This is a genomic window from Arthrobacter sp. ERGS1:01 (genome assembly GCF_001281315.1).
Lineage (GTDB): Bacteria > Actinomycetota > Actinomycetes > Actinomycetales > Micrococcaceae > Specibacter.
This window is the reverse complement of record NZ_CP012479.1, coordinates 1,773,103-1,829,373: the sequence shown is the minus strand read 5'-3', so window position 1 is coordinate 1,829,373 and position 56,271 is coordinate 1,773,103. Positions and strand designations below refer to the sequence as shown.

At 64.8% G+C, this 56,271-nt stretch carries 56 protein-coding genes and 1 pseudogene (1 of these 57 only partly in view); 27 read left to right on the top strand and 30 right to left on the bottom strand.

From position 1 onward, the window contains the following. A protein-coding gene (locus tag AL755_RS12160; RefSeq protein WP_054011231.1) for a quinone-dependent dihydroorotate dehydrogenase crosses the window boundary here: on the top strand, window positions 1-460 show its 3' end. 608 nt of this gene lie to the left of the window's left edge; 460 of the gene's 1,068 nt are visible here — the last part of the coding sequence; the start codon falls outside the window, past its left edge; the stop codon is at window positions 458-460. 140 nt (window positions 461-600) lie between these two features. Here AL755_RS12160 and AL755_RS12155 read toward each other — a convergent pair whose 3' ends face one another. After that, window positions 601-1,605, bottom strand: coding sequence for an aldo/keto reductase family protein (locus AL755_RS12155; RefSeq protein ID WP_054011230.1), 1,005 nt, complete (start codon window positions 1,603-1,605; stop codon window positions 601-603). 123 nt (window positions 1,606-1,728) lie between these two features. Further along, window positions 1,729-2,349 (bottom strand): DUF3043 domain-containing protein, encoded by a 621-nt coding sequence (locus tag AL755_RS12150; RefSeq protein WP_054011229.1) that lies wholly within the window; start codon window positions 2,347-2,349, stop codon window positions 1,729-1,731. 70 nt (window positions 2,350-2,419) lie between these two features. Between AL755_RS12150 and AL755_RS12145 the strand changes: the two genes are divergently transcribed. The 5 genes from AL755_RS12145 to AL755_RS12125 all read left to right on the top strand — a co-directional run bounded on the left by AL755_RS12145 (window position 2,420) and on the right by AL755_RS12125 (window position 7,532). Next, a complete protein-coding gene (locus AL755_RS12145; RefSeq protein ID WP_054011228.1) occupies window positions 2,420-3,844 on the top strand; it encodes a dipeptidase in 1,425 nt (474 codons plus the stop codon). Window positions 3,845-3,976: 132 nt separating this feature from the next. Next, complete coding sequence (locus AL755_RS12140) at window positions 3,977-4,360, top strand: HesB/IscA family protein (protein ID WP_054011227.1); 384 nt, start codon at window positions 3,977-3,979, stop codon at window positions 4,358-4,360. Window positions 4,361-4,544: 184 nt separating this feature from the next. Continuing rightward, window positions 4,545-5,414, top strand: coding sequence for an aa3-type cytochrome oxidase subunit II (gene ctaC / locus AL755_RS12135; protein ID WP_054011226.1), 870 nt, complete (start codon window positions 4,545-4,547; stop codon window positions 5,412-5,414). A 13-nt stretch (window positions 5,415-5,427) separates the two neighbouring features. Continuing rightward, on the top strand, window positions 5,428-7,134 hold the full coding sequence (gene ctaD, locus AL755_RS12130) for an aa3-type cytochrome oxidase subunit I (RefSeq protein WP_054011225.1): 1,707 nt from the start codon (window positions 5,428-5,430) through the stop codon (window positions 7,132-7,134). Beyond that, window positions 7,131-7,532: a cytochrome c oxidase subunit 4 gene (locus AL755_RS12125; RefSeq protein ID WP_054011224.1), complete on the top strand. Its 402-nt coding sequence runs from the start codon at window positions 7,131-7,133 to the stop codon at window positions 7,530-7,532. Before ctaD ends, AL755_RS12125 begins: the two co-directional genes overlap by 4 nt. Before the next feature lie 113 nt (window positions 7,533-7,645). Here AL755_RS12125 and AL755_RS12120 read toward each other — a convergent pair whose 3' ends face one another. Beyond that, complete coding sequence (locus AL755_RS12120; RefSeq protein WP_054011223.1) at window positions 7,646-7,933, bottom strand: HPr family phosphocarrier protein; 288 nt, start codon at window positions 7,931-7,933, stop codon at window positions 7,646-7,648. Between the two features lie 81 nt (window positions 7,934-8,014). On the opposite strand from AL755_RS12120, the pseudogene AL755_RS12115 reads away from it, so the two are divergent. After that, a pseudogene (locus AL755_RS12115) lies at window positions 8,015-8,793 on the top strand (GntR family transcriptional regulator). 151 nt (window positions 8,794-8,944) lie between these two features. On the opposite strand, the gene qcrB reads toward AL755_RS12115, so the two are convergent. From qcrB to ctaE, 4 genes are all read right to left on the bottom strand, one after another. Further along, window positions 8,945-10,618, bottom strand: coding sequence for a cytochrome bc1 complex cytochrome b subunit (gene qcrB, locus AL755_RS12110; protein WP_054011222.1), 1,674 nt, complete (start codon window positions 10,616-10,618; stop codon window positions 8,945-8,947). Window positions 10,619-10,621: 3 nt separating this feature from the next. After that, the gene (gene qcrA, locus AL755_RS12105; RefSeq protein WP_054011221.1) at window positions 10,622-11,650 is read right to left on the bottom strand and encodes a cytochrome bc1 complex Rieske iron-sulfur subunit; all 1,029 of its coding nucleotides are present in this window, start codon (window positions 11,648-11,650) and stop codon (window positions 10,622-10,624) included. A gap of 96 nt (window positions 11,651-11,746) precedes the next feature. Then, a complete protein-coding gene (gene qcrC, locus AL755_RS12100; protein ID WP_054011220.1) occupies window positions 11,747-12,535 on the bottom strand; it encodes a cytochrome bc1 complex diheme cytochrome c subunit in 789 nt (262 codons plus the stop codon). 90 nt (window positions 12,536-12,625) lie between these two features. Beyond that, entirely contained in the window at window positions 12,626-13,264 is a 639-nt protein-coding gene (gene ctaE / locus AL755_RS12095) for an aa3-type cytochrome oxidase subunit III (RefSeq protein ID WP_192841671.1), read from the bottom strand. 138 nt (window positions 13,265-13,402) lie between these two features. Here ctaE and trpD point away from each other — a divergent pair, with 138 nt between their 5' ends. Further along, entirely contained in the window at window positions 13,403-14,515 is a 1,113-nt protein-coding gene (gene trpD / locus AL755_RS12090; protein ID WP_082369210.1) for an anthranilate phosphoribosyltransferase, read from the top strand. A gap of 36 nt (window positions 14,516-14,551) precedes the next feature. Here trpD and AL755_RS12085 read toward each other — a convergent pair whose 3' ends face one another. From AL755_RS12085 to AL755_RS12075, 3 genes are all read right to left on the bottom strand, one after another. Beyond that, on the bottom strand, window positions 14,552-15,286 hold the full coding sequence (locus tag AL755_RS12085) for a copper homeostasis protein CutC (RefSeq protein WP_082369565.1): 735 nt from the start codon (window positions 15,284-15,286) through the stop codon (window positions 14,552-14,554). Between the two features lie 8 nt (window positions 15,287-15,294). Further along, entirely contained in the window at window positions 15,295-15,576 is a 282-nt protein-coding gene (locus AL755_RS12080) for an Lrp/AsnC family transcriptional regulator (protein ID WP_054011216.1), read from the bottom strand. An 80-nt stretch (window positions 15,577-15,656) separates the two neighbouring features. Next, the gene (locus AL755_RS12075) at window positions 15,657-16,049 is read right to left on the bottom strand and encodes a DUF3054 domain-containing protein (RefSeq protein WP_237762674.1); all 393 of its coding nucleotides are present in this window, start codon (window positions 16,047-16,049) and stop codon (window positions 15,657-15,659) included. A 148-nt stretch (window positions 16,050-16,197) separates the two neighbouring features. On the opposite strand from AL755_RS12075, the gene AL755_RS12070 reads away from it, so the two are divergent. Together AL755_RS12070 and AL755_RS12065 are read left to right on the top strand one after the other, a co-directional pair. Then, entirely contained in the window at window positions 16,198-16,671 is a 474-nt protein-coding gene (locus AL755_RS12070; protein ID WP_054013032.1) for a VOC family protein, read from the top strand. Window positions 16,672-16,712: 41 nt separating this feature from the next. Beyond that, a complete protein-coding gene (locus AL755_RS12065; RefSeq protein WP_337589592.1) occupies window positions 16,713-17,246 on the top strand; it encodes a GNAT family N-acetyltransferase in 534 nt (177 codons plus the stop codon). 21 nt (window positions 17,247-17,267) lie between these two features. Here AL755_RS12065 and AL755_RS12060 read toward each other — a convergent pair whose 3' ends face one another. The 5 genes from AL755_RS12060 to AL755_RS12040 form a co-directional block, all read right to left on the bottom strand. Beyond that, window positions 17,268-17,588, bottom strand: coding sequence for a DUF4190 domain-containing protein (locus AL755_RS12060; RefSeq protein WP_054011215.1), 321 nt, complete (start codon window positions 17,586-17,588; stop codon window positions 17,268-17,270). A 122-nt stretch (window positions 17,589-17,710) separates the two neighbouring features. Beyond that, on the bottom strand, window positions 17,711-18,241 hold the full coding sequence (locus AL755_RS12055; RefSeq protein ID WP_082369207.1) for a GNAT family N-acetyltransferase: 531 nt from the start codon (window positions 18,239-18,241) through the stop codon (window positions 17,711-17,713). Window positions 18,242-18,861: 620 nt separating this feature from the next. Continuing rightward, a complete protein-coding gene (locus tag AL755_RS12050; protein ID WP_054011213.1) occupies window positions 18,862-19,629 on the bottom strand; it encodes an ABC transporter permease in 768 nt (255 codons plus the stop codon). Next, window positions 19,622-20,410 (bottom strand): ABC transporter ATP-binding protein, encoded by a 789-nt coding sequence (locus AL755_RS12045; RefSeq protein WP_054011212.1) that lies wholly within the window; start codon window positions 20,408-20,410, stop codon window positions 19,622-19,624. Before AL755_RS12045 ends, AL755_RS12050 begins: the two co-directional genes overlap by 8 nt. Window positions 20,411-20,496: 86 nt before the next feature. Continuing rightward, window positions 20,497-21,438, bottom strand: coding sequence for a LysR family transcriptional regulator (locus tag AL755_RS12040; RefSeq protein ID WP_054011211.1), 942 nt, complete (start codon window positions 21,436-21,438; stop codon window positions 20,497-20,499). Between the two features lie 105 nt (window positions 21,439-21,543). Here AL755_RS12040 and AL755_RS12035 point away from each other — a divergent pair, with 105 nt between their 5' ends. From AL755_RS12035 to helR, 3 genes are all read left to right on the top strand, one after another. Next, the gene (locus tag AL755_RS12035) at window positions 21,544-22,758 is read left to right on the top strand and encodes a TDT family transporter (protein ID WP_054011210.1); all 1,215 of its coding nucleotides are present in this window, start codon (window positions 21,544-21,546) and stop codon (window positions 22,756-22,758) included. After that, a complete protein-coding gene (locus AL755_RS12030; RefSeq protein ID WP_054011209.1) occupies window positions 22,758-24,056 on the top strand; it encodes an FAD-dependent monooxygenase in 1,299 nt (432 codons plus the stop codon). Before AL755_RS12035 ends, AL755_RS12030 begins: the two co-directional genes overlap by 1 nt. Before the next feature lie 194 nt (window positions 24,057-24,250). Then, window positions 24,251-26,431 (top strand): RNA polymerase recycling motor ATPase HelR, encoded by a 2,181-nt coding sequence (helR, locus tag AL755_RS12025; RefSeq protein ID WP_054011208.1) that lies wholly within the window; start codon window positions 24,251-24,253, stop codon window positions 26,429-26,431. A 52-nt stretch (window positions 26,432-26,483) separates the two neighbouring features. Here the strand turns inward: helR and AL755_RS12020 are convergent, their stop codons facing one another. Then, the gene (locus AL755_RS12020; protein WP_082369205.1) at window positions 26,484-27,230 is read right to left on the bottom strand and encodes a formylglycine-generating enzyme family protein; all 747 of its coding nucleotides are present in this window, start codon (window positions 27,228-27,230) and stop codon (window positions 26,484-26,486) included. 109 nt (window positions 27,231-27,339) lie between these two features. After that, window positions 27,340-27,918: a dihydrofolate reductase family protein gene (locus AL755_RS12015; protein ID WP_054011207.1), complete on the bottom strand. Its 579-nt coding sequence runs from the start codon at window positions 27,916-27,918 to the stop codon at window positions 27,340-27,342. Window positions 27,919-28,444: 526 nt separating this feature from the next. Between AL755_RS12015 and AL755_RS12010 the strand changes: the two genes are divergently transcribed. Beyond that, complete coding sequence (locus AL755_RS12010) at window positions 28,445-29,890, top strand: NAD(P)/FAD-dependent oxidoreductase (protein WP_107503846.1); 1,446 nt, start codon at window positions 28,445-28,447, stop codon at window positions 29,888-29,890. 88 nt (window positions 29,891-29,978) lie between these two features. Here the strand turns inward: AL755_RS12010 and AL755_RS12005 are convergent, their stop codons facing one another. Together AL755_RS12005 and AL755_RS12000 are read right to left on the bottom strand one after the other, a co-directional pair. Next, window positions 29,979-31,412, bottom strand: a complete 1,434-nt coding sequence (locus AL755_RS12005) for an amidase (RefSeq protein WP_054013028.1) — start codon at window positions 31,410-31,412, stop codon at window positions 29,979-29,981. A gap of 426 nt (window positions 31,413-31,838) precedes the next feature. Further along, on the bottom strand, window positions 31,839-32,543 hold the full coding sequence (locus AL755_RS12000; protein ID WP_054011206.1) for a TetR/AcrR family transcriptional regulator: 705 nt from the start codon (window positions 32,541-32,543) through the stop codon (window positions 31,839-31,841). Between the two features lie 130 nt (window positions 32,544-32,673). On the opposite strand from AL755_RS12000, the gene AL755_RS11995 reads away from it, so the two are divergent. The 4 genes from AL755_RS11995 to AL755_RS11975 are packed head-to-tail and all read left to right on the top strand — an operon-like array spanning window position 32,674 to window position 39,499. Next, window positions 32,674-34,326 (top strand): amidohydrolase, encoded by a 1,653-nt coding sequence (locus tag AL755_RS11995; protein WP_054011205.1) that lies wholly within the window; start codon window positions 32,674-32,676, stop codon window positions 34,324-34,326. A 15-nt stretch (window positions 34,327-34,341) separates the two neighbouring features. Then, window positions 34,342-36,996: an ABC transporter substrate-binding protein gene (locus AL755_RS24415; RefSeq protein ID WP_337589591.1), complete on the top strand. Its 2,655-nt coding sequence runs from the start codon at window positions 34,342-34,344 to the stop codon at window positions 36,994-36,996. Continuing rightward, complete coding sequence (locus AL755_RS11980) at window positions 36,993-37,853, top strand: ABC transporter permease (protein WP_054011204.1); 861 nt, start codon at window positions 36,993-36,995, stop codon at window positions 37,851-37,853. The genes AL755_RS24415 and AL755_RS11980 overlap by 4 nt, the downstream gene beginning before the upstream one ends. Next, complete coding sequence (locus AL755_RS11975; protein WP_054011203.1) at window positions 37,850-39,499, top strand: dipeptide ABC transporter ATP-binding protein; 1,650 nt, start codon at window positions 37,850-37,852, stop codon at window positions 39,497-39,499. The genes AL755_RS11980 and AL755_RS11975 overlap by 4 nt, the downstream gene beginning before the upstream one ends. Window positions 39,500-39,533: 34 nt before the next feature. Here AL755_RS11975 and AL755_RS11970 read toward each other — a convergent pair whose 3' ends face one another. Then, on the bottom strand, window positions 39,534-40,187 hold the full coding sequence (locus AL755_RS11970; protein ID WP_054011202.1) for a CatB-related O-acetyltransferase: 654 nt from the start codon (window positions 40,185-40,187) through the stop codon (window positions 39,534-39,536). Between the two features lie 124 nt (window positions 40,188-40,311). On the opposite strand from AL755_RS11970, the gene AL755_RS11965 reads away from it, so the two are divergent. Then, the gene (locus AL755_RS11965) at window positions 40,312-40,848 is read left to right on the top strand and encodes a dihydrofolate reductase family protein (RefSeq protein WP_054011201.1); all 537 of its coding nucleotides are present in this window, start codon (window positions 40,312-40,314) and stop codon (window positions 40,846-40,848) included. A 145-nt stretch (window positions 40,849-40,993) separates the two neighbouring features. Here AL755_RS11965 and AL755_RS11960 read toward each other — a convergent pair whose 3' ends face one another. Then, the gene (locus tag AL755_RS11960) at window positions 40,994-41,635 is read right to left on the bottom strand and encodes a DUF6226 family protein (RefSeq protein ID WP_054011200.1); all 642 of its coding nucleotides are present in this window, start codon (window positions 41,633-41,635) and stop codon (window positions 40,994-40,996) included. A 112-nt stretch (window positions 41,636-41,747) separates the two neighbouring features. Here AL755_RS11960 and AL755_RS22435 point away from each other — a divergent pair, with 112 nt between their 5' ends. Next, window positions 41,748-41,912: an NAD(P)H-binding protein gene (locus AL755_RS22435; RefSeq protein ID WP_082369200.1), complete on the top strand. Its 165-nt coding sequence runs from the start codon at window positions 41,748-41,750 to the stop codon at window positions 41,910-41,912. 245 nt (window positions 41,913-42,157) lie between these two features. Here AL755_RS22435 and AL755_RS11950 read toward each other — a convergent pair whose 3' ends face one another. The 7 genes from AL755_RS11950 to AL755_RS11925 form a co-directional block, all read right to left on the bottom strand. After that, window positions 42,158-42,568 (bottom strand): winged helix-turn-helix transcriptional regulator, encoded by a 411-nt coding sequence (locus tag AL755_RS11950; RefSeq protein WP_054011198.1) that lies wholly within the window; start codon window positions 42,566-42,568, stop codon window positions 42,158-42,160. Window positions 42,569-42,641: 73 nt separating this feature from the next. Beyond that, a complete protein-coding gene (locus AL755_RS22430) occupies window positions 42,642-43,217 on the bottom strand; it encodes a DUF1579 family protein (protein WP_082369199.1) in 576 nt (191 codons plus the stop codon). Window positions 43,218-43,597: 380 nt separating this feature from the next. Next, window positions 43,598-44,173 carry a copper resistance CopC family protein gene (locus AL755_RS11945; RefSeq protein ID WP_054011197.1) on the bottom strand — a complete coding sequence of 192 codons (576 nt, stop codon included), beginning with the start codon at window positions 44,171-44,173 and terminating at the stop codon, window positions 43,598-43,600. An 81-nt stretch (window positions 44,174-44,254) separates the two neighbouring features. After that, window positions 44,255-44,962, bottom strand: a complete 708-nt coding sequence (locus AL755_RS11940) for a YcnI family copper-binding membrane protein (protein ID WP_054011196.1) — start codon at window positions 44,960-44,962, stop codon at window positions 44,255-44,257. A gap of 279 nt (window positions 44,963-45,241) precedes the next feature. After that, complete coding sequence (locus tag AL755_RS11935; RefSeq protein WP_054011195.1) at window positions 45,242-45,871, bottom strand: hypothetical protein; 630 nt, start codon at window positions 45,869-45,871, stop codon at window positions 45,242-45,244. 635 nt (window positions 45,872-46,506) lie between these two features. Continuing rightward, a complete protein-coding gene (locus tag AL755_RS11930; protein ID WP_082369198.1) occupies window positions 46,507-47,034 on the bottom strand; it encodes a GNAT family N-acetyltransferase in 528 nt (175 codons plus the stop codon). A gap of 9 nt (window positions 47,035-47,043) precedes the next feature. Then, window positions 47,044-47,913 carry an alpha/beta fold hydrolase gene (locus AL755_RS11925; RefSeq protein ID WP_082369196.1) on the bottom strand — a complete coding sequence of 290 codons (870 nt, stop codon included), beginning with the start codon at window positions 47,911-47,913 and terminating at the stop codon, window positions 47,044-47,046. 235 nt (window positions 47,914-48,148) lie between these two features. Here AL755_RS11925 and AL755_RS11920 point away from each other — a divergent pair, with 235 nt between their 5' ends. Beyond that, window positions 48,149-49,489: a S53 family peptidase gene (locus tag AL755_RS11920; protein WP_054011193.1), complete on the top strand. Its 1,341-nt coding sequence runs from the start codon at window positions 48,149-48,151 to the stop codon at window positions 49,487-49,489. Window positions 49,490-49,582: 93 nt separating this feature from the next. Here the strand turns inward: AL755_RS11920 and AL755_RS11915 are convergent, their stop codons facing one another. Next, entirely contained in the window at window positions 49,583-50,143 is a 561-nt protein-coding gene (locus AL755_RS11915; RefSeq protein WP_054011192.1) for a GNAT family N-acetyltransferase, read from the bottom strand. A 223-nt stretch (window positions 50,144-50,366) separates the two neighbouring features. Here AL755_RS11915 and AL755_RS11910 point away from each other — a divergent pair, with 223 nt between their 5' ends. Then, on the top strand, window positions 50,367-51,023 hold the full coding sequence (locus tag AL755_RS11910; protein ID WP_054013026.1) for a peptide deformylase: 657 nt from the start codon (window positions 50,367-50,369) through the stop codon (window positions 51,021-51,023). Window positions 51,024-51,066: 43 nt separating this feature from the next. Beyond that, window positions 51,067-51,951: a putative RNA methyltransferase gene (locus AL755_RS11905; protein WP_054011191.1), complete on the top strand. Its 885-nt coding sequence runs from the start codon at window positions 51,067-51,069 to the stop codon at window positions 51,949-51,951. Here the strand turns inward: AL755_RS11905 and yczE are convergent. Further along, entirely contained in the window at window positions 51,948-52,622 is a 675-nt protein-coding gene (yczE, locus tag AL755_RS11900) for a membrane protein YczE (protein ID WP_202813562.1), read from the bottom strand. The two genes, AL755_RS11905 and yczE, sit on opposite strands and share 4 nt — an antisense overlap. A 59-nt stretch (window positions 52,623-52,681) precedes the next feature. Here yczE and yczR point away from each other — a divergent pair, with 59 nt between their 5' ends. The 4 genes from yczR (at window position 52,682) to AL755_RS11880 (ending at window position 56,245) form a co-directional block, all read left to right on the top strand. Then, a complete protein-coding gene (gene yczR, locus AL755_RS11895; RefSeq protein ID WP_054011189.1) occupies window positions 52,682-54,091 on the top strand; it encodes a MocR-like transcription factor YczR in 1,410 nt (469 codons plus the stop codon). 61 nt (window positions 54,092-54,152) lie between these two features. Next, on the top strand, window positions 54,153-54,638 hold the full coding sequence (locus tag AL755_RS11890) for an NfeD family protein (RefSeq protein WP_054011188.1): 486 nt from the start codon (window positions 54,153-54,155) through the stop codon (window positions 54,636-54,638). Window positions 54,639-54,728: 90 nt separating this feature from the next. Next, window positions 54,729-55,661 carry an SPFH domain-containing protein gene (locus AL755_RS11885; protein WP_054011187.1) on the top strand — a complete coding sequence of 311 codons (933 nt, stop codon included), beginning with the start codon at window positions 54,729-54,731 and terminating at the stop codon, window positions 55,659-55,661. 242 nt (window positions 55,662-55,903) lie between these two features. Continuing rightward, window positions 55,904-56,245 carry an RNA polymerase-binding protein RbpA gene (locus AL755_RS11880; RefSeq protein WP_054011186.1) on the top strand — a complete coding sequence of 114 codons (342 nt, stop codon included), beginning with the start codon at window positions 55,904-55,906 and terminating at the stop codon, window positions 56,243-56,245. The last annotated feature ends 26 nt before the right edge of the window (window positions 56,246-56,271 follow it).

The window sequence follows — 56,271 nt, the reverse complement described above, 5'->3', positions numbered from 1 at the left end:
CCTCCGCCCGCTCCTGACGGGCGTGCGCGAGGCCGCGGACACGGCCGCTGGCCGGCACGTGCCATTGCTGGTGAAGATCGCCCCGGATCTCTCCGATGAGGACATTGCCGACGTGGCAGCACTGGCCCTCGACCTCAAGCTCGACGGCATCATCGCCACGAACACGACCATCAGCCGTGACGGCCTGGCCAGCCCGGCCGCCATGGTGGAGGAGAAGGGTGCCGGCGGTTTGTCCGGAGCCCCGCTCAAGGCGCGTTCCCTGGCCGTGCTGCGCCAGCTCAAGACGGCCGTGGGAGATTCGCTGACCCTGATCTCCGTGGGCGGCGTGGAGACCGGCGCCGAGGTGCAGGAACGCCTCGACGCCGGCGCCACCCTGGTGCAGGGCTACACGGCCTTCTTGTACGAAGGACCGTTCTGGGCTGCCCGCATCAACAAGGAACTGGCCAAGCTGCGCAAGTAGCGGCCTGACCCCTCGCCGCCCGACTGCTCGGGCGGCCTGCTGAGCTGTTCCCCCGCAGGACTCAGCGTGGGTTTTGCGTAGAACACTGTTGTGCGCAAAACCCACGCCAAATCATGCGGGGAACGGTCCGGGTCAGTCCGTTACGCCACGCGGGTGGGCGGGCTGACCGTCCTGGCGGGGTCGTTGATGATGCTCGGCGCCAGTGCGGCGTCAATGGCTGCCATGAGCTCGGCCGGGATCTTCACCCCGGACGCGGCGACGTTTTCGGCCACCTGCTCCGGGCGTGAGGCGCCAACCAGTGCGGTCGCCACGTTGTCGTTCTGCAGCACCCAGGCGATGGCCAGCTGGGACATCTTCAGGCCCAGCTCGTCGGCGATCGGCTTGAGCTTTTGGACGTTGCTGAGGATCTCGTCGTCCAGGAGTGCGCTGATCATGTTCTTGCCGCCGTGCTCGTCCGTGGCGCGCGAGCCGGCGGGGGCGGCCTGTCCGGGCAGGTACTTGCCGCTCAGCACGCCTTGGGCCATGGGCGACCACACCACCTGGGACATGCCCAGTTCCTTGGCAGCCGGAATCACCTCGGGTTCAATGACGCGCCACAACGCCGAGTACTGGGGTTGGTTGGACACGAGCGCAAAGCCCGCCTCGCGGGCCAGCGCCTGCCCGTCACGCAGCTGCTGGGCATTCCATTCGCTGACGCCAATGTACAGCGCCTTGCCCTGGCGGACGACGTCGGCAAACGCGCCAATGGTCTCCTCAAGCGGGGTTTCGTAGTCAAATCGATGCGCCTGGTACAGGTCCACATAGTCCATGTTCAGACGTCGCAGTGAATTGTTGATGCCCTCCATGATGTGCTTGCGGGAGAGCCCGGTGTCGTTGGGTCCCTTCGGGCCCACAGGCCAGTAGACCTTGGTGAACACTTCCAGGGACTCGCGGCGTTCGGAGGCCAGTGCGGTTCCCAGCACAGTTTCGGCGGCGCCGTTCGCGTAGGTGTCGGCCGTGTCGAAGGTGGTGATGCCGGCGTCGAGCGCGGCCCGCACGCAGGCGGTGGCGACGTCGTTCTCCACCTGGGAGCCGTGGGTGAGCCAGTTGCCGTAGGTGATTTCGGTGATCTTCAGGCCTGAACGGCCAAGGTAGCGATATTCCATGGTCCCAGCCTAGCGGCCGAGGGTGTGTGGCCGGTCACGGCACGACTTAGTGGAAGACGCGACTTAAAGCACGACGCCGGCCCCGTCCAGAAGGAGGGAACCGGCGTCGTTAGGGCACGTGGATCAGCTGGGCCATTCCCCGCGCTTGACCATGGGCTTGGGCAGGCGCAGGCGGCGGAACTGCAGGGACCGCATGGTGCCGTACCAAACGACGCCCTGGTCCACCGACTTGAACTTCTCGATGAGCTTGCGCTTGAGCTTGCGCGACATCAGCCAGGCGTCGATCGCCACACCGGCCACCATGACCCAGAACAGGCCGAAGACGTAGATCTGTGTGTTGTTGGCGGATCCGTCGGCGTTGCGGGTCGGAATGACCACGGTCAGCACCACGATCGCCAGCGCGATGAACATGACGTATTCGCCGAGGCTGAAGCGGGCGTCCACGAAGTCACGGGCGTAACGCTTCTGCGGGCCCTTGTCGCGGATGGGTAGGAAGCGCTCCTCGCCGGTGTCCAGGGCGCGGCGCATCCGGGCCTGCTCCTCGCGGCGGGCGTCACGGGCGGCAACCTTGGCGGCCGCACGGTCGTTGGGCACCAGGGGGCGCTTACGTGCCTCCTCCTGCGCCTTGCGGGACGGAGTGGGCACACCCTTGGCCGAGCGGGGGTCCTTGGACCTGTCCATCGACTCGTCGGGGGCAGGCGCAGCCTGCGGGGCGGGGGCTTGATCTTTCTTACGTCCAAACACCCGTAAAGGATACCTTGATCCGGGCCGCGCCCTTGACCGGTGCGGAATACTCGACGGTAGGGTTGCGTATATGACTGAAAATAACCCGTTGCATGCTGCCCCGATCGCTCCCATCGGTGCAGGCGTCCCCGTTGCGGAACTCCGCAACAGTGTGGCGCAAAACTTTGCGGCCACCGTGTCCGAGCTCGTTGACCTGGTCGCCATCCCCGGCATCGCCTGGGATGCCTTCGACGCCAAACAGCTCGACATCAGCGCCGAGGCCGTGGCCGCCCTGATCCGCAGCACAGGCCTTGAGGACGTGCAGATCCTGCGCGTCAACAAGGACGACGGCACCCCCGGCGGTCCCGCCGTCGTGGCCCGCAAGCCCGCGGCACCCGGATACCCCACGGTGGTGCTCTATGCGCACCATGACGTGCAGCCGCCCGCCGACCTGACCCTGTGGGAGACCGAACCCTTCACCGCCGCGGAACGCGACGGGCGGCTCTTTGGCCGCGGCGCAGCCGACGACAAGGCCGGGATCATGGCGCACATTGCCTCGATGCGCGCCCTCAACGAGGTGCTGGGCGCCGATTTCGGCTTGGGCGTCACCTTCTTCATCGAAGGCGAGGAGGAGGCCGGTTCGCCGACGTTCCGCAGCTTCCTGGAGACCCACCACAAACTGCTCGAGGGCGACGTCATCGTCGTCGCCGATTCCTCCAACTGGAAGGTGGGCGTTCCCGCCCTGACCACGAGCCTTCGCGGCCTGGTGGACGGCACCGTGGAGGTGCGCGTCCTTGACCACGCCGTCCACTCGGGCATGTTTGGCGGACCCATCCTTGACGCCCCGACTCTGCTGTCCCGCCTGATCGCCACCTTCCACGACGACGACGGCTCCGTCGCGATCGAAGGGCTGGCCCGCAACGAGCACGCCCAGTTGGACTACCCCGAGGAGACGTTCCGCAGCGACGCCGCCGTGCTCGACGGCGTCCGCCTGGCGGGCACCGGCAGCATCACCTCCCGCCTGTGGGACAAACCGGCGCTGTCCATCATCGGCATGGACATCCCGTCCGTCGCCATGAGCTCGAACACCCTGCTGCCGGCGGCCCGGGCCAAGTTCAGCCTGCGCCTGGCGCCGGGCCAGAACCCGGAGGAGGCCATGGCTGCGGTGGATGCGCACGTGCAAAAGCACGCACCGTTTGGCGCCCGCGTCACGTTCACCCCCGGTGAGGCCGGCCAGGCATTTGCCACCGACACCAGCGCGCCGGCCGCCCAGACGGCGCTGTGGGCGCTGGGGGAGTCCTGGGGCGTCCCCGCCGTCGAAAGCGGCATGGGCGGATCCATCCCGTTCATCGCGGACCTCAACGAGATGTTCCCGGCCGCACAGATCCTGGTGACGGGCGTTGAAGACCCCGACTCCCGGGCCCACAGCGCCAACGAATCCCTGCACCTGGGCGACTTTGAAAAGGCCATCACGGCCCAGGCGTTCCTGATGAGCGCCATGAACTCGGCCCGTTAGCCGGCCGCTGCGTCGAGCCCGGCAGGGGCGCCCGCCGCGGGGAACACATTTGCCCCGGCCTTGGTTTGCATAGTTAGCGCCCCTGCCGGGCTCGACGTAGCATGTACTTGTTACCCCACGTAAGGAAATGCCATGACCGCACATGTCCATGAAGAAACCACCGCCGCCGTTGACGCGACCGAGCTGCCCGCCCACGGCGTCCAGATCAGCGACGTTGCCGCCGGCAAGGTCCGCAGCCTGCTGGAGCAGGAAGGCCGCACCGATCTCCGCCTGCGCGTCGCCGTGCAGCCCGGCGGTTGCTCCGGCCTGATCTACCAGCTCTACTTTGACGAGCGACTCCTGGACGGCGACGCCGTACGCGACTTTGACGGCGTCGAAGTTGTCATCGACAAGATGAGCGTGCCCTACCTGGACGGTGCCAGCATCGACTTCGAAGACACCATTTCCAAGCAGGGTTTCACGATCGACAACCCCAACGCCGGGGGCTCTTGCGCCTGCGGTGATTCGTTCCACTAACCGAAGCTTTTATTCTCGGTGTAGATGCCACCGGCAGATCCAAGTTTTTTGCTGCCGACGCACGGTGGGTTTTGTACGCTTTTTGCGTGCTCTAGCGGTAAGCTCTACATCGAGTAGTAAAACCCCATTCGCACCGGAGGCTCACAGCCGGCACGGTGCGCAGTAACAAGAGGAAGGGCCGTCTGTGAGTTCGCAGGACCGAACCGGCAGCCGACGCGCAAAAGTCATCCCCATCGCGGGGCTGGCGATTGCCGGAGCGTTAGCTTTGTCTGGATGTACGGCAGAGAGTAAAAATGGCTGGTTGCCATCCACGCGTGAAACGACCAACCACACGGCGGGGATCATTGATCTGTGGGTTAATACCTGGATCACCGTACTGATCATCGGCCTTATCACGTGGGGTCTGATCATTTGGTGCATCATCGCCTACCGTCGTCGCAAGGGTGCCACCGGCTTCCCGCGTCAGACAAGCTATAACCTCCCGTTGGAGGTTTTTTATGTGTTGGTGCCTTTGTTCATGGTGCTGGTGTTCTTCCACTTCACCGACACCCAGCAGCAGTCCATCAACGCCCGCGTGGCCAACCCCGACGTCACCATCGACGTCCGCGGCAAGCAGTGGTCGTGGGACTTCAACTACTTGCAGGGCAACGACGTCAAGGAAGCCGTGTACGACACCGGCGTCCAGGCGCAGTTGGACGGCAAGACGTTCGACAAGTCCACGCTTCCCACCTTGTACTTGCCCGTCAACCGCAGCGTTGAGCTGCAGCTGAACTCCCGCGATGTCATCCACTCCTTCTGGGTTCCGGCCTTCCTGGACAAGAAGGACATGCTTCCGGGCAAGACAAACTACATGACGCTGACGCCTACTGCCCTTGGCACGTACGACGGCAAGTGTGCTGAGCTGTGTGGCGAATACCACTCCGAAATGCTCTTCCGCGTCAAGGTAGTGACCCAGGCAGAATTTGACGCCCACCTCGTTGCCTTGAAGGCAAAGGGCCAGACCGGATCACTGGGTGCGAAGTACGACCGCAACCCTGATCTCCTAGAGAAGTAGGGGGAAGAGGAAAGTGTCTACGCTCGAGTACTCGGCAACCGAAGTGAATTCGGCTGCACCAAGGGTGGTTCCCGTATCCAAGGGACGCATCGTCGTCAACTGGATCACCTCCACCGACCACAAGACGATCGGGTACATGTACCTGATCGCATCGTTCATCTTCTTCTGCGTGGGCGGCGTCATGGCGCTGATCATCCGCGCGGAGCTGTTTGAGCCCGGTATGCAGATCCTGCAGACCAAGGACCAGTACAACCAGCTGTTCACCATGCACGGCACGATCATGTTGCTGATGTTTGCAACGCCGCTGTTCGCCGGCTTCGCCAACGTCATCATGCCGTTGCAAATCGGTGCCCCCGACGTCGCGTTCCCGCGACTGAACGCACTGGCCTTCTGGTTCTTCCTGTTCGGCAGCACCATCGCCGTCTCCGGCTTCATCACCCCCCAGGGTGCTGCCGCCTTCGGCTGGTTCGCTTACGCGCCGCTGTCCAACACCACCTTCAGCCCCGGCGTCGGTGGCGACTTGTGGGTGTTTGGCCTGGCCCTGTCGGGTTTCGGTACCATCCTTGGTTCCGTCAACTTCATCACCACCATCATCTGCCTGCGTGCCCCCGGCATGACCATGTGGCGCATGCCGATCTTCACCTGGAACACGCTGGTTACGGCCATCCTGGTCCTGATGGCGTTCCCGCCGCTGGCTGCCGCACTGTTCGCACTGGGTGCCGACCGCCGTTTCGGGGCGCATATCTTCGATCCGGAAAATGGTGGCGCCATGCTGTGGCAGCACTTGTTCTGGTTCTTCGGCCACCCCGAGGTGTACATCATTGCGCTGCCGTTCTTCGGCATCGTCTCGGAGATCTTCCCGGTCTTCAGTCGAAAGCCGATCTTTGGCTACAAGGGCCTGGTCTTTGCAACGATCGCCATCGCCGCCCTGTCCGTGACCGTGTGGGCCCACCACATGTACGTCACCGGCCAGGTACTGCTGCCGTTCTTCTCCTTCATGACGATGCTGATCGCGGTGCCCACCGGTGTGAAGTTCTTCAACTGGATCGGCACCATGTGGCGCGGTTCGCTCACCTTTGAGACACCCATGCTGTGGAGCCTCGGCTTCCTGGTGACGTTCCTCTTCGGTGGCCTGACCGGCATCATCCTGGCGTCCCCGCCGTTGGACTTCCACGTCTCGGACACGTACTTTGTGGTCGCCCACTTCCACTACGTGGTGTTCGGCACCGTGGTGTTCGCCATGTTCGCCGGCTTCTACTTCTGGTGGCCCAAGTTCACCGGGCGCATGCTCAACGAACGCCTCGGCAAGATCCACTTCTGGATGCTGTTCCTCGGCTTCCACGGCACGTTCCTGATCCAGCACTGGCTCGGTGTCCTGGGCATGCCGCGTCGCTACGCCGACTACATGCCCCAGGATGGTTTCACCTGGATGAACCAGTTCTCCACGATTTCCTCGTTCGTGCTCGGCGCGTCCATGATCCCGTGGTTCTGGAACGTCTACATCACCTGGCGCAACGGCAAGAAGGTCGAAGTTGACGATCCGTGGGGCTTCGGTGCCTCACTCGAGTGGGCAACCTCCTGCCCGCCGCCGCGTCACAACTTCACCTCGCTGCCGCGCATCCGTTCCGAGCGACCCGCCCTGGATCTTCACCATCCCGAGCTGGCCCCGCACTACCAGCCGGCACCCGTGGCCGCAGCATCGAAGGGAGCTGGCAAGTGAAAATTGAAGCCTGGTTCTTCATCCTGATGGGTGTGTTCTTCATCCCCGTCGCCACGGTTTACGGATTCATGGTCCAGTGGCACGAGCACGTCGGTTACCTGGGGATCTACTTGGTTGCCGGCCTGGTTCTGATGATCGGCATCTACCTGCACTACACGGGCAACCGTGTGGGACCGCGTCCCGAGGACCGGGTCGACGCCGAAATCCATGAGGGTTCCGGCGAGCAGGGCCACTTCAGCCCCTGGAGCTGGTGGCCGCTGGTCCTCGGCCTGGCATGCGCCACCGGGTTCCTCGGCCTGGCTGTCGGCTGGTGGATCCTGTTCATCGGCGCCGGCCTTGCCGCGATCGCCCTCATCGGCTGGGTTTACGAATACAGCCGCGGTGACCACGCGCACTAGGCCTTGGCGGACAAGCTTCCGTTGGTGCCAATAGCAAAAGGGACTGCCCACTACTGAAAAGTAGTGGGCAGTCCCTTTTGCTGTGTCCGGGTTTGTTGTGGCCGCAGCTGGCCCTACGCGGGGTCGGTCAGGTCGGTGCACAGCAGCTCCGCAAGGCGGTCCACCGCTTCCCGGACCACGGCGTCGTCGAACTCGGCGGAATTCACCGCAAGCTCCACCTCGGTGCCACACAGGAAGTCCGCCGTCATGACCTCCAACAGTGAGCGGCCATCCACCGGCGTCAGGCCCTCCTTGGCGAGGGTGACGGGCAGGCCGGTCTGGTTGACGGCACGGACAAAGACTGCGGCAGGCCGGGCGTGCAAGCCCACACTTGCCGCGATCGTGGCTTTCCGGGTGTACATTGCTAACTCCTTGGTCAAAAGATGCTTTACGTATTGAGAGTAGTCGTGTTTTAGGCTGTCTATGGTCACTTAAGGAGTTTCATGGGCTATTTACTGCCGCCGGCAAGCGACGTCCCCGGCCGGCTCGAACGCGAGTCCACGGTCTCCGTACATGTGCAGCTTCGCGAACTGTTGCGCGGCTACCTGACCCACCATTCAAAGGCGGGAGCGCAACTTCCCTCCGAACGTGATTTGGCCGAACACTTTGGCGTGGCCCGGATGACCGTCCGGCATGCAATCGAGGCGCTCGTCGAAGAGGACCTGCTGGAACGCGTCGTGGGAGTGGGGACGTTTGTTTCTCACCAGAAGCTCGACGTGCAGGTGAAACTGACGTCGTACTCCGAGGAGATGCAGCGCCGCGGCATGCGCCCCGCCGCCCGGACGCTGTCCTTCGAGCAAATACCCGCCACGGCCCGCCTGGCGCGTGAACTTTCCATGGATGAGGGTCAGGCGGTCATTCGCTTCAGGAGGCTCCTGCTGGCCGACGAGGAGCCGATGAGCGTGGATGAAAACTTCATCCCAGCCTGGCGCGTGCCCGGCATCCTCGACGCGGGCCCCCAACGTCCCTCTACAACCTGCTGAGCGAACGCTATGGGCTCGTCATTGAGTGGGGCGAGGACATCGTGGAGGCCAACGCCGCCACCCCGTCGATTGCCCGGCTGTTGAAGGTCGACGTCGGTGCGCCGGTCCTGCGCATGGAGCGGCACGCTTTCGTCTCCCGCTCCACCGTGGACTACTCCATCTCCTTCTACCGGGCGGACCGATACAAGCTGCGTGTGCCGCTCCAACGCCCCGGCGTGCGCCCGCGACGCCCGTACTAGCGTGGCGGTCCGTTCGGGGCCGGCCCGGCCGTCTGTGGGGGAGTGGGGGGTGCATTGCGCACCGGCCCACCCGCTCTTCGCGGATCGGTGATGTTAAAGCAGTGAGGCGGTTCCCTTTCGGGAACCGCCTCACTGTTATTGCCAAGATCCGCTAGTGCGTGATCGTCTTGCTCTCGTCACCAGACTCGATGGCCTCGTGGTGGCCGTGGCCGGCTGCCAACTCGGCCGGGGTGGCCGGGGCAACACGGTCCTCGAAGAAGAAGTGGCTGAGCTTGCCGCGCCAGTTTTCCTTCTTCGTGACGATGCCGTTTTCGTTCGGGATCCCATCCTCGGGGATGGGGGACTCGAAGCCAACCAGCTTGTAGCGCTTGTACTCGTCGACCTGGGCGTGCATTTCCTGGAACTCACCGTGCGGCAGGCGCACAATGCGTCCGGTCTCACGGCCGTGCAGGGCAATCTCGCGGTCCTTGCGCTGCAGCGCCAGGGCTACGCGCTTGGCAACGATGAAGCCAAGGATCGGGCCGATGAAGAACAGCGCACGCAGCCAGTACGTGACGTCGTTCAAGGACACCTGGAAGTGCGTTGCGATCAAGTCGGAGCTGGCAGCTGCCCACATGACGCAGTAGAAGATGAAGCCTGCAACACCGATCGCCGTACGGGTCGGGGCGTTGCGCGGGCGGTCGAGAACGTGGTGTTCGCGGTCGTCGCGGGTTACCCAGCGCTCAATCCAGGGGTAGGTGAACAGCAGGGTGAAGACCAGGCCGGCCGGGATCAATGCCGGGATCAGCACGTTCAAGGTTAGCGAGTTCACGCCCCACGGAAGCGGGATTTCCCATTCCATGGGGATGTTGAACAGCCAGCCCGGCATGAGGCGCAGGGCGCCGTCAACCCAACCGATGTACCAGTCAGGCTGGGTGCCTGCGGATACGGGGGAGGGGTCGTAGGGGCCGTAGTTCCAGATCGGGTTGATCGTGAACAGTGCGGCAACCAGGGCGATCACGCCGAAGACGATGAAGAAGAATCCACCGGCCTTGGCGGCGTATACCGGGCCGAGGGGGTAACCGACGACGTTGCGGTCGTTGCGGCCCGGGCCGGGGTACTGGGTGTGCTTGTGAACGACCACCATGAACAAGTGGATCGCGATCATGAGCAGGAGCATGGCCGGAACCAGCATGATGTGCATCATGTACAGGCGGCCGATGATGGCCGTGCCCGGGAACTCCCCGCCGAAGAGGAAGAAGGAGATGTACGTGCCGACCACGGGGATCGACTTGATGACGCCGTCGATGATGCGCAGGCCGTTACCGGAGAGCAGGTCATCGGGGAGCGAGTAACCGGTGAAGCCTGCTGCCATGGACAGGATCAGCAGCACGCCGCCGACAACCCAGTTCAGTTCACGGGGCTTGCGGAACGCACCCGTGAAGAACACGCGGAGCATGTGCACGGAGACCGCGGCCACGAACAGCAAGGCCGACCAGTGGTGGATCTGGCGCATCAGCAGGCCGCCGCGGATGTCGAAGGAGATGTTCAGCGAGGAGCTGTACGCCACCGACATCTCGACGCCCTTGAGCGGGACGTAGGAACCCGTGTAGTGGGTTTCCGCCATGGACGGATCAAAGAAGAACGTCAGGAACGTGCCCGAGAGCAGCAGGATGACGAAGGCGTAGAGGGCCACTTCACCGAACATGAAGGACCAGTGGTCGGGGAAGACCTTCCGGCCGAATTCACGCAGCATGCCCGAACCGCCAACACGCTGGTCGACGAAGTTCGTGATGCGTCCGGTGGACGTCTTGGGCTCAAACGGTGTTTGCGTTGCAGTACTCATGGTTTAGCCACGCTCCCAGAAGCTCGGTCCAACAGGTTCGTGGAAGTCGCTCTGGGCGACCAGGTAGCCTTCGCTGTCCACCTTGATGGGCAGCTGGGGCAGCGGGCGAACGGCCGGTCCGAAGATGACCTTGCACTCCTGTGTCAGGTCGAAGGTCGACTGGTGGCACGGGCACAGCAGGTGGTGCGTCTGCTGCTCGTACAGTGCCACGGGGCAGCCGACGTGCGTGCAGATCTTCGAGTAGGCGACGATGCCGTTGTAGGACCAGTCCTCGCGGCCGGGAGACGGCTTGAGGTCCTCGGGGTTCAGGCGCATCAGCAGGACGACGGCCTTGGCCTTCGCGTTGAGCTTGCCGGACTCCAGCGAGTTCAGGGACTCGGGGATCACATGGAATGCCGAACCGATGGTGACGTCCGAGGCCTTGATGGGGGTGCCGTCGGGGTCGCGTGCCAGACGCTCGCCTTCCTTCCACAGGGTGTGGCGGAGGGTGTTGCCCGGCAGCGGGCCCAGGTCGCGGAAGATGGCGATGGCCGGCAGCGGGGCCAGGGCCATCGCGCCGATGAGGGTGTTGCGGATCAACGGGCGGCGCTTGATGCCGGTTTCCTCGATGATGTCGTCAACGATCTTGACGGCGGCAACACGGTCTGCCTCGGGACGCAGCTCATGGCGTTCCTCGGAGACTTCGTGGTCGGGCATCAGGGCGCGTGCCCAGTGCACGATACCGGTGCCGATGCCGAGCATGGCGAAGGCGATGCCAAGGCCCAGGCTCATGTTTTGCAGGCGCAAAGTGGCGATGGTGTCGTCCAGTCGAATGCCAAAGTAGGCATAGAAGAACAGCAGGGTGCCAACGATGGAGATCCCGAAAAGGATCGCCACCTGGCGCTCGGACCGCTTTGCTGCCTTGGGATCCGTGTCGGCCAGTCGCAAACGATGCGGAGGAAGTCCCGGGTCCTGGAACTTATCCACCTCTTCGTGACCAGCCTTAGCTACGGCGTCCGAGCCTGTCGGCGAGCCGTCACTATGGTTGCCCATAATCCCCTCATCCTTCTCTTATCCCGGTGCAATCCCGGGGTCGTAATGTATGTTTCTCGCGGCTGCGGTCGGCAGCCAAAAATCTTGTGTCCGGAACTAGGAGGTCCGGGACGTCAGCCAGATGGTGAAAGCGATGATGACACCCAGGACTGCGGTCCAGACGAACAGGCCCTCGGAGACCGGGCCCAGCGAGCCGAGCTTGGCTCCACCGGGGGAACCCTGGTTCTCGATGGTGTCCAGGAACGTGATGATGTTGCGCTTGTTCTCCGGCGTGATGTTCGCGTCGTTGAACACGGGCATGTTCTGCGGTCCGGTGACCATGGCGCTGTAGATGTGGCTGTTGGAGACGCCTGCCAGGGAGGGAGCGAACTTGCCTCGGGTCAGGGCGCCACCGGCAGCTGCGGCGTTGTGGCACATGGCGCAGTTGACGCGGAACAATTCACCGCCGACGGCGGCGTCGCCCTTGCCGTCGATGTACTGTTCCTCGGGCAGTGCCGGGCCGTTGCCCAGGGTTGCCACGTAGGCGGCCAGCTCGCGGGTCTGATCCGCGTTCATCTGGGCGGGCTTTTCACGAGCCTGGGGTCCCTGCATCTGCATGGGCATGCGGCCCGTGCCAACCTGGAAGTCGACGGCTGCTGCGCCGACGCCGGCCAGGGAAGGCCCGTTGGAGGTGCCCGAGGCGCCAACGCCGTGGCAGGTGGCGCAGTTGGCCACGAAGAGCTTCTCGCCCTCCTGGACCTGCTGCGCGGTAAAGGTGGTGGTATCGGCCTTGGCCGCATTCACCGTTGTGACAACGGCGTACAGCCCACCGGTCAGCATTAGCCCCATCACTAGCAACGCTAGTGCAGCCAGCGGATGACGTCGCTTCTGCGAAAGTGCCTTCACTTGGTGGTTCCTTTGATCTATATCCAGCAGCCCCGAGTGAGAGCCGCAAATGCTAATTCTGCCTCGCGTAGAAGAAAACTGTAGGTCAGCTTACTTCAGCACGTAGATGACCAAGAACAGGCCGATCCACACAACATCCACGAAGTGCCAGTAGTACGAGGTAACGATCGCGCTTGTCGCTTCGAAGTGTCCAAACTTCTTTGCAGCGTAGGCGCGGCCAATGATGAGTAGGAACGCGATGAGGCCGCCGATGACGTGGAGGCCGTGGAAGCCCGTTGCCATGTAGAACGCGGAGCCGTATGCGTTGGCGTTAAGGGTGATGTGCTCCGAGGTCAGCATCGCGTACTCGGTCGACTGACCGGCAACGAAGATGGAGCCCAGAACAAAGGTCAGCAGGAACCACTCGGTCATTCCCCAACGGGAGAACTGGAAGCGGCGGCCGGTGCGGCGCGGCTGAAGGTTCTCCGCGGCAAACACACCCATCTGGCAGCTGAATGAGCTGGAAACCAGGACGAGGGTGTTCACCAGGGCGAAGGGGAAGTTCAGCTTGGCCGTTTCTTCCGCCCAGAGTCCACCCGTGGTGGAACGAAGCGTGAAGTACATGGCAAAAAGGCCGGCGAAGAACATCAGCTCACTGGACAACCAAACTACGGTTCCTACGGAAACCATGTTGGGTCGATTCAGCGTCGGATGCGCCGGGGTACTGGGGGCATGGGTCGCAGTTGTCACATAGACATTATGTCTATAAAACTCCAGACTTCCCAACGCGAAATGCCGTTTCCGGGATCTTTTTCTACAAACTTGCGAAATTCCGGCAGATTCTCAGCCTTAACCCAGTTGCGTATGCACAACACACTGTCGGTGTCAATGGTCACATTGGGTTCCGGTGCCGCCGTTTCGTCTAATATTTGGAGGGTGAACCCTCAAGACGTACCGCTGACAGCCGCGCCCACCTGGCCGAATCTCATTGCCGCATTGATTGCGGGGGAGGACTTGTCCGCGGCCCAGACGGAGTGGGCCATGAACACCATTATGGCGGGCAATGCCACGGATGTGCAGATTGCCGGTTTCCTGGTCGCGTTGCGTGGCAAGGGGGAGACCGTTGCCGAGGTGCGGGGCCTGGTTGAGGCCATGCTGTCCAATGCCCGGCCGTTGGCGATTGACGGGGATGCCCTGGACATTGTTGGCACGGGCGGCGACCGGCTGAATACCGTCAACATTTCCACCATGGCGGCACTGGTGTGTGCCGGTGCAGGCGCCATGGTGGTCAAGCACGGAAACCGGGCGGCGTCGTCGGCGGCAGGGTCCGCCGATGTGCTCGAGGCCCTGGGGGTTCGCCTGGACATGCCGCTGGAGCTGGTGGCCCGCGCCGCCACCGACGTAGGCATCACGTTCTGCTTTGCCAACTACTTCCACCCGTCGATGCGGTACGCGGCGACTGCCCGCAGCCAGATCGGCGTCCCCACGGCCTTCAACTTCCTTGGCCCGCTGACCAACCCCGCGCACGTGGTGGCGTCCGCCATCGGCGTCGCGGATTCGCGCATGGCGCCCCTGGTGGCCGGGGTCCTGGCGGCCCGCAACGTGCGGGCCCTGGTCTTCCGGGGCAGCGACGGCCTTGATGAATTGACGACGACGGGCCCCTCCACCGTGTGGGAGGTGCGGGACAATTCCGTCACCGAGAGCCTCTTCGACCCGTTGGATGTTGGCATCCCGCGGGCCACGATCGCGGACCTGCGCGGCGAAAACGCGGCCTACAACGCCGAGGTGGTGCGCCGGGTCCTGGACGGTGAGCGGGGGCCGATCCGTGACGCCGTGGTCCTCAATGCTGCCGCGGGCCTGGTGGCCTACGACCGGTTGGCCTCCGGAAGCCTGGTGGAGCGCATGCGCTTCGCGGCGGCCCGGGCCGAGGCCGCCATCGACGGCGGGGCCGCGGCCAATGTGCTCAAGCGCTGGGTTGGGCTCAGCACGGGCACAATCTAGGCAGCCGCCATCCAGGATTCCGGGGCACCGTCCGCTTTAGACCAGGGCGCCCACGGTGCTGGCCGCCAGCGACACCAGCTCGGCGTCGGTGGCAAAGTAGCTCGGATCCTCGGCGAGGGCCGCGGAGGTCACCGGCTGCGGCCGGCCCAGGCCCACGACCCGCTTGGCGGAGAGGTGGACGTCCCGCAGGCCGGCCGCATGGAAGACGGCAAAGTCGGCAATGTCCACGCCGCCGCCGGCCATGATGTCCAGGTGTCCGGCGGCAGCCCCGGCCATGGCGGCTAGCTGCCCGAGCCCGGCGCCCGCGCGGGACGCACCGCCCGAGGTGAGGATTCGTTGCACGCCCAGCTCCGCCAACCGCGGCACGGCAGCGACGGCGTCGGCCTGGCCCAGGTGGTCGATGGCGCGGTGAAAAGTGATGTGGAGGCCGTCGGCGGCCGCGACCAGCCGTTCCGTCACGGCATAGTCGAGCGCGCCGTTGGCGGTCAATGCCCCGATGACGATTCCGCCGGCGCCGGCGTCCCGCACGGCGGCGATTTCGGCGGCCATCAGCCGGACCGTGGCCGCGTCATAGACATAGTTGCCGGGCCGGGGCCGGATCAGGGCGTGGATGGGCAGCCCGGGCTCGGCGTCGTGGACGCTGGAGAGCAGGCCCTGCGACGGGGTCAGTCCGCCCATCTGCAGAGCGCAGCAAAGTTCGATCCTGTCGGCGCCATGGCGGGCCGCAAGGACTGCGCCGGTTACGTCTTGGACAGCAATCTCCAGGCGCATCCGCACGGTTAGTGGTCGAAGCCGAGGGAAAAGGCTGCGTCCAGATCGTGTTGGGAGTAGGCGCGGAAGGAAATCTGCGTCGTCGTGGAGACCACGGAGGTTACCTTGGACAGCTTGTCGGCAATGACGTCGGCCAGGTCTTCGTGCTTGGCGACGCGGGCGATGGCAATCAGGTCCCATTCCCCCGTCACGGAATAGACTTCGCTGATGCCGGCAAGCTCGGAGATCTCCTGGGCTGCTTCGGGAATCCTTGAGGCGTCGGTCTTGATCAGGACAAAAGCGGTGATCACGGGTGGGTCCTTGTCGTGTCTGGGGAATCGCCGGAGGGCGATGGTTTTACGCTTCGATCGTAACCCAATTGAAACACTATTTAGCGTCGTGCGGTGCGACGCGTCACAAGTGTGGCGATCATGCGGGAGCCGAGCAGGAACAGCGCCAGCACCACGATGGTGACGGCAACAAACGGCAAGGCTGCCGTTTCGCCGGAGAGGATCCGCAAGGCCATGCCGCCGGCCACCGTGATGAGCCAGATGCACACGCCATTGGGCCAGAGGCGGACGGGCGCCCGCCAGTTGCGGGTGATCAGCCAGCCGGCCGCGAGGGCGGCCAGGAACGGCCAGGCCGTGGTGAAAACGCCGCCAACGCTCAGGGATTCGTGGTGGGAGCTGCGTCCGGAGACGGCGAAGATCACCACGAGCACGATGTCCATGACAACGGCGTAGGGGAGCGTCTTGATGGAGGGGGTAATGGAGGTTTCAGTCACCGGACCAAGTTTAGTCGCAAAAGACCCGGGGTCCTTTGCCGCACGGGCGCCTTAGGTTACCGGCTGGTAACCATTGATGGCTCGGAGGGGCCCGCCTAGCATGCACAGCAAGGGCAGCAGCCCGGAACCGGCGAAAGGGCGTGGCGGCATGGATGAGATTGGCACCTGTTTGTGGTTTGACGGCCGGGCCGAAGAGGCGGCCACTTTCTATGTGGAGCTATTCCCAAACTCGAAGATCACCGATGTTGCCCGGTGGGGTGAGGGTGGCCCCGGTGAGGCGGGAACGGCGCTGACGGTGGCCTTCGAGTTGAACGGTCGCAGCTTCCAGGGCTTGAACGGGGGTCCCGAGTTCGTGTTCAACGAGGCGATCTCCTTCACCCTGAACTTTGACGACCAGGCCGCTCTTGACGCTAAATGGGACGCGCTGACGGCCGACGGCGGCCAGGAGAGTCAGTGCGGCTGGCTCAAGGACAAGTTCGGCGTGTCCTGGCAGCTGGTGCCGCGCATGCTGCCCGGCGTCTTGAACGGCCCGGATCCGGCCGGAAGCCAGCGCGCCATGGCGGCCATGATGGGCATGCGCAGGCTGGACATCGCCGCACTGCAGGCCGCCTACGACGGCTAGCCCCGTCCGTAAGGCCTCCCGGCGGGTGCAAGAATGTTGGGGTGGATTCCAAAAGTACGCCCGAGCGCCCAGCAGCTGACGATTCCCGGACGGTCGGCAAGGATTCCGGCGCGCCCCAGTGGACGCTTCGCGCAGCGGTCGCGGCGGACGCCGGATGGATCGCGGAGCTTCGGGCGATTGTGATGCGTGCCGATCTTGAACGCCTGGGCCGGTTCGATCCCGTCCGGGTGCGCCAGCGATTCCTGGACGGCTTCACCCCGGAGCACACATCAATTATCGAAGTTTCGGGTGTACCCGCGGGCTGCATCGCAATGCGAGACGAAACCGACGCCCGGTGGCTGGAACACTTCTACCTTGCCGCGGCACACCAGGGAGGGGGCATCGGCGCCGGCGTGCTTGCCGCCGTCCTGGAGTCGGGCAGCGACATCCGGCCGATCAAATTGAACGTCCTGCGCGGAAGCCCGGCCCGGCGCCTCTATGAAAGGCATGGATTCACGGTGGAAAGCGAAGATCCCGTGGATGTCTTTATGGTGCGTGCGGCCGAATCCCGAAACCGGACGCTGCCTCAGCGGTAGTCTCCTGCCCGGCGTCGTCCCTCAGTGCAGCGTAAGAAAACGGGACAGTACGTAGAGGATGGCGCTGATGATCCCGACGACGATTCCGGCTACGGCAAGTCCGTAGCCGCGGGCGCCGCCGCTACGGGCCTCCCTCAGGCCCCTGACGCTGAAGATCAGGCCTCCCAGGCACAGGAACGGGAGGATGAAGACGCTCACGCAGGACAGCACGAAGCCCCAGATGGCCATCTTGCTCATGCGCGGCCGGGGCGCGGTGTTGAGGCCGCCGTAGTCCGGCGGAAGGTAGGGCTGCGGTGCGCCCACGTACTCGCCGGGCTGGTTGGACGACGGGAATTCGCTCATGGCAGGTACCTTTTCATGATGGTGGTCTGGCGTGGCGGGTTCGCCTCCTGACCAGTCTGGCGCAAGCGGAGCGTATGAATCGGAAGGACACGCGTGCCGGCGACCCGCCCGGACTTTCGCAGCTAGTCCAATTGTTTGGCCAGACGGTGTTCAATCCGCCCGGAGGACGGGTCACGCTCTATGTCGCCGGTGCGAAGGAAACCGTTCCGCTCGTAAACCTCCAGCGCACGATGGTTGTCGTCGATGACCCACAGTTCCATGCCGGTATTTCCCAGTGCGCGGGCATGGTCCTGCGCACAATCCAGCAGCTTGCTGCCGACCCCGTTGCCCCAGACATCGGGGTCAACGGCGAGGTAGAAGATCTCCAGGTCCTTTCCCCGCGGCGCAAACAGTGCGAACCCGACACCGCGCCCCAGGCTCGTTGCGAGCAGGAGCTGCGCACCGCCCAAGGCCATCCGGCGTTGAATACCCGGCAGCGTCGCCTCGACGGACGCCGGTGCCGGATCCCCGTCGCGGCACGCCTTCGCACGGGCCCAGATTCCTGCTGCCTCCCGGAGAGTCTCCGCCTCGTTGACGGGCTCCATGGGACGTACTTCAACGGCTTCAGCTTGGGGGGCAATCGGCCCGGGGCTGGTCAAGTCATTTTGGGACATCACTTTTGAATCCTAACGGCCACAATCGAATGAGCCCTGGACGGGGCGCGGCCTTGCCTGCCTGGACCGTCGGTCCCGCACGCGCCGTCGTCAACGAAGAAGTCACCCAAGCACAAAGGGCGCCAAACTGGAGGAGCTCCACACCTAATCGGCACCGAACACCGCATTTGCGGATTGGAGGGAGTCATATATCCGCTTTCGCGGAAAGTCTGGAATCACGGCGCTGCGCCCTTGATGGCGCGGAACCTCGGCGCCATCGCCGGGCACATTTACATGGTGGACACCGTGTTACCGAATTAGTTAATCCAATCTATATTTAAACTCGCTCCGAAACTCATTGGTAACCCAAGAACAGCAAACTTTCACGACAGGAGCCCGCATTGGGCGAATCCGTTCCGTTCGAAATTGATCTAGACGTCGCAATCCCGACGGGCGAGACGATCAACGTAACCGTCACGGTCAGCTACCCGGAGGGCATGGGCCTGTACGCCGTAGCCGCGCTTGAGGAACTCGGCGGGCAAACCGAGGCGCTTTACCGCGAAATGGCTAAACGCAAGGACGCCGCAACCCTCCAAGCACTATCCGGGCTCGGCGAGAGTCCCTCGGGCTACCGAACCGGGTCACCGGGAGTTCCAGCGGAACCAGCGGATGCCGATATAGGCAAAGACGATGACGTACCCGGCGCAGGCCAGCAGGGCGAACGTGTCCTGGCTGTTCCAGGCAGATTCATCGAATGCCTTGGCGAAAAGGATCATCAAAGCGCCAACGGGTGACCAATCGGCAACAGTTTTCATCGCGTCTCCCAGGATCCCGGTTCCGCCCAGCAGGCCCAGGAGCAGCAGGATGATCATCAGGAACCGGCCAATCGCGTTGACGGCGCCCGCGGATTGAACCAGGCCGACCAGGGCCTGGCCGATGGAGAGGAACACGGCGGCGCCGAGGACTGCGATGGCGAGGATCAGGAGGAATTGGCCGGCCGTGAGGGTTAGTCCGTGCAAAATGGCGCCGACCACGACCACAATGATGGAGCTCACCAGGTTGGTGGCCACCTGGACGATGAGCCGGCTGGTCATGATCATCCACGTTGGTGCGGGCGTCACCCGCAGCCTTTCGAGCACGCCAATCTCGCGGTCGTGGGCGATCGCCAGGGTGTAGCCCAGCAGGCATGAGGTGAGCAGTCCCAGGGTCAGGGCAAGGCCAACGATCACGTCGGTGCCACCGAGCCGGGACTGGGACTTGCTGAAGGACGTGACAACAAGGATCACGACCGGCAGGAGGATGCTCAGGGTGACCGCCACCTTGCTTCGCACCAGGACGATGAAATCGGCGCGCAGCAGGGAACGCATGGCCAGGCCAAGCGGCTGCGGTGCGAGGTTCGTGCTAGTCACGGAACTCACTTCCCGTCAGTCCAATGAACACATCTTCCAGGGTCACATCGCCGTGGGCCACGTCCAACACCCGTGGATCCTTGCCGTGTCTGTCGATGAGCTCCGCTGGTGCGCCCAGCGTCAGCAGTGCTCCGTGGTCGATGATTCCCACCCGGTCACAGACCGCTTGGGCCTCCTCCATGGAGTGTGTGGTGAGCAAAATGCTCCTCCCTTCGCCGCGAAGGTGTTCAATTCTTCGCCACAAGCCGCGGCGGGACTGGGGATCCAGCCCGGCGGTCGGCTCGTCCAACAGGAGCAAAAGCGGTTCGTGGATGGCTGCGACGAATAGGGCGAGCCGTTGCTGCTGCCCGCCGGAAAGCTGTTTGAACCGTTTGGAGGTTTCCTCCTCGAGCCCGATGGTGCGCATGCCTTCGGAAATTTGGGCCCGGGAGAGCCGCAGCCCGTAGAGGCCCGCATAGAGTTCGGCAATCTGCACGATGCTCAGTTCGGCCTGGAAGCTGGAGGATTGCAGCTGCACCCCCAGGCGCGACTTGGCTTCCAACGGCCTGCGGCGGACGTCGATGCCATCCACCAGCAAACTGCCCGACGCCGGCGCCACCAGTCCCTCAATTGCGCTGAGTGTGCTGGTCTTTCCCGCCCCATTGGGACCCAGCAAGCCAAAGATCTCGCCGCGGTCGATCTGGAAACTGATGCCGTTGACCACCGTGCGGCTTCCATAGGCGACGTGCAGGTCGTTGACGTCCAAGACCGGCGCCTCACCCGGCGCAGTGGCTTCGCTCATCGGAACGCATCCTTTCGGGACGGCGGGCAACGCGCAGCAGCTGCACCGCTACGACAAGTGTAGATCCGCTGACGGGACTGGGCGCGTCACCGCGGCGGGGGAGTTGGTGCGGCCGCGATGGCGGCAAGGTCCCGCCCAGGCCCTGCAGGCGGCAGGGCGCCGGAAGTCCAAAGGACGGTGAGCGGCCTGCGCAATTTCACCCTGGCCACGGGCACGGAGACGAGCCGGCCCAGGTCCAGATCGTCCCTGACGGCCCACACGCTCAGCACGCCCGGCCCGGTTCCGGCAGCGACCGCAGACCGCACCGCCGCCGTCGTCGTGTATTCCGCGACGGGAGCGGCAAGTGCCAGGCCCGGATCATGGGCGGCAAGGATCACTTCCAGCGCGTTGCGGGTCCCGCTGCCGACCTCCCGGCTTACCAGCCCAGCCCCGGCAAGCTCTGCCGGGGTGAGCGGTGCCGTCCGCCGAGCCCAGGGGTGTCCGGGTGCGACGACGACGGTGAGTTCGTCGTGCTGGACCGTTGCGGAGGCAAGGTCGCCGGGCAGGCGGGAACTTTCAATGAAGCCGATGGCCGCGGCCCCCGACCGGACCATCTCTGCGGCCACTTCGCTGTTGGTGACCGTCAACTCCACGACTGTGGGAAAAATTCCGTGGGACTCCTGTTGCCGGCGCAGGGCCACCAGCCAGCGGGGCAGCAGGTGCTCGGCAATGGTTTGGCTGGCCACCACATGGAGTTGCCGGGCACGCTCGGCACGCAGGGACGAAATTCCCGTGTCAAGGCGTTCGGCCGCGGCAAGGACATCAGCAGCCCACACGGCAACCAGGGTGCCGGTCTCGGTCAGCGTTGAGCCGCGCGGGGTCCGGGTGAGCAGCACGGCACCGATCTGCGCCTCCAGGTTCTTCATCCGTGATGACACGCCCTGCTGGGACAGTCCCAGGAGTTTTCCGGCTGCCGACAGGGATCCGAGGGAATGGACGGCGGCCAACATTTCCAGGGCGGACAGTTCGGGCATTCGCGGACTCAGCATTGACCAGCCTCCGGGGCGGTGAAGGATCAGGCACAAGTGGGGCTTGTGTCCTGACAAGTCTATGCCTCCTACTGCGTCGCGGCCTGGGCCGGAAGCATGGAAGGCATGGGAACCTTACTGCTGGAGACGGATCAGGAACACGGTGTACGGAAAGCGTCTGCGCCGAACGGCCGGACGGTGCCGCGCAGCCGGCTGGTGCTGCGCCGGCTGGGCGCACCGGGGGAGATGTTTTCCAACCTGACCCCCAATTGGTTTGCCACGATCATGGGCACAGGCATCGTGGCGAATGCCGCGGCGACCCTGCCGCTGCAATTCCCCGGCCTGCGGCTTGCCGCCACCCTCGTGTGGGGACTGGCGTCGGTGTTGCTGCTCTTGCTTTCTGCAGCCACCGTGGTGCACTGGATCCGGTTCTGCGACACCGTGCTGGGCCACCACAACCATCCCGTCATGGCGCACTTCTACGGTGCGGCGCCCATGGCCCTGCTCACCATCGGCGCCGGGACGCTCCTGCTGGGAAAGGACGTCCTTGGCGAACCGCTGGCACTGGGGATCGACGTCGCACTGTGGACCGTGGGCACCCTCCTTGGGCTGGCCTGCGCCGTGGCCGTGCCGTACCTGCAGTTCACCCGCCACGAGCGTGGATCCGGCGCCGCATTTGGTGGCTGGCTCATGCCGGTGGTGCCGCCCATGGTGTCCGCCGCGACCGGCGCCTTGCTGCTGCCCTATGTTCCGGCCGGGCAGCCGCGACTAACCCTGCTCATGGCCGCATATGCGATGTTCGGGCTGAGCCTGGTGGCGTCGGTCATCATCATCACGCTGATTTGGAACCGGCTGGCGACCCACGGCATCGGTGCCGCCGCGGCCGTGCCCACGCTGTGGATCGTGTTGGGCCCGCTGGGGCAGTCCATCACGGCCGCAAACCTGCTTGGCGGCAACGCCCACCTTGCGGTGTCCGGAGGCCTGGCCCGTGCCATGGAGGCATTCGGCGTGCTCCTTGGTGTTCCCGTTCTCGGCTTTGCGCTATTGTGGGCGGCCCTCGCCGGGGCCATCACCATACGCACCGCCCGCCGGGGACTGCCGTTCTCGCTGACATGGTGGTCCTTCACCTTCCCCGTGGGTACCTGCGTGACGGGCTTGTCCGGCCTGGCCGCACACACGCATCTTGCGGCGTTTTCGGTGATGGCAGTCGCCGGCTACGCATTCCTGGTCCTCGCCTGGCTGGTCGTCGCGGTCCGCACCTTCCACGCCAGCGTCATCGAAGGCACCTTGTTTATGGCACCGGTCGCTCCAACGGTTGGCGAGGCTGCCGGAACGGCGTAATGAACCGGATCCCTGCGACGGCCCGGCAAAACGGCGTACTTGGTGAGATGCTGGGGGTCACGACGGCGGAGAGCGGGAAAATCATGGATGTGGACGGGGTGCGCAACGACGCAGCAAGGGTCATAATCGTCGGCGCGGGCCCCGTGGGGCTGATGCTTGCCAATGAACTGGGACGTGCCGGAATTCCCGCACTGGTCCTGGAGCGCCTGGCGGAACCGAGCCCCATGCCCAAGGGCAACGGCCTGGTGGGGGAGATTGTGAACGTGATGGCGGCCCGCGGCCTGTCCCGCGGACAGAAGGGGTTGCGCGCGTTCCCGTTGCCCCGCTACGGGTTCGGGCCGTTGCGGCTCAAGCTGAATCCGCTGGGCAAGGGGGCCTTGAAGGTGCTGCCCATTCCCCAGCGCGGCCTGGAGGAACTGCTCGAACGCCACGCCGTGGCCGCCGGTGCACAGATCCGGCGCGGGCACGAGGTTACCGGGTTCACCGATGACGGCGGCAAGGTGCGCGTTGACGTCGCCGCCGACGGGGCAGCCTATTCTGTGGAAGCCGATTACCTTGTGGGCTGCGACGGGGCGCACAGCCTGGTCCGGCACCACCTTGGCGTGGACTTTCCCGGCATCACCGGCGAGCAACTGGCACGGATTGGCCGCGTCACGATTCCCGCCGGCGCACTGGTGGTGGGGAAGAACGCCGTCGAACTTCCCGACGGGAAGCGCCTGGTCCTGTTCCAGCCCAACATCACGCCCACGGGCAGCATCTCACTGGCCCCGGCCGCCGGACTGGACAAGACCGCGCCCAAGGATCTGTACGTCATCAGCACCAGTGAGCCGCGGAACGGGCAGGAACCGGCCAAACACATCGACCTCGCGGAACTGCAAGCCAGCATCCGGCGCGTGCTCGGCGCCGAGCTGCCCATCAGCGACGGGCAATGGCTGCGAGCCACGCGCTCCAACAGCCGGCTGGCCGAACGGTACAGGGTGGGCCGGGTGTTCCTCGCCGGTGACGCCGCACACGTGTTTTCCGCGGGCGGCTCGGCGTTGAACACAGGGATGCTCGACGCCGTCGACCTCGCCGCCCGGTTCGCCGCCGTCCTGGCCGACGGGGCACCTCGCGAAAGCCTCGAGGACTACCACACCGCACGGCATGAAGCCGGACGCCGGATGCTCCTGGCGACCCGCGCGCAAGCCGCGTTGTTGGCACCGGGCGAGAACGCCGAGGCACTTCGCGAAGTCCTCGGAGCCGCGTTCGGGACCCGCAGCCCGAGCAACTACCTGAAGGAGCTGCTGACCGGCAAATAGCGGGCGCCGGGTAGGCAAAACGTGCACCTCTCCCTTTTAAACATATAACGCATGGGGGGCCTTGCCGCAAGGCCCCCCATTGGGCGCAGAATTGATACCCAACGCCGAGGCCGGTTGGCCGAAAACCCCGGCGAATACCCCCTGTCGCAACAACGGTTGCCGGGGTCCGGCGTAGCCAATTCACAGTAGGAGTCATGGACGTGCCCTTGTCCACCAGCGCATTCGACCTTCCCGCCCGCCTCTCACCCAAGGCCGACCCCGCCCTGATCTGCGTCGACGACCAGCACTTTGCCGCCATTGCGGAAAGCCTCGAGGAATCCATCGCCGACTTGGGCAACCGCCTCGACGCCGCCCGCAAGGCGCCCGGCCGATCCGGGCAGGAGGCGGTGGAACGGGACATCGAGATTCGCCGACTGTCCGCCCGCCTGCGAGCGCTCAGCCGCTTCGGCCTGGACCTGTGCCTTGGCCGGATCGTTGGCACGGATGCCCCTGAGCCCCTCTATATCGGCCGGCTCGGCCTGACCGATACCGCGGGACGCCGCCTCCTGATCGACTGGCGGTCACCGGCAGCCGAGCCGTTCTTTGGGGCAACCCATGCCAATCCGATGGGCCTTGCAAGCCGGCGCAGGTACCGCTGGACGCGCGGGCGGATCAACGACTACTGGGACGAGGCGTTCACCGCTGACGGGCTCGACGGGGACGCCGCCCTCGAGGACCTGTCGGCGTTCATCGCCAGCCTGGGCAGCAGCCGTTCGGCCCGGATGCGGGACGTGCTTGGCACCATCCAGGCCGACCAGGACTTCATCATCCGGGCCGGCTCCCGTGGCGCCCTCGTCGTCGACGGTGGTCCGGGCACGGGAAAGACCGTCGTCGCCCTGCACCGGGCCGCGTACCTTATCTACTCCGACGCGCGGATCGGCCGCCATGGCGGCGGTGTGCTGTTTGTGGGGCCGCACCAGCCCTACCTCGCCTACGTTGCCGACGTCCTCCCCAGCCTCGGCGAAGAGGGCGTCCAGATCTGCACCCTGCGGGACCTGGTCCCCGAAGGCGCAGCCGCTGTCCTCGAAAGTGATCCGGACGTTGCCGTCCTGAAGTCCTCGGTCACCATGGTCAAGGCGATCGAGCGGGCCGCCAGCTTTTACGAGCAGCCGCCCACCCGGGGGATGGAGGTCCGGACGCCGTATGCCGACTTCTGGCTCGGCTCCGACGATTGGGCAGAAGCCTTCGATGCCCCTGCCCCGGGGACGCCGCACAACGAGGCGCGCGACGAGGTTTGGGAGGAGCTGCTGACGATTCTGCTGGACAAGTACGACGGCGACGACGTCCCGGAGGGCCTGCTCCGCAGGGCACTGGCCCGGGATGAGGATCTTGCGGGAGCGTTTGGGCGGGCCTGGCCGTTGCTCGACTACCCCGACATTGTTGGCGACCTGTGGACGGTGCCGGCCTACCTGCGGCTATGCGCCCCCTCGCTCCGGCCGGAAGAGGTCACGAAGCTCCAGCGGACTGAGCCCCAGGCCTGGACGGTCGCGGACCTGCCCCTTCTCGACGCGGCCCGCCATCGGCTCGGCGACCCCGAGGCATCCCGTCGCAAACGGCGGCAGGCGGCCACTGCGGCGGCCGAACAAGAGCTCATGGACCGGGTGGTCGATGACTTGATCGCCGCCGACGACTCCGAACTCATGGTCATGACCATGCTGCGGGGGCAGGACATACAGGAAAAGTTGGCAGGCGCGAATGCACTGCCGGGAACGGACCCGGACCTGCTAGCGGGCCCGTTCGCGCACATCGTCGTCGACGAGGCGCAGGAGTTGACGGATGCGCAATGGCAGATGCTGCTGCTCCGTTGCCCGTCCCGGAGTTTCACCATCGTCGGGGACCGCGCCCAGGCAAGGCACGGATTCACGGAGTCGTGGCAGGAACGGCTCGATCGCGTTGGAGTGGCCAATGTGACCATGGCGAGCCTGGGCATCAACTACCGGACGCCGTCGGAAGTCATGGCGGCCGCCGAGCCGGTCATCAGGGCCGCCCTGCCGGACGCCAATGTGCCTGCCTCCATCCGCAGCAGCGGCATTCCCGTGCGCCACGGCTCCACAGCGGAGCTGGGCACGATCCTCGACGACTGGCTGGCTGCGCAGGACGACGGGATTGCCTGCGTCATAGCGGGGGAGGGCGCACCTGCCGCGGACGGGTACGGGGAAAGGGTCCGCATCCTGACGCCGGAATTGGCCAAGGGGCTGGAATTTGACCTGGTGGTGCTCCTTGACCCGGACAGCTTTGGTACGGGCATAGAAGGTGCGGTCGACCGTTATGTTGCGATGACCCGGACCACCGCGCAACTCGCCATCCTCACGACCCCTACCGCGGAAGGACCGTAAGGGGCAGGGCGTTTTTGGGTGGTCGTGGCCCCTCGCGGGTACTGGCCGGCTCTTACGATCGTCGGGGTGTCCAGCCTGATGGCAGCATCCCGGTAATTGTGCCGCGTTCGGTGTCCGCCGCGGCCGACCACCCTTGTGCCGCTTGGCCGGCCTCGAACGCTCCGCGTGCCAATCGCAGGCCGACATCGGGGTGGCTCATCCCGGGCGCGCCTCCCCGGCGCGTCGATGCGCGAACGCTCCACGGTTTGTCGGCGAACCCTCCGCCGCGGAACACCCGGTAATCCCCGTACCTGGCGGGATCGAGCAGGTCCCAGCACCACTCCCAGACGTTGCCGAGGGTGTCGCTGAGCCCGAAGTCGTTGGGCTGCTTCAATCCGACGTCCTGTGGGGACTCCACCTCGTCGCCAGCCGTCCACGCAACGAGCTCCAGGGATCCGTAGTGCGGCCCGTCGGTGCCGGCGCGGCACGCGTATTCCCACTCGGCCTCGGTTGGCAGCCGGTATCCGGGCGCGTCCAGCCGCCAGGCCACCTCTCCGTCGTTCAGGTGGTACGCGGGAACAAGGCCCGCTTCCTCCGACGCGGCGTTGCACAGGTTGATGGCGTCGAGCCAGCTGAGATTCACTGCCGGCGCCTGTCCTCCCGAGCCGTCCTCACCCATCAGCTGCGCCCACTGGGCCGCGGTGACCGGTGCCGTCCCCATCGCAAAGGGCTCCAGCTGCACGGTCCACCGACGACGGCGCCGCGCGTCATGCAACTCCACGGGTCCGGCCGGCAACGGACGAAGGCCAAAGATGGTCACATCACCATGCTCCCACCCGGCGCGGAGATGAGGAGAAATGTGGGGGACTATTGCTTCGCCGGGCCGATCCCTGTTGAACCATGCTGGCCGCCGCCGTCGACCTCTGGGGTTAGCGCGGCCCTACCGGGTGCACAGTCGGCGCATAGCTCAGTTCCTGGCTGCGTCCGTCCAGGGTCAGGGCTTCGAGCAGCTCGAGATCGAACTCCGCGGCACCCCCTAGGACCGGATCCTCTCCCGTGATTCCCGTGATGACGGGGAAGATGGTCATCTGGATCCTATCGACCAGGCCGGCGGCCATCAGGGCATGGTTCATCGACAAGCTTCCATGGGACCGCAGCGGAACATCGGATTCCTTCTTGAGCCTCGCAACGACGTCGACCGCGTCGCCGCGCATGACGGTGGTATTTGGCCAGGGCAACGGCTCATCCAGGGGCATCGACCGTGAGATGACGACCTTCGGCAATTCGCTCATGCGCAGGACCCAGGGGTCGAGCTCCATGCCGGAGGTGATGAATCCGGAAAACATGCGGTAGGTGGCCGGACCAAACACCATGAGCTGGTCCTCGACGTAAAGGTCGGCGCGCCGGGCAAGGAGTTCGGGACCTTGCTTGCCCCAATAGCCTCCCCATTCATCGGATGAGCCGTAGCCGTCAAGGCTGCTGAAGACGTCGAAGGTATAACTGGACATTTGGGCCACTCTCCTCGGACCGCCTGGCCGGGTGGGCCTCCGCCGCGCCAACCAGAAATGGTGGGGGCTTGGTGAGCGCATCACGTTGCCCGCAGTTGATTCAGATTCTACCGTGGGCACGTTTGGGTGTCTCGTGAAATCCTCGACGGCGATCGGAACCCGTGCGGTCACACGGGCCCCTTTGCCGCCAGGTCATTCGAAGAAGGCGAAGCGCGTGAGGAAGTCGCGGAGGGTCGAGTCTCCGGCTGTCATGTTGGCCATGCGATCAGGCTCCCCGGTCTGATGAGGGGTCAACTATCCGGTTGAATTCGCCTTTCGGATCCATATAGTCAACAGCGTTGACATTTCTTTTGTTATGTATTTTCATGAGACGTGGGGCGATTCGCGTTCGGTCATGATCCGCGCGCACCCCGGACGGGAACTCCCGCAACTATTGCCTTTGGCCTCAGCCAGGGCCGGCCGCCCGAATCCGATGGATGGGTGTGTGGCACCGGTCGAACATCACTATTCACGGAGAGAAACGATCATGCCCAAAACAACGCCAACCTTCTATGAGAATGCCGAGAAGACCATGGATGCGGCGGTTGTTGCGCAGTCCCTGCGCGCTACCAAGCGTGAGGTCTATTGGTTGGATTCCCCGCTCCGTCCCGACGCGCACGCACCGCTGCGTGCGCAGATCACCTGCGATTTGTTGGTGGTGGGCGGTGGCTACACTGGCTTGTGGACCGCCCTGCAGGCCAAGGAGCGGGACCCGGAGCTCGACGTGGTGTTGTTGGAGGCCGGGTGGATTGCCTCCGAAGCCTCCGGACGCAACGGTGGATTCTGTGAGGCGAGCCTGGTCCACGGCGAGTCCAATGGAGAGGCGCACCTACCCAAGGAAAACGCGCGGCTGACGGAACTGGGCCTGGAGAACCTCGCGGGGCTCATTGAAACTATCGCGCGCCATGGCATCGATTGCGACCTTATCCAGGAAGGCACCTTGGCGGTCGCGACCGAGCCGCACCAGGATGCGTGGCTGCGCGAGGAAGGCGGGGTGGAGAATAAGGAGTACTTTGACGCCGGGGCGCTGGATACCGTTATCCGCTCGGATGCCTTCATTTCCGGACTGTGGAGCCGCGACGACACGGTCCTGGTGCACCCGGCCAAACTTGCCTGGGGACTGCTTGCCGCCTGCGAGAAACTCGGGGTGCGCATCTTTGAACAATCCAAGGCAACCTCACTGGACGAATCAAACGGCAGGATCGAAGTTGCCACCGCCCAGGGGAAGGTGGTTGCCAGAAAAGTGGCCCTGGCGACGAACGTCTTCCCGTCCCTGCTCAAGCGCCACGCGCTCATGACGGTACCGGTCTATGACTACGTCCTGGTCTCGGAACCACTCAACGATGAACAGCGCGCCGCGATCGGCTGGGAAACGCCGCACGGGCTCACCGACCTGAACAACCGATTCCATTACTCCCGGCCCATCATTGATAAAGACGGCGGCTGGCGGATCCTCTACGGCGGTTATGACGCCGTCTACCATTTTGGCGGCAAGGTCAGTCCCGACCATTACAACCGTGAGAGCACCTACACAAAACTGGCGGCGCACTTCTTCGCCACGTTCCCGGACCTTCAGGGACTGGCCTTCTCCCACGCGTGGGGCGGGGCCATTGACACCTGCAGCCGGTTCTTCTCCTTCTTTGACCTCGCCTACAACGGCAAGGTGGCCTACTGTGCAGGATTCACCGGCCTGGGCGTGGGGGCCTCCCGCTTCGGCGGACGCGTGATGCTGGACCTGCTCTCCGGAAAGATAACCGAAATCACCGAACTGGAAATGGTCCGCAAGAAGCCATTGCCGTTCCCGCCGGAACCGGCAGCGTGGATCGGGGTCCAGCTCATGACCGGCGCCCTTGCCCAGGCGGACCGCCGTGAAGGCGAACGCGGCCTGCTGCTCAAGACCATGGACGCCATCGGCATGGGATTCGATTCCTAAGCGCCCCCGACGCCGGCAAAAAGGGAGGTGGTTACAAGCTCCGGGTGAGCCTGCAACCACCTCCCTTGGTTCGGGGAAATCCAAGCCCCTACCGGCTCACCGCGGCCTCGAGGCTCGGCCACCAGGTGGCCGAGGTGGTCAGGCCGAGCGTCTTCTCAAGCGCCTCCCCGAGCGTGAACACGGTGGCATCGTCATAGCTGCGGCCCACGATTTGGACGCCCGTCGGAATCCCGTTGGGTGCGATTCCGGACGGGACGGCGAGCACGGGGACCCTGCCCACCACATTGAAGGGGACCGTCAGCGCCGACTCGATCCAATTCACCTGTTCGGCTCCGACGTCGACGAGCCCCGCCGGGTCCGCAAAGTCGGCGGCCATGCCCTGGGTTGCGAGGGTGGGGCAGAGCAGGGCGTCATAGTTCTCCAAGAGCGTGCCCAGCGGTTCGTAAAGGGCGGCCTCTCCAACCAGGCCCTCGGCGAAGGACGCGGCCCGTGCGGCGCGCCTGGCAAAGTCGAGGGTGTAGGGCATCAGCAGGTCACTGTTCGCACCGGCGATCTCGGTGATGAACGGTCCCATGATGCCACCGAAATGTGCCCACGCGGTCTCTACGATTTGCTTGCGGGTCCAGGGCAGGTCGACCTCTTCGACAATGACGCCGGCGCTGCGCAACGCTTCCGCCGCGATCCGGGTGTTTGCCTCAATGGCAGGGTCCACCGTGTAGTCGCCGAGGTTCATGCACAGGGCAACCCGCATACCGACGGCGGCAGCGGCGTTGGGGGTGGAGAGTACATAGGCGGGGCGCAGTGACGCCTGGTCCGATGAATGGGGTCCCGCGATCACGTTTTGCAACAGGGCGACGTCGGCCACGCTGCGGCCCATGGGGCCGTCGGCGCAGTAGGTGTCCTGGTTGAAGGGCGCCATGCCGGGCACCCGGCCAAAGGGCGGTTTGAAGCCGACAAGGCCGCAGAAGGAGGACGGGATGCGGATGGATCCGCCGATGTCCGAGCCCGTGGCCAGGAGGGTTTCCCCCGCTGCCAGCGCGGCCCCCGAACCGCCGGAGGAGCCTCCCGGGGTGAGGTCAAGGTTCCAGGGATTGCGGGTGACGCCCCACAATTTGCTGTGGGTGTAGGGCGCGCAGCAGAATTCCGGGGTGGTGGTGCGCCCGTGGACCACGGCTCCTGCGGCGTAGATCCGCTCAACGATCGGATGGCTGGTATCGGCAATGGTTCCCTGTTCGGTCAGCGAGCCCTCCTCGCTGGTCCGGCCGGCAATGGGCTGTTCCTCCTTGAGCAGCAGCGGTATGCCCTCGAGCGGTCGCTGCACCCGGTCCGAGGTGGCGAACCTCGCCTCGGAAATCAGGGCTGCGCCGTAGGCCTCGTCGAGCATTTGTTCGCTCAGTGCGTTCACACCAGGTTCCACGAGGGCGGTTCGCGCAACAACGGCGTCGAGCAGTTCGACGGGGGACAGCTCTCGCGAGGTAAAAAGTTCACGGGCCGTGGCTGCCGTGAGATGGTGCAGTTCCATGGACGGGATCCAATCGGGAGGTGGGCCGGATATGCCAACGCGGCACGTGCGCGCGGTCTCGGCGGCGACCGAGACCAGCCGCTGCAATGAGACTAGGCTCACAGATTCCTTAAGTCAACGGTGATGACAACCATGATGACTTTGGTGATTTTGGCCGGGTTTCCACACGCGAGCTACTGTGCGAATTGGGTGGCGTTGACCTTGTCCACGCTCTAGGTGCGGCCCTTGGTGGGGATCCCGGGGTTTGTGGTGGCCGCTGCTATGCATAGGTAAGTTTGGGCAGCGTGAAGCGCGCGACGGCCTCCGCGACGGAAGCAACGTTGAGTGACACCGTTTCGCCGTACCGGGTGAGACGTGGCGTGAGGGGTCCCATGCCTTGGCGGTTCCGGCGAGGTGGCCGGGGGCGCGCGGCCCGCCACGGCATCGTCAGGCTGAATGCGAGAGGCTGGCCGTACGTTCTGCCGATTGGATAATCGCGGAGACGCCGAGCAGGAAAAGTTCCCGATCCTCCAGTTCGGTGAGCTGGGTGCTCACGGCGGAAATATGCGGGTACTTGCGGGGGTCGGCATGGAGCGGGCCCTCGAACCAGGGGCTGGGTTCGTCGGCCCGAACTCCTCGCTGGCTGCGATCACGCGCAATTCCGGCCGCACTCGAGAGTACGTGCGAGGCCATCAGTGCATAATGGCGCACCAGGTCGTCGCCGGTGAGCCCGGCGCGGGAAAGCGCATCGAGCATGAACTCGACAGCGTCCAGTTCACCTGGTCCGTGGGTGGTCAACACGATGGCTTCGACGCCGATCGCCGGATACTGGGCGAACAGGTCCAAGGTGGTGGTTGCCAGCTGGGTAAGCCCCGCACGCCAATCGGAGGGATCCGCGGTGACGGCAGAGACGCTGCGGCCGATGAGTTCATCCAGAAGCTCCCGCATGAGGTGCTCCTTGTTGCGGAAGTGGCGATAGATCGCCGTCGGATCGGCGTCGAGCAGGGTGCCGAGTTCTCGCACGGAAATGGACGATGAGCCGGCGTTGGCGGCGAGCTTGAGCCCGGCGGCGATGATGGTGTCGCGGTCGAGGCGGCCCCGTCCGGACGGTGTGCCCGCTGATGCGCGGCGGCTGGATGTTCCTTGCGTCATGGTCACATTGTGCACTTTTCGGGGCGCCAAATCTAATCTGAAACATCTTGGACAACACCGTTGACAATGGCGTTGTCAAATGAATAACCTTACCCTGATCGCCCGTTCAACGAAGAAATGAGGATGACTCTTGCCGTTCGCAGACGTACTTTTTACCGGCGGTGCCGTATTTACCGGCATCGGCATCCCAGTCCGGGGCCAGGCGGTAGCCATCGTGGGGGAGCGCATTGCCGGAATCTTTCCCGAGAGTGAATCGGGCGCTTGGATCGGGGAGCACACCCGCATCGTTGACCTCGACGGCGGGCTGTTGAGTCCCGGATTCCAGGACGGCCACATTCATCCCGTCAGCGGGGGAGTTGAACTGCTGATGTGCAATCTCTCCGAAGCCGTGAACGCCGCCGAGGCAGTGGCGACCGTGCAGGAATACGCCGCCGCACACCCCGAAGAGCCGTGGATTCTCGGCGGCGGATGGTCCATGGACCATTTCCCGGGCGGATCGCCGTTGCGCACACTCCTCGATGACGTGGTCCCCGACCGCCCAGTCCTGCTCCAGAGCCGTGACCACCACAGCACGTGGGCGAATACGGCGGCCATCCAGCTCGCAGGGATCGAGGCCACTACGGCCGATCCCGCTGACGGCCGGATCGAACGCGAGGCCGACGGCACCCCGGCCGGCACCTTCCACGAGGGCGCCGGCGAGCTCTTTTCCGACGTCCGTCCGCCCACTGATCCCGATTTCGCCTACCTCGGGCTGCTCCGCGCCCAGCAGGAACTGATTGCGCTGGGCATCACGGGCTGGCAGGATGCCATGGTGGGCGGCGGGAGCGGTGATGCGTGCGCCGTGTACGAGAGGGCCGTGGCCGAGGGGACGCTTCGGGTGCACGTCGTCGGCGCCCAGTGGTGGGAGCGGACCGGCGGCATCGAGCAGGTTGGCCTCATGGTGGACCGCCGCGATGCCCTTGCGGCGAGGGGCGACTCCGACCGTTTCTCGCTGGGCACCGCGAAGATCATGGTTGACGGTGTTGCCGAGAACCATACGGCCTCAATGCTCACGCCCTATCGGGACGAACACGGCAGGGACACCTGCAACCACGGGCTGTCGTTCATCGACGAATCCCGGCTCACCGACTACGTTGTTGCGCTCGACGACGCCGGCCTGCAGGTCCATTTCCATGCCCTGGGCGATCGGGCGGTTCGGAACGCCCTGAACGCTATCGAAGCCGCGCGGCTGGCGAACGGCCCCTCGGATGGACGCCACCAACTGGCCCATCTGCAGGTGGTCGAGGAGGCCGATACCGGCCGGTTTGCACCCCTGGACGCCATCGCCAACATCCAGTCGCTGTGGGCCTGCCACGAGGACCAACTCGACGAACTCACGCTTCCTTTCCTGCAAGAGGGGGCGGAGGCCCGGCAATATCCGTTCGGGGACCTGGTGCGGCACGGCGCACGCCTGGCCGCCGGAAGCGACTGGCCGGTATCCAGCGCCAATCCGATCGACGCAATCCACATCGCTGTGAACAGGGTCTCGCCCGGCAGCTCCGCCGAACCCCTGGGCGGCGGGCACCAACGCCTGGCACTGGAAACCGCCATGGCGGCCTACACCTCCGGCACGGCGTATGCCAACCATCGCGACCACGACACCGGGTACGTGCGTGAGGGCTATCTCGCCAACGTCGTCGTCCTCCAACCCGACCCGTTCACCCTGGCGCCAGAGGAGATCCACCGTGCCACGGTGGCCTCCACCTGGATCGAGGGAGACCTCGCCTACTCCCGTTCCGCCTAAACATTAGGAGTTACCTTGACCAGCACATTGCATTCCCTGCTGCGCCGACGCACCAGGGCGGCTACTGCCGTCGCCGTGGTTGCGACCGTCGCACTAGCGATCTCCGGATGTAGCGGAGGAAGCGGCGGCGCCAACCACGGAGCCGCGAAGCCATCATGGACGATGACCTCCCAGACGCCCAAGCCATCGGGAGACATCGCCTCCTACACGTGGGCGAGCTACGCCGAACCGTTTTCGCTCGACTACGCCTACGCGTTCGACTACTCGGACAACCAGGTATTGGCGAACGTCTGCGAGTCCCTCCTGCGGCTGAACCCGGACTACACGCTCTCGCCCGGCCTCGCCGAGTCCTACACACACCCGACCCCGACGAGCTGGGTCTACAAGATCCGGTCCGGCGTCACCTTCCACGACGGCACCCTGCTGACCCCCAACGACGCGGTTGTTTCGATGCGCAGGCAAATGGACCCTGCCGTCGGATCGTCCTGGTATTCGGCGTACCAGAACGTGAAATCCATCGAGCAGACCGGCGAGCACGACGTCACCGTCACCATGAAGAAGCCCGACTCGCAGTTCAACCTCTCGATGGGCAGTTCCGCCGGCGTGATCGAATCGGCGGCCACGCTCAAGGCGAAGGGAAAAAGCTATGGCAACTCCACGGGAGGTGTCAATTGCACGGGGCCGTTCAGTTTCGTCAACTGGAAGGCGGGGGAGAGCATAACGCTCAAGCGCTACGCCAACTACTGGGATCCCGCACTGCGGGCGAAGGCCGGTGAGGTGAAGTTCCTGTTCATCAACGACTCCACGGCAAGGATCAACGCGCTGAAGTCTGGCCAGGTCGACGGCGGCTGGATGGTTCCTGCCGATGGGATCAAGGACTTGCAGTCCTCTGGCGCCGGCCAGGTCTACTTCGGCATGAACACCGCCGTTGGAAGCCTGATCGTCAACAATTTGAAGGGCCCGCTCGGTGACGTGCGCGTCCGGAAGGCCTTGCTCATGGCCCTGGACCGGCAGGGGATCATCTCCGCAGCCGGCGCCGGCTACGGGGAAGTGACGAATGCCTTGACAACGCCCTCGGTGTGGGTGGGCGCAAGCAAGGACACGCTCGGCAAGGCCTTCGACGGGTTGGAGAAGTATCCATACGACCTGACCGCCGCGAAGAAGCTTGTCGAGGAAGCCGGAGCAACGGGCAAGGAAATCACCTACGTGACAGCGCCCATGGGGACCGACTTCAGCGTCATTTCACAGGCAACGGCCGCGGCCGCGGAGGCAATCGGGCTCAAGGCGACCATCAAGACGGTCACGCCGAACGCCTACACCACGCTCTTCGCCGACCCGAGCGCCCGCGCCGGGGCGGACTTGTTCTACACCTCCTGGTACCTCTCCAGTCCCGACCCGCTGGAGATGTATGGTGTGCTGCGCACGGGCGAGTTCAGTAACTACGGCAACTGGTCCAACGCCGATTTTGACAAGACCGTCAACGAGGCCATGGCCATCGACGACCCGGCAAAGCGTGCCGAAAAGACCGCCGAGGCCCAGAAGATCGCAAACGACCAGCTCCCGTGGTTGCCGTTGAACACCGGCCCCATGACGGTGTTCCAGGGCAAGCGGATCTCGGGCGTCTCGCCGTCGATCGCCTTCCTCTACTACCTTGGGCGGCCACCATTGGCGCTCGTTAGCATCCGCCGCACCGCACGGATTAACGGTGGCGCCGCCACCGTGATCCGGCGGGTCGCGGGCAAACTCGGCAGTTTGTTGTTGACGTTGTTCCTGGCGTCACTGCTCGTCTTCTTCTCGCGCTTCCTGGTGCCGGGGGACCCGGTGAGCTTCCTCCTTCGCGGCCGCAAACCGAGCCCGGAAGCGGTCGCCGACATCACCGCCCAGTTTGGCCTGAACCTTCCCCCATGGCAGCAGTACCTGAACTGGATCATGGGAGTGGTGCACGGCGACTTCGGCCGGTCCCTGCAGTTCCGGCAGGACGTCTCGACGGTCATCGGCGACAGGCTGCCCGTCACCTTCGGCCTGGTGGTGATGGCCGGGCTCATGATTGCCGCAGTCGGCCTCATCGCGGGGGTGGCCGCCGCGCTGAACCGCAACCGCGCCCTGGACAAGGCGATCCTCACCGGCCTGACGGTGCTGGGAGCCATTCCCTCGTTTGTTGGCTCGATCGTCCTGATCGCCGTCTTCGCCGTCCAACTGGGCTGGTTCCCATCGTTCGGCTCGGGTGCAGGATTCCTCGACACCATTTACCACTTGGTGTTGCCGTCGCTCGCCCTTGCAATTGTCTTCGTCGTGCTGGTGGGCAAGGTGACCCGGTCCTCGATGGTCGAGCAGCTCAATCGCGAGCATGTGGAGGTTGCCACGAGCCGGGGCCTGGGCCGGAGCACCGTGGTCCGCCGGCATGTGTTCCGCAATGCGATCGGACCAATCCTGACGGTAAGCGGCCCGCTGGTAGCGGGCCTGCTCGTGGCCAGTTCGATCGTCGAGGCCGCGTTCGGGATTTCGGGCATCGGATCGTTGCTCGTGCAATCGGTGGACCGCCTCGACTTCCCGGTGGTCCAGGCGATCGTCCTGCTGGTCGTGACGACGTTCGTTGCGGTAAACGCCCTTATTGACATCCTCGAACCCTGGATCGATCCCCGGTCCGCCGCAGGAGCTGGTGCCCGATGACTACCTCGACCCTTGACGCCAAGGCGTTGAAGGCCCCGCGATCGCGTCGCCCCGACGTCAGCTTCATGCTGAGCGTGGCCGTCGTCGTCCTGATGACGGCCACCGCGATCCTGGCGCCGCTCATTGCCCCCTATGACCCCAACCAGGTGGACCTCTTCAACTTCCAGTCCGGCCCGACGACGGCGCACTGGCTCGGCACGGATGCGCTCGGCCGGGACATCCTCACTCGAATGATGTTTGGCGCGCGCACGGCCCTGCTGGGCCCGCTGCTCGTCGTCGTCTCCTCGACGATCCTCGGCGTCCTCCTGGGCGTCCTGGCCGGATGGCGCGGCGGCTGGGTCGATGCTGTGTTGGCACGGCTCTTTGACGTTGTCTTCTCCTTCCCGTCCCTGCTGATCGCCATCATGGCGGTCGCCTTGTTCGGCAAGGGCCTGGTGGCTCCGGTTATTGCCATGAGCATCGCCTACGCACCCTACGTTTCCCGGCTGACCCGCGCCCTCGTGGCGTCCGAACGGCACCGCCCCTATGTTGCCGCGTACCGGGTGCAGGGCTTCAGTGGGGCGTGGATCGCGCTCCGGCGGGTGCTGCCCAACGTCGCACCCATCGTCGGGGCGCAATCCACGCTGAACTTCGGCTACGTCCTGGCCGAACTCGCCGGCCTGTCGTTCCTCGGCCTGGGGGTCCAGGCGCCTGCGGCCGATTGGGGCGCCATGATCAACGAAGCTCAGCAAGGGCTGATCGGCGGCCACTTCCTCCCCGCCATAGTGCCTGCCGTCGCGGTCGTGATCGTGGTGGTTGCCGTGAACATCATTGGTGAAGAACTCTCAGACCGCATTGGAGGCGGGATCCCCGCATGAACCTTCTCGAAATCGCCGGGTTGACGCTCGATCTGCCCGACGGCAAACGTCTCCTGGACGGAATCTCGCTCTCCGTCGCCAAAGGCGAGACGGTCGGCGTCGTCGGCGAATCCGGCTCCGGCAAATCACTCACGGCGCGATCGGTGCTTGGCCTGCTGCCCGAGCGTGCTGCCATGGGCGGCGAGGTAATCCTGGAAGGGCGGAGCGTCCTCGATGCGCCGCCCAAGGAGCTGCTCGAGCTGCGACGACGGAGCGCATCAATGGTGTTCCAGGATCCTCGGGCAGGGATCAACCCGATGCGCACGATTGGCGACCACCTGACGGAAACACTCCGACTGTGCGAGCATCTGCCGGCCGACGAGGCAAAGGCGCGGGCGATCGAGCTGCTCGCCTCCGTGCGATTGCCGCGCCCCGAACAGCACCTGCGCCAGTACCCGCACGAGTTCTCCGGCGGCATGCTCCAGCGCGTGATGATTGCCGGGGCGCTCAGCAGTTCGCCGCAACTGCTCATTTGTGATGAGCCGACCACCGCGCTGGATGTGACGACGCAGGCGGAGATCATCTCCGTGCTTTCCGAACTGCGCACGGAGCGGGGGATGGGCATGCTCTTCATCACCCACGACCTCAACCTTGCGGCATCGCTGTGTGAGCGGGTCTACGTCATGAACGGCGGCCAGGTCGTGGAGGAGGGCAGTGCCCGCAGCGTCTTCCGCTCACCCAAGGCGGACTACACGAAACGCCTGATTGCCGCGACCCCGTCAATCGTCGTCACCGACGACGACGCCGGCCGGCCCGCCACCGTGGCGGCGGCGCCGTCGTCGGCCGTTGATTCCGGCAGCGCCCTGGAAGCGCGCTCGGTCTCAAAAACGTACGCAGTGCGCGGAAAGCTGCCGGTTCGTGCGGTTGCGGACGTCTCCCTGGTGATCCCGAGGGGTGGCGCGCTGGGCGTGGTCGGCGAATCCGGGTCCGGGAAGTCCACCCTGGCCCGGTTGATCGTGGGTCTCGAGGAAGCGGACGGCGGTGAGATCACGATCGCCGGCAAGTCACGCACCATCAAACCCCGCAACCGTGATGAACGGCTTGCCCACGCGCGCTCGGCCCAGATGGTCTTCCAGGACCCCTACCTGTCGCTGGACCCGCGCATTGCCACCGGGCGGGCAATCGAGGACGGGCTTCGCCTCCACAGCAAGTTGTCGGCGAGCGCATCGCGGGCGCGGGTCCTTGAACTGCTCGACCAGGTGGGCCTGACGGAGGAACACGCCGTGGTGCGGCCGCGCAAGCTTTCGGGCGGGCAGCGGCAGCGGGTCGCCATTGCCCGGGCGCTGGCCATTGAACCTGACCTTCTTGTCATGGACGAGGCCACCAGCGCACTTGACGTTTCGGTGCAGGCCCAGGTGCTCGACGTGGTGGCGGAAATCCGTCGCGAACGCGGGCTGACGGTGCTGTTCATCAGCCACGATCTCGCCGTGGTGCGGCGGGTTTGTGAGGAGACCCTGGTCATGCGGTATGGGGAAATCGTGGAGCGAGGCGGCACGCTGGACCTTCTGGGCGCACCCAGCCACCCGTACACGAGGCTCCTGATCGACTCTGTTCCGCGTCCGGATTGGGATCTTGAAACTGCCGCCGAGGTCCGTCCGACGGCGTGAGCCGCGGCATCGCGCCGCCGTTGGGCCCGGCCCGTTACTGGACGGATCTGGCGATGGCGGCGATGTCGTCGATCCTGCCATCGGCAATGGTTCGGAGGTGTTCGGTGATCATTGCGAGCGGCCAGTCCCACCACGCCGCCGTGAGCAGTTCCCGGATTTCCGGTGCGGTGAAGCGGTACCTGATCAGTGTTGCGGGGTTGCCTCCGACGATGCCGTAATCGGGCACGTCCCTGGTGACGATCGAGCCGGTGGAGATGATGGCCCCGTGGCCGATGCGGACACCGGGCATGATGGTCACGTTGCCGCCGATCCACACATCGTGGCCGACGACGGTATCGCCGCGGTTCGGGAGGTCGGTGACCAGGTCCATGTGCCGGGCCCAGGCGCCGCCCATGATGGGGAACGGGTAGGTGGACGGGCCGCTCATGCGGTGGTTGGCGCCGTTCATGATGAATTGGACGCCGGCCGCGATGGCGCAGAACTTCCCGATGATTAAACGCTCGGGCCCGTAGTGGTGGAGCACGTTCCTGGTTTCGAACGACGTGGCGTCCTCCGGATCGTCGTAGTAGCTGAATTCGCCCACCTGGATCAGCGGGCTGGTGATGAGCGGCTTCAGCAGGACCACCCGGTCCTGGCCGGGAATCGGATGAAGGGTGGTCGGGTCCGGGGGAGTGTCGTGGGAGGTCACCCGTTCATCCTAGGACGTGCGCCGCCACCTTCGCGGTATCCCAGGGTTGCCGACCATTGGGGGCGATGTGTTTCGCCGGTTTGCTCACTAAGCTGGTGGCATCGAGACCTAACGGAGGTGTGACGTGCGAAAGATCGTTGTGTATGAGTTGCTGTCCCTCGACGGAGTTGCCGAGGATCCGGACGCTTTCTTCGCGGACTGGGATGAGGCGATGGACGCCAACCTTGCCGCAGTGATCGCCACCCAGGACGCGGTGATCCTCGGGCGCCGCAGTTACGCTGAGTGGGCGCAGTTTTGGCCCACCAGCGACATCGAACCGTTCGCTAGCTTCATCAACGGGGTCACGAAGTATGTTGCGACCTCGACGCCCCTTGACCTGGAGTGGGCCAACGCGACCGCGGTCGACGGCGGGCTGGTCGGGTTTGTCCGCGATCTGCGGCAGCAGGACGGCGGCGATATTGGTGTCCACGCCAGCATCTCGGTCGCGCAGGCACTGCTCGCCGCCGGCGTCGTCGACGAACTCAAGGTGGTGATCGCCCCGAGGATCGCCGGCAGTGGCAGGCGGCTCCTTGACGGCCTGCCGTCCATCAAGCTCGAATCGATCCAAAGCGGGATGTCACCCACCGGCTATTTGATGGCTGACTATCGCGTTGTTCCTTAGAGGGCCCGCCCGATAATGCGGAGGAGAGCAGAGCTGTGGAGATCATGACCGTGTTGGCCGTCGTCGGACTTCTCCCGTCAACCGCCCTTATCGGCATGGTCGTGGCACGCCGATACCTGGCTTTCAAGCTTGGAGGCTCCGGAGACTAGCTCCTCCTTTCCCATGGTGCCCACTGCCCGCCGGAAGGCAGCGCGGTCCGGGCAAGTTTCACCCTCGTCTCGGGCAGGTCCTTGGTCAGGCTGCGCCCCGACCGGATCCCGACCTCCGGCTCCTCGAGCCGAAACTCGACCCAGCGTCCCGGCCCTTGATCGAACTGCTCAAAATAGCACCCCGATATGACCAGGCGAACGGTCCATTCGAGATCTTCGGCCAGCCGGGTTGCGTCGTGGTCGCAGGCATCGCAACCACACGCGGGGAAGTGGAAGTCGTGGAGTGAGCCGGCGTGAAGGAAGACGCCGGGGAACCGGGTGAGCACGAACGTCAGCGGTGCCGCCGTGGGACTTGCGGGCACCACCCGTACCGCACGGACAACATCGTTTGGCAGGTGCAGAAGATCGGTAGTCACCTCCGGATCTTCGACAACACTCACCTCGAAGGTGTCCTGCAACCAGGCGATGAGTGCGCCGGCGACCGCATGGAGGGGCAGGAAGCGTTGCAGATTACTGACACGTGAATAGGAGTCCATGGGCGGGGACTCGGCGCCCCATCTGTTGCCGTACTCGATCGGGTTTCCCTGCTCATCGCGGTAGACCTCTGTTGGGAACGCGGGGCGCCGGTAGTCACTCATGGTCCCACCGTAGCCCTCAAATAATTGGCGTCATTGGGGTTCATCCTGCCACTTCCATTCGCCTAGTGCTTTCATTTAGTTAGCGGCAAGTTGGGAAAAAGAGACGATCGCGATGAAGTTGTTCGTACTGGGTGCGACCGGCACCACAGGGGGCCTGTTCGTCGACGATGCGCTGGCCGCGGGGCATGAGGTGGTGGCGTATGTGCGCAATCCCGGCAAGCTCGCGGCGCGCGATCGGCTCACGGTGGTGGCCGGTAACATGGGGAACGTCGAGTAACTGGCCGCTGCGATGCACGGCGCGGATGCTGTCGTCAGCATGTTGGGGTGGAGCAGCGCCAAGCCCAACGGCTTCAGCGAGAAAGCGGTCACGGCGATCACAGCCGCCGCTGAACGCGGCAGCGTCACCCGCGCCGACGCGGCAGGATTCCTCCTCGATGCGGTGAGCAGTAGCGCGTGGTCGCGGCGTACCGCTGTACTCACCACCCGTAAATAGCCCTCGCCATTCAAGGCGAAAGTGCGTTATCAGAGCTGCCCAGCCTCGACCGGATTCCCGCTTTCGGCTTGATCGCGGCTTCGCTGGTGGGTGACGATCGCCGGCAGTTGCTCGTAGATGGCGTCGATGAGATCAACGATGCGGTCGGCAATGGGGCGTCCAATCCCGGTCAGTTCGTATTCGACGCGTGGGGGAATCGTGGACAGCTCCGTGCGGGAGATGAGCCCGTCGGAGTGGAGGCGCTGCAGCGTCTGGGAGAGCATGCGATCGGAAATGCCGTTGACTGCGCGCCGCACCTCGGCGAAGCGCAGCGGTCCGTCCGTCAAGGCGGCCAGTGCGAGTGAACCCCACCGGCCTGTTGCATGTTCCAGGACTGAACGGGACGTGCATTCGGGGTCGAAGACGCTCATCCCGTTCACACGCGCAGAAGCTTGGCTCATGAATTAGATTCATGACCCCGGTTAGCACTTCGGTAACGATAGCGCTAATTCAGAATTAGCAATTCCCTGGAGTTCAAGCGGAGGTTCCACCGTTGGCCCGTCTCGGTGCCGCTGGTGGGGTCGACGTCGATGGCCCGGGGCTGTCCGCCCTCCGTGAGAGTGCTTGGGGGAGTGACTCCAACTTCAGAAGTTTTCTAAAGGTCATTTCAAAGTCAGATTCCCAGGTCGATGTGTCGGTTGAGTGCTCCCAACCACCCCAAATAACGTCCTTGCCTTGGTTGAATGTGCCGGTGAATCGCTGCGAAAAGTCAAGAGGTGAGAAGTCGGCCCGTGTTCTCAGGAGCGTCCAGATACCGTCACCGAAGGTCATTTCGTACAGGCGACTAACGCCGCGAGAGTCAAAGTAGTGCTGTATGAACCCCTGACTGGTGGAATCTGGTGCCATGATCGTGAAGCTGTTCGGGGCATCGGGGTGAGAAACTTCGGAGCGTTGCATCAGGTATTCACCGTTTAGCATCCACTCGAAGGTAGTTCGGCCGATAACTTTATTGGATGGAGCATCTGGAAACGATGCCTCTACGGTCCATTCACCGACGAGCGGCTCAAGCGTTTCGCGTGCCATTTTGGCGTTTGAACTCTGGGCGTCCATGATTCCTCCAGTTGGTGTGAACATGTGCAGCGGCCGAACGGATTTGAGGGTAGCAGTGGTACGCCGGCCACCACCGCAATTCTCTGCCTCGTCCGAGCTCCGAGCAACAGCCGATTCCAGAACGACCAGGGCTACTTGATGTTGGCCGTCGAAGCCCCAGCCGTGTTTGGCCGAGGCTGCCGGATGCCTCTCATGTCCGGGAATTCCTGGCACAGGTCCTCCGTGAGCTGGCCGATGACCGGCACACCCATCGTGCTCCTGGCGGGTATGCAGGTCGCGAGCGATGGACCAGGAGTACACGCCGATCACGTGAGTGTTGACGCAACGAGTTGGAGTTGGAACGCGTGGTTCCAGCTGGCAGCCTTCCTGGCTTGATGATCCTAGGCCCGGTCAGCATGGTTGAGGCGGCGTTTTGCGTAGATTGCCAGCGCAACGGCCAGGGCAAGAGTGCCCGCACCGCCACCAACCAGGCCCCAGGGGAAACCGCCGCCTTGTGCGGCTTGGCCAGCGGCCCCGTTTTGTGCCTGAACCGGGGAGGCTGCGCCGGAGGAGCCGCCCTTCCCGGTGACCGTGAATGTGAAGGTGCCCTCGATCGGGTGGGAGTCGGAGGACACGACGCGCCATTCCACTGTGTATTTTCCTGCCGGCGCTCCGGGCTTGACGGCTTGGGTGACGTGGTTGTCGATAATGTCCACGGGCCCCGATGCCCAGTTGGTGCCGCCGGCGTCCTTGATAAAGATTTCCGAGCCGATGGCTTCGGGGGTGTTATTGAACGTCATTCCAATGGTTGCCGGAATGCTGGTAACGGTGGACCCATTGGCAGGGGTGGTGCCCTCGAGCACATCATGGGCTTGTGCGGCGGCTACCGGCACCAGCATGAGCAACAGGGTCAGTGCGGAAAGCAGGGCAACAACGAGTGGGTTGCGGCGGACGGGGTGGGGTGTGGAGGAAGCCATGGCCTGATCCCTTCAAATCGGTGGGTGAGCGGTGCCGGGTGAAGCCCCTACCGGGTTCCACCCGGCACCACGCGTGGCGGACTATTGCTGCAGGGCGGCTGACTTCCTGCGGCCGGCCAAAACGAGGCCCAGGGCAGTGCCGCCGAGGAGCAGCCCGGCCCCGCCGAATACCATGCCCCAGACTCCGGTGGAGTTATCCGGCGTCGAGACGGCAACCGGTGGGGTGGTGGCCGTGCCGTCCTCGGCGGTAGTGACGAAGGACGGAGCCGGGTGGTCCGGTTCGGTTTGGCCTTCCACGGTCTTTTCATTCCAGTTCACTACGGTGCCATCGGTATACGTTTGGGTTGCGGGCAAGGTGATGGTGGTCCCGGCTGCGGGCAGCTTGCCCACGGAGAGTGAGAAGGTCTGGTATTCGTTTTGGCCGATCTCATGCGCCGCATCGGCAGTCCAAACGACCGAACTCGGGGCCTTGGTCACCGTGGTGCCGTCGAGGGTGACGGGTTTGGGCAGGGCGGTGGTGATCACCTGCACGGTCCATCCGTCGAGGGGCTTGACCGAGACCGAGGTGAAGGGTGTGTCGGCGGGCAGCGAGACGACAAGTTTACTGGTCTTCGCCGTCGGGGATTCGTTCGGGACGTTGAAGGTCAGGTGCGTGTAGCCGTTGGCTGCGGGATCGTCCGGGTCGACATTGACGTGTGCCGAGGCTGCAGCCGCCCCCATGGCAAGCATGGCCGCGGCGAGGGCCCCGGTGGTAATGGTCTTGAGTGTGCGGCGGTGAGAGGTCTTCATCGGTGATGCCTTTCAATGGTGGACTCCGCCCGAGGGGGCCGAGGGTTTGGAGGTTATTCGGAGCCATGGGGCGGTACGGGTTGGATCGTGGCGGGCGGGCATCCCCGCAATGGCGTTCGCGGCAGAAATAAAGGACAGCGGCGCGAAGCGGCCGACGCCGGAAAAGCCGGTGGGCGTCCTCGTCGTCGTCCAGGGCGGACGATGGCGGGGCAGCACGGGGCAGCACAGTCCAGCACGGCGGGCAGGGCTGTACCCGGCCGGGTGGTCCGGTGTGGGTTCTTAGGACGCAGCCAAGTGCACGGGTGGTCCGCGGTGGCGCATCACCGGCAGGGGAACGCCCAGCTCGGCCAACGGAAGAAGGATGGAGGTCGACCTGGCCTGGAGACGGCAGGGTGCTGCGGCCGGAAGGACCAGCCGGGGGAGGACCTTGGTGACTTTGAGCCTCAACGCGTCAAGCAAATGGACGGAGGCAACTTCACCATAGCGGAGGAAAAGGATCGTCAGGGCAGCCGCGGCGGCATGCCCGAGCCACATGGTCCAGCCATGCCCGCCCGGATGACCCATGGATGCCACAACGGGGTGGACGGCAAGGGCGCTCAGGTCCGGCGCATGACCATGGTCCATGCCCGTCATCATCATCCGGGACGATTCCGAGGGAGGCGTCGGGCTCAGGCTGAAGAGCCAGTGGAACAGCGCCTGGCTGGCCACCACACCGGCGACCAGCCGGCCCAGGGACAGCACCCGGCCCGCGAGCAGGCAACAAACCAGCCCCGACACGGCCAAGGACAAGAGCAGCAACAAGGGGTTGGGAGCATCGCCTCCGGCAAGCATGTGCGAGACGGCGGCAATTGCCGTGGCAAAGCCGGCGCCAATCCAGCCGCGGGCCAGGAGGGAACCACGTGGTGTCATGTCCCCTCCTCTTCCCTGCTCCGACGGCCGACGCTATACGCCTCATCATAGGTGCTCTACGAGTCGTAGAACACCATTGTTGCGTGGCCGTGAGCTTGATCCGTCCAATGGTGCCTTCTTCGAGTTTCCTGGCGTCGCCCGGGGGAGTGGCGGTGAAAGGGCTTGTGGCCTGATGGAACAACGTCAGGTGGACCCGGTCGGCAGAACGCGCCTTGGATTAGCTATTACATGGACCGGTTCCTCGATGGATCTTGATGCAGCGACGGTTGGCTGCGTGTGCGGAACTCTTCCCGCCAAGGCGCTCATGATTCGAACCACCAAATGCGCACGGCGCGGCTGTGGCGTCAAAAGTGTTTTTGTCTGCGGCTTTGGCCAGGGCGTCAGATCCACGGCACGCGCGGGTGGAATTCTGCGGGAATTGGCACGATGACTGGTGGTGAGTGCAGGAGAGAACCGGGCCCTGAAGTTCAAGGTTCCGGCAGTGCCAGAAAGCACCCTATTTCACTTTACTTGACATAATGTAGATTATCGGCGAAATATCAACATTCGTTTCCCTAGGCCGAAAGGAGCCGTTTGAGGCCACTTTGAGTACCTGTTCAGACCCCAAGTGGGACGCCGGCCAAGTCCCGAGTCGCCTAGGGGCGGCTCGCCCGCATCAGCAGGCCAACCCCGCCGGTGAATTCTGTCGTGTGAAATCTTGGCGCCCTGGCCGTCTCGACGAATCCCCAGCGCGAATGCAGCACAATTGAGGCCCTGTTGGCCACATTCACCACATACCAGGCGTCGGCCGCCCGTTGCCAGATCCACTCGAGCCGGGCCTGTGTCAGTGCTGCCCCAATGCCGCGGCGACGCCACATCGGGTCCACCGTAACGCCGCCCAGGTAGTGGCCCGACGGTGCCGTGCCGTCGCTTTCGGGCCAAAAATGCGTCTTTCCCCAGCCCACCACGCCGCCGTCGGTCTCCGCCACGACCACCAGCCGTGCGTCGTCATGAACAGTCCGGGCAAGGGCTTCGCCGGCGGGAACGGCGCGGCCGGACGCCTTCTGGACATCCAGCATGGCCGGGATGTCGGCGGGCATTGCAGGACGTATGGCAACCCGAGCTCGCGATGGATGCGCCGCCCCCTGACGGGGCAGGTAGTCGGCAAAACCGCTGGCGCTCATGGCTCCACCCTAGGGATCCGCGGTTCCGGCCGCCAGCGGGGGAAGTTCGACGGCGCCCACCCGGCTTGGGTGCTGCGCGCACTCCAGGAATTCCCGGAGCGCGCGGATCCATGCCGGAAAATTCTCCAGGTGCGCATCATGCCCGGCCCCGGGAATGTCCACGCGCCGGGTGCCGGGCCGTGCAGTAATGAACTCAGCCTTTTGCCGTTCCGTGAACATGCCGTGTTCGCCGTAGAGAACAAGGGTCGGTGCCGCCACAGACTGCCACTCATGCCACCGCGGCGCCGTGACGGGAACCATGCATGCGGCCATGATGTCCGGATCAAAACGGGGCCAGAGCCCGTCGGGCCGCTGCTCGAGGTCGGCGAGCCAGGCCGACGCCAGGGCGGAGTCGCCCAGGAAGGTCCGGGCGTCCTGCGCATCCTTGAACGGGACGGGCCAGGAGGCAAAATAGCGGCCGAGCCCGGCGACCTGGTCCCGCTCCCCCGGCCCGGCGTCGCACTCCAGCAGGACAAGGGAGGCCACCAGATCGGGGCGGTCGGCTGCGGTCAACATGGCGGTGTGCGCACCCATCGATTGCCCCACCAGATGCACCGGCTCCCCCGGACTGAGCAGTTCAATCAGCGCAACGACATCGAGTACGTAGGCCTCGCGGGAAACATCCGCGGGGCGGCGAGTGCTGCGCCCGTGACCGCGCTGATCAAGTGCCGCCACGCGATACCCGGGCATCAATCCAGCCATGGTCGGTTCAAACTCCCGCGAGCTCCCGGCCAGGCCATGCAACAGCACCACCGTGGGTCCCGTGCCTGCGACTGTAAAGCTAAGTGTGGTCCCGGCCCGGACCGTGGTCCGGGCCGCGGTGGGCGGTGTGCGGGGCATGCTCCAAGTGTGCCCGATGGCGGACTTTGCTGAGTAATCCGGCCACTGTATCGTCAACCCTGCGCACAAAGATTCATATCTTTCTCCAAGTTCCCGGCCGGTAATCTTCCTAAAATTCGGCCTATAATATCCAGTCTATTGCGGGCTGTCATCAAGCGGCGTATAACGTTGCTGTAACTATTCCCTTTCTCAGGTGGATATTGTGGCTATTCGATTACGTACTTTCGGGCATTTTTTGGCTGTTCTCTTTTTCACCGTGGCAATGGCCCTGGGCGGGTCCACGGGCGCCCTCGCGTCGACGCCCGGCGCGCTTGCCGTGCCGCTGCACGGTTCAACCCTCGTTCACATCACCGGACCCAACGCTGCGCCGACTGACACCCAGTGCCGGGCACAGATCGGCGTTCCCTGCTACAGCCCGCAGGAGATCCGCCAAGCGTACGGGCTGACCCCGCTCATCAACGCCGGCTACACCGGGGCCGGGCAAACGATCGTCATTATCGACTCCTTCGGCAGCCCCACGGTCGAATCCGACCTTGCCACCTTCGATGCAGACTTTGGCCTCCCCGCACCTCCCAGCCTGAAGGTCCTCGCTCCCCTGGGCTCGGTGCCGTTCGATCCCAACAACAGCGACATGGTCGGCTGGGCCGAGGAGACCTCCCTTGACGTCCAGTGGGCCCACGCAATGGCACCGGCCGCGAGCATCGTGCTGATGACAAGCCCGGTGTCCGAAACCGAAGGCGTGCAGGGCCTCCCCCAGTTCCTGGCGCTTGAGCAATTCGCCGTCAGCCACAACCTCGGCAAGGTCATCTCGCAAAGCTGGGCCGCCACGGAAGACTCCCTGATGACTCCCGCGGGCAAGGCGTTGATGGCGCAGTTCAACAACTTCTACCGTTCCGCCACCCTGCACGGGGTGACGTTCCTTGGCTCCACGGGTGATTCCGGAACGGCCAACCCCGGCGTCGACAACGTCAACTTCCCGTACCCGACCGTGAACTTCCCGGCCATCTCGCCGTGGGTCACCGCGGTGGGCGGCACGAGCCTGTACGCCAGCACGACGGGCGCCTACCAAAGTGAGACCGTGTGGAATGACGGGCTTGGCTCGGCCACCGGCGGGGGCGTCAGCAGGTACACGCCCGAACCGATCTACCAATGGCTGCTGCCACGTGCGGACCAGCGCCTGCTGGCCGGACACCGCGCCATCCCGGACATCGCCTTCAACGCCGATCCCAACACGGGCGTACTGGTCCACCTGGGCTTCCTGGGCGCCGGCAACAACGGCTACTACATCTTCGGCGGAACCAGCGAAGGCTCCCCGGCCTGGGCCGGAATCGTCGCCGACCTTAACCAGCGCGCCGGTTTCCCCCTCGGATTCCTGAACCCGGCACTGTACGCCCTGGGTGCGGCAAATCTGCTCTACCCGTCGGCGCTCAATGACGTCACTGTTGGCAATAATGCGCAGCCGCCGATCGCCGGATACAACGCAACGGTTGGCTGGGATGCAACCACAGGTTGGGGCACCCCGCACCTGAACAAGTTCGCCGATTCCCTCATCCACCAGGCCCGCGCCACCCAGTAGCAAGCGGGCCCTTAGAAACAATCAGCTCGGCCGGTGCTCGCAGTAATTCATGCGAGCACCGGCCGAGCCGTGTCAATGCAGGGTGGGGCTATCTCACTGTACCGGGGCTTCGGCGCCCGCCAGCGCAGGGTTCTTCACCACGAACAGTTCGCACAGTGCGTTGTAGTACTTTTTGGACTGGCCGCGATGTTCCATGCCAATACGCCGGCACACGCTTTGCGAGGCCTCATTGGCCGGGTTGGTCACAGCCACCACGCGGTCCAGTCCGCTGGCAAAGGCGTGGTCCAGGACGGCGGCAGCAGCCTCGGAGGCGTAACCGCTCCCCCAGTGGTCGGGGTGGAAATGCCAGCCAATTTCAATGTCGCCGGAAGGCTTCAACGGTTCCTCGCCCGACGCCGGGATCGGCTTGAGCAGCAGGGTTCCGACGGCCTGGCCGTCCTCGGCGCGCGTGACGGCCCAAATGCCGTGGACTGGGTGGTCGACAGCGCGGAACCTCTCAAGGCGTTCCGTTGCTTCGTCGAGGCTCTCCATGACGCGCGGCTCGGCGCCGATGAACCGCTGCACCACCCACCGGGAGTACAGGTCAAAGACAAAATCAACGTCAGATTCTTCCCAACCGCGCAGGACAAGTCGTTCCGTGGTGATGTTCTTCATCCCCCCATTCTGCACGGTGAGTGCTGAATGTTTGGTGAGCGCCGGCCCGGAGGTGCGTAACAATAGAATCACGCGCCGACGTCGAACAGGTCACGGAAGGCGTTCGGAACAATGGCTCCGGCCGTCTTAAACGCACAAGGAAATGGCATGGAATTCGTGATGGAAGTTGATGTGGATGGGGCTGCACCGCTTGCCGGCGGCACACGCCGGATCGAGGGCTTCCATGGGTGAAGCGCCCACTCCCGGCAGGGCCCTGTTCGACGACGACTTCGTCCGGGACGCCGTGGCGGCCATCCTTGACGCGGACTCCCTCCCGCGGATCGTCCAGTCCGGCCATCCCGTCCTGCGCGCGCAGGCCATGCCGTTCACGGGGCAAATCAGCGCCGATCAACTCTCGCGGCTAATCGAGCTTATGCGCCGCACCATGCACGCCGCCCCCGGTGTGGGCCTGGCCGCGCCGCAAATCGGCATTCCGCTGCAATTGGCCGTGCTGGAGGACCAGTACGAGGTCCCGGCCGAGAACGCCGCGGCGCGCAACCGCGAACCATTGGACTTCCTCGCAGTGCTCAACCCCCGCTACACGGCCGTCGGTTCCGCGACGGCGTCCCACTATGAGGGGTGCCTGTCCATGTCCGGCTGGCAGGCCGTGGTGGAGCGGGCCAAAACGATCGACCTGGCCTACGACGACGAGCTCGGTGCCGTGCACACCCGCCGGTTGAGCGGGTGGCAGGCCAGGATTGCCCAACACGAGACCGACCACCTCTCCGGGATCATCTACCTGGACCGGGCGCACACCCGATCACTGGCCTCGGATGCCGAATATGCGGCGAACTGGGCGCGGCCCGACATCGCGGCAGCCCGGGAAACCCTGCACTTTTAGGGCCGCTTCATGGCTGCGGGTCCGCCCCGCCTAGGATAAAGGCATGGAAAATAGTGCCCTCGACGCCCTGATCTGCCCCGTCTGCGGGCTCGAATTCATGGAGACGCTCCCCGGCGAAACCGCCCTCGCCTGCATCGACGGCCACAGCTTTGACATTGCCCGGCAGGGGTACGCCAACCTCTTGACCGGCCACGGCACCAAATTCGCCCAGGACACCGCCGAAATGGTGGCTGCCCGCGACGACTTCCTGGACGCCGGCCACTACCAGCCGCTCGCCAACGCCCTCTCCGACATCACGGGCGCCGTCCTGGATGCGGCGCAGCCAACGGGACGCCGGTTGATTCTCGACGCCGGCACCGGCACCGGGTACTACCTCCAGCAGGTCCTGGCCCGGCTGGGCGACGGCGGCCGGCTCGGCATCGACTCCGTGGGCCTGGACATCTCAAAATTCGCGTTGCGCCGGGCGGCCCGCCGCAACCCCGGGACCGCGAACCTGGTGTGGGACCTGTGGCGGCCGCTGCCCGTGGCAGCCGGCCGGGCCGACGTGGTGTTTGTCATCTTTGCACCCCGGAACGCGGCCGAATTTGCCCGGGTCCTCAAGCAATCGGGCCGGCTGGTGGTGGTCACCCCGCGCCCGGAGCACCTGGCCGAGATTGCCCGCCCGGCCGGCATGCTGGGCATCCAGCCGGAAAAGGATGCCGCGTTGGCCGGTGCACTGGCAGGCCACTTTGAGCTGGTGGAATCCCTCGACGAAAGCATTGCCCTCTCGCTGGCACCGCAGGATGTGCGCAACGTGGCGCTGATGGGTCCCGCCGGCCACCACCTGGATGCGGCTGCCCTGTCCCGTTCGGTCGACGGACTGCCGGAGCGTTCGGCGGCGACGGCCGCCTTCCGGATCTCCGTCTTCCGCCCGGTACCCGAAAGCTAATCCGTGCCGGCAGTCCGCAAGGGAGCGGCGACGGTCACATCCACCGCACTCGCCTTCGGGCTTTTGGCGTGCAGGTCCACCTGCAGCCACTTGAGCGTGAGCTGGGTCAGCGGCCCCACGCCCAGTGCAAAGGCCGCGGTTCCGGCACCCACCACGCCGCCCATGAGGAATCCGATCACAACCACGGTTAGTTCGATGCAGCTCCGGACCATCCACACGGGACGTTTCGTCACCCGCACGAGTCCCGTCATGAGGCCGTCACGGGGTCCCGGCCCCAGCCCGGCCCCAATGTAGAGGGCCGTGGCAAACGCCAGCATGCACAGGCCCGCGACGAACAACGCGCACTGCAGCGCAAGGTTTCCGGCCTGGGGAATGAGGTCGAGGCCAAAGTCGGCGAACAAGCCCACCAGCACGGCATTGGCGATGGTGCCGAAGCCGGGCATCTGCTTGAGCGGGATCCACAATAACAGCACCACGCCGCTGATGATGATGGTGCACACGCCAAAGGAAATCCCGGTGGTGCGCGAGGTGCCCTGGGCAAAGACGTCCCATGGCGAGGCGCCCAGGTTTCCTCGGATCATCAGCGAAATGGCGATGCCGTAAAGGAAGAGACCGGCGACGAGGCGCAGCAGGCGGACGGGAAGGTTGTGGGTCGTCATAAAACGGTGCATGCCTTAATTCTAGGCAAACTGGCCTTATGCACTAGAGCCAATTCGCCTAAGGTGGCTCTATGAACACTTTTGTCACCGGACGCCGGTTGGCCCGCGAACTGGGCGAATGGCGGTCCTCCGCACCGGCCTACCGCTCCCTGGCGGACAGGATCCGGGTCCTGCTGATGGACGGGCGGCTGGCCAGCGGAGCGAGGCTGCCGGCGGAGCGGGAGCTGAGCACCGCCCTGGACCTAAGCCGGACCACCGTGGCCGCCGCCTATTCCAAGCTGCGCGAGGACGGCTACCTCGCCAGCGTGCGCGGCTCCGGCAGCACCCTTGTCCTGCCCGGACGCGAACGCGGCGAACACGCCACCCACCAGGGGCTGGCGCTGGACTTCACCAAGGCCACCGCCCCGGCGTACCCCGGCATGGCCGCCGCCTTTGCCGCCGCAGCGGAGGAAATGCCCTGCCACCTGGGCCACGACGGCTTCGACATGGTGGGCCTGCCCGATCTCCGCGAGGCGATCGCGCAAAGCTACAACGACCGCGGCCTGCCCACCTCCGCCGACCAGATCATGGTCACCATTGGCGCCCAACATGCGCTGAACCTCGTGACCCGCACCTTGTACTCCCCCGGCGAACGGATCCTGGTGGAACAGCCCACCTACCCGCACGCCCTTGACACCTTTGCCACTGTGGGCGCCCGCATCCTGGCGTTCCCCGTCCGGGCCGAAGGCGGCTGGGACCTGCCCGAGGCGCTGCTGCAGATCCGCCGGGCCGCCCCCAGCATGGCCTTCCTGATGCCCGACTTCCACAACCCCACCGGGATGAGCATGTCCATCCACGAACGCGAATACCTTGCCGCCGCGGCCCAGCGGGAGGGCACGGTGCTGGTGGCCGACGAAACCACGGCGTTCCTGGACATCAGTCGCGGCGAACTGCCGCCGCTGGCCTGCTTCTCGCCCAATGTGGTGACGCTGGGCTCGCTCGGCAAGATCGCCTGGGGCGGGCTGCGCATCGGCTGGATCCGCGGCTCCCGCGAAATCCTGGCCAGGCTCCTGCGCAACCGGCCGGCGTCGGACCTTGGCACCCCGTTGTTCGAACAACTCGTGGCCACCTCGCTGGTGCGCGAGCTGCCCCTCCTGCGGGCCAACCGCAGCGCCGACCTGCGGCGCGGGCGCGACACGCTGGTGGGCCTGCTTGCCGAACATCTGCCCCAGTGGACCGTCAACGTCCCCGACGGCGGCGTCTCCTTGTGGATCAACACCGAGACCATCTCCACCTCGGCCCTTGCGTTGGCCGCCCGGGCCGAGGGCCTGGGCCTTGTGCCGGGGCCCCGCTTCGGCCTGGACGGGGCATTCGAGCGTTTCCTGCGCCTGCCGTTTTGCTACGCGGATGAGCAAATGAGCGAAGGCGTTGCGATCCTTGCGCGGTTGAGTTCGCGGGTGGGTTCGGATCCGCTGAGAATGCCGCTGCAGGCCGTGATCTAACAGGCTATTCACGGCAACACGTAGTAGGCTCATATGTACGTTAAGTCACAAGGGGGACTCAATGCTTGAATGGATTAATGAGTTTGGTTGGATCATCTGGTTGACAGTGTTCCTGCTGCTCGCCGTTGCCGAAATGCTGACGTTGAACCTGTACTTCATCTTGATGTCCGTTGGTGCACTAGCCGCCCTCGTGGCGTACCTCTTCCACGGCGCCCTGTGGCTGCAGATCGTCATCTTCTGCGTCGTCGCCCTGGCCACCACGGTGCTGATCAGGCCCGTGGCCCTCGCCCACCTGCGCAAGGGCCCCGTTGACCAGCTCTCCAACGTGGACCGGCTGATCGGGCACAACGCCGTGGTTTTGGAAGCAGTGAGCACCACCGGCGGCCTGGTGAAAATTGGCGGCGACGTCTGGACTGCGCGCATCCGCACGGGAGCCGACATTCCCGTCGGCGCCCCCGTGGAAGTGTCGGCCATCGACGGGGCCACCGCCATCATCAACCTTCCCGGCGCCCACAAGCCAACGGGCACCGCAACCACAACCGCCTAGGCCGCAAACGGCCACGGCAGGTTGCACTATCTTTCGTGCGCCAAAAGGCACACGGACGGAGCATTCTTCACAGAGAAAAGAGGGGATTTCATGGGAGACGCCGGAACCATAGTTTGGCTGTTCGTTGTCTTTGTCCTGCTGATATTCGTTGTCATTGTCCTGGTGCGGTCGGTGCGGATCATTCCGCAGGCCCGGGCGGGCGTCGTCGAACGTCTCGGCAAGTACCAACGCACACTCAACCCGGGTCTGACGGTCCTGATTCCGTTCGTGGACCGCCTGCTGCCGCTGCTGGACCTTCGCGAGCAGGTTGTGTCGTTCCCGCCGCAGCCGGTGATCACCGAGGACAACCTGGTGGTCTCCATTGACACCGTGGTGTACTTCCAGGTCACCGACCCGCGGGCCGCCACCTACGAAATTGCCAACTACATTCAGGCTGTTGAGCAGCTGACCACCACAACGCTTCGTAACGTGGTCGGTGGGCTGAACCTTGAAGAGGCACTGACATCCCGCGACCAGATCAACGGCCAGCTCCGCGGCGTCCTCGATGAGGCCACCGGCCGCTGGGGCATCCGGGTCAGCCGTGTCGAGCTCAAGGCGATCGATCCGCCCCTCTCCATCCAGGACTCGATGGAGAAGCAGATGCGTGCCGAGCGTGACCGGCGTGCCGCGATCCTGACCGCCGAGGGCACCAAGCAGTCGGCCATTTTGACCGCTGAAGGTGAACGGCAGTCCTCGATCCTGAAGGCCGAGGGTGACGCCAAGGCCGCGATCCTGCGCGCCGACGGTGAATCCCAGGCCATCCAGAAGGTCTTCGACGCCATCCACAAGGGCAACCCGACGCAGAAGCTGCTGGCCTACCAGTACCTGCAGACGCTGCCCAAGATCGCCTCCGGCTCCTCCAACAAGCTGTGGATCATTCCCAGCGAGGTGGGCGAGGCGTTGAAGGGCATCGGCAACGTGCTCGGCAACACCGCGGGGAACACGGACGACGCCGACGACGTCGCCAAGGATGCCCTGCCGTAAACCACGGGACGGGCGGAACGCCAACTGCATGAACTTCGCGGCCAAGCACGTATAATAGGTGCTTGGCCGCGCGGCGTTTTCCCCGGCCAATTTTTTTCGTGTGGCGGGGCCAGTGGAACATTCACGCCCTGCAATGCGTTGAAGCAATGAGAAGCGAGGAACCGTCCGCCCCCTAGTGGGCCGGCCGGAACCAAAACGGCCGGCACGGTACCAACCGCCGGCTACAACATTAGGGAGAAGTCATGAGCGATCGTAGCTTGCGCGGCATGCGCCTGGGCGCACAGAGCATGGAGACCGAATCGGGTGTCGAGCCGGCTCCCCGCCAGCGGGTTGAATACCGTTGCGCCGACGGCGAGCAGGTCTTCGTGATGTTCTCCTCGGAAGCCGAGATTCCCGCCACCTGGGTGTCCAAGACCGGCAAGGAAGCCCTCCTGGTCAACGGCGAGGCTCCCGACACATCCAACGACAAGCCCGTGCGCACGCACTGGGACATGTTGCTGGAACGCCGCACGCTCCCCGAGCTGGAGACCATCCTGGCGGACCGCCTGACCATCCTGCGCGAAAAGCGCGGCGAGAAGGTCTAAGCACTCAAGCTCAATGTAAAAATCGG

What these genes read in the sequence shown, in the direction of transcription:
- AL755_RS12155 (WP_054011230.1), bottom strand. Translation starts at nt 1,605, where the DNA reads ATGGAATATCGCTACCTTGGCCGTTCAGGCCTGAAGATCACCGAAATC.
- AL755_RS12145 (WP_054011228.1), top strand. Translation starts at nt 2,420, where the DNA reads ATGACTGAAAATAACCCGTTGCATGCTGCCCCGATCGCTCCCATCGGT.
- AL755_RS12140 (WP_054011227.1), top strand. Translation starts at nt 3,977, where the DNA reads ATGACCGCACATGTCCATGAAGAAACCACCGCCGCCGTTGACGCGACC.
- AL755_RS12120 (WP_054011223.1), bottom strand. Translation starts at nt 7,933, where the DNA reads ATGTACACCCGGAAAGCCACGATCGCGGCAAGTGTGGGCTTGCACGCC.
- qcrB (WP_054011222.1), bottom strand. Translation starts at nt 10,618, where the DNA reads ATGAGTACTGCAACGCAAACACCGTTTGAGCCCAAGACGTCCACCGGA.
- qcrA (WP_054011221.1), bottom strand. Translation starts at nt 11,650, where the DNA reads ATGGGCAACCATAGTGACGGCTCGCCGACAGGCTCGGACGCCGTAGCT.
- trpD (WP_082369210.1), top strand. Translation starts at nt 13,403, where the DNA reads ATGGTCACATTGGGTTCCGGTGCCGCCGTTTCGTCTAATATTTGGAGG.
- AL755_RS12085 (WP_082369565.1), bottom strand. Translation starts at nt 15,286, where the DNA reads ATGCGCCTGGAGATTGCTGTCCAAGACGTAACCGGCGCAGTCCTTGCG.
- AL755_RS12070 (WP_054013032.1), top strand. Translation starts at nt 16,198, where the DNA reads ATGGATGAGATTGGCACCTGTTTGTGGTTTGACGGCCGGGCCGAAGAG.
- AL755_RS12060 (WP_054011215.1), bottom strand. Translation starts at nt 17,588, where the DNA reads ATGAGCGAATTCCCGTCGTCCAACCAGCCCGGCGAGTACGTGGGCGCA.
- AL755_RS12055 (WP_082369207.1), bottom strand. Translation starts at nt 18,241, where the DNA reads ATGTCCCAAAATGACTTGACCAGCCCCGGGCCGATTGCCCCCCAAGCT.
- AL755_RS12045 (WP_054011212.1), bottom strand. Translation starts at nt 20,410, where the DNA reads ATGAGCGAAGCCACTGCGCCGGGTGAGGCGCCGGTCTTGGACGTCAAC.
- AL755_RS12040 (WP_054011211.1), bottom strand. Translation starts at nt 21,438, where the DNA reads ATGCTGAGTCCGCGAATGCCCGAACTGTCCGCCCTGGAAATGTTGGCC.
- AL755_RS12035 (WP_054011210.1), top strand. Translation starts at nt 21,544, where the DNA reads ATGGGAACCTTACTGCTGGAGACGGATCAGGAACACGGTGTACGGAAA.
- AL755_RS12030 (WP_054011209.1), top strand. Translation starts at nt 22,758, where the DNA reads ATGAACCGGATCCCTGCGACGGCCCGGCAAAACGGCGTACTTGGTGAG.
- helR (WP_054011208.1), top strand. Translation starts at nt 24,251, where the DNA reads ATGGACGTGCCCTTGTCCACCAGCGCATTCGACCTTCCCGCCCGCCTC.
- AL755_RS12015 (WP_054011207.1), bottom strand. Translation starts at nt 27,918, where the DNA reads ATGTCCAGTTATACCTTCGACGTCTTCAGCAGCCTTGACGGCTACGGC.
- AL755_RS12010 (WP_107503846.1), top strand. Translation starts at nt 28,445, where the DNA reads ATGCCCAAAACAACGCCAACCTTCTATGAGAATGCCGAGAAGACCATG.
- AL755_RS12005 (WP_054013028.1), bottom strand. Translation starts at nt 31,412, where the DNA reads ATGGAACTGCACCATCTCACGGCAGCCACGGCCCGTGAACTTTTTACC.
- AL755_RS12000 (WP_054011206.1), bottom strand. Translation starts at nt 32,543, where the DNA reads ATGACGCAAGGAACATCCAGCCGCCGCGCATCAGCGGGCACACCGTCC.
- AL755_RS11980 (WP_054011204.1), top strand. Translation starts at nt 36,993, where the DNA reads ATGACTACCTCGACCCTTGACGCCAAGGCGTTGAAGGCCCCGCGATCG.
- AL755_RS11975 (WP_054011203.1), top strand. Translation starts at nt 37,850, where the DNA reads ATGAACCTTCTCGAAATCGCCGGGTTGACGCTCGATCTGCCCGACGGC.
- AL755_RS11960 (WP_054011200.1), bottom strand. Translation starts at nt 41,635, where the DNA reads ATGAGTGACTACCGGCGCCCCGCGTTCCCAACAGAGGTCTACCGCGAT.
- AL755_RS22435 (WP_082369200.1), top strand. Translation starts at nt 41,748, where the DNA reads ATGAAGTTGTTCGTACTGGGTGCGACCGGCACCACAGGGGGCCTGTTC.
- AL755_RS11950 (WP_054011198.1), bottom strand. Translation starts at nt 42,568, where the DNA reads ATGAGCCAAGCTTCTGCGCGTGTGAACGGGATGAGCGTCTTCGACCCC.
- AL755_RS22430 (WP_082369199.1), bottom strand. Translation starts at nt 43,217, where the DNA reads ATGGACGCCCAGAGTTCAAACGCCAAAATGGCACGCGAAACGCTTGAG.
- AL755_RS11945 (WP_054011197.1), bottom strand. Translation starts at nt 44,173, where the DNA reads ATGGCTTCCTCCACACCCCACCCCGTCCGCCGCAACCCACTCGTTGTT.
- AL755_RS11940 (WP_054011196.1), bottom strand. Translation starts at nt 44,962, where the DNA reads ATGAAGACCTCTCACCGCCGCACACTCAAGACCATTACCACCGGGGCC.
- AL755_RS11935 (WP_054011195.1), bottom strand. Translation starts at nt 45,871, where the DNA reads ATGACACCACGTGGTTCCCTCCTGGCCCGCGGCTGGATTGGCGCCGGC.
- AL755_RS11930 (WP_082369198.1), bottom strand. Translation starts at nt 47,034, where the DNA reads ATGAGCGCCAGCGGTTTTGCCGACTACCTGCCCCGTCAGGGGGCGGCG.
- AL755_RS11925 (WP_082369196.1), bottom strand. Translation starts at nt 47,913, where the DNA reads ATGCCCCGCACACCGCCCACCGCGGCCCGGACCACGGTCCGGGCCGGG.
- AL755_RS11915 (WP_054011192.1), bottom strand. Translation starts at nt 50,143, where the DNA reads ATGAAGAACATCACCACGGAACGACTTGTCCTGCGCGGTTGGGAAGAA.
- AL755_RS11910 (WP_054013026.1), top strand. Translation starts at nt 50,367, where the DNA reads ATGGGTGAAGCGCCCACTCCCGGCAGGGCCCTGTTCGACGACGACTTC.
- AL755_RS11905 (WP_054011191.1), top strand. Translation starts at nt 51,067, where the DNA reads ATGGAAAATAGTGCCCTCGACGCCCTGATCTGCCCCGTCTGCGGGCTC.
- yczE (WP_202813562.1), bottom strand. Translation starts at nt 52,622, where the DNA reads ATGCACCGTTTTATGACGACCCACAACCTTCCCGTCCGCCTGCTGCGC.
- yczR (WP_054011189.1), top strand. Translation starts at nt 52,682, where the DNA reads ATGAACACTTTTGTCACCGGACGCCGGTTGGCCCGCGAACTGGGCGAA.
- AL755_RS11890 (WP_054011188.1), top strand. Translation starts at nt 54,153, where the DNA reads ATGCTTGAATGGATTAATGAGTTTGGTTGGATCATCTGGTTGACAGTG.
- AL755_RS11885 (WP_054011187.1), top strand. Translation starts at nt 54,729, where the DNA reads ATGGGAGACGCCGGAACCATAGTTTGGCTGTTCGTTGTCTTTGTCCTG.
- AL755_RS11880 (WP_054011186.1), top strand. Translation starts at nt 55,904, where the DNA reads ATGAGCGATCGTAGCTTGCGCGGCATGCGCCTGGGCGCACAGAGCATG.